The organism is Bifidobacterium sp. LH_230 (assembly GCF_056357555.1).
This window is the reverse complement of sequence record NZ_JBKEWJ010000013.1, coordinates 1-57,671: the sequence shown is the minus strand read 5'-3', so window position 1 is coordinate 57,671 and position 57,671 is coordinate 1. Positions and strand designations below refer to the sequence as shown.

32 protein-coding genes, 2 rRNA genes and 2 pseudogenes (1 of these 36 running past the window's edge) are annotated in these 57,671 nt (G+C 62.5%); 14 read left to right on the top strand and 22 right to left on the bottom strand.

What is annotated here, in order from left to right:
- Together AC1A0G_RS07425 and AC1A0G_RS07420 are read right to left on the bottom strand one after the other, a co-directional pair.
- On the bottom strand, window positions 1-3,118 hold the 5' portion of the coding sequence (locus AC1A0G_RS07425) for an InlB B-repeat-containing protein (protein WP_476528561.1). The gene continues 1,262 nt to the left of window position 1, outside the view; the window shows 3,118 of its 4,380 coding nt (coding positions 1-3,118); it begins with the start codon at window positions 3,116-3,118; its stop codon lies beyond the left edge, outside the window.
- A 203-nt stretch (window positions 3,119-3,321) separates the two neighbouring features.
- Window positions 3,322-10,626, bottom strand: coding sequence for a Cna B-type domain-containing protein (locus tag AC1A0G_RS07420; protein ID WP_476528560.1), 7,305 nt, complete (start codon window positions 10,624-10,626; stop codon window positions 3,322-3,324).
- Window positions 10,627-11,261: 635 nt separating this feature from the next.
- Here AC1A0G_RS07420 and dcd point away from each other — a divergent pair.
- Window positions 11,262-11,843, top strand: coding sequence for a dCTP deaminase (gene dcd / locus AC1A0G_RS07415; RefSeq protein WP_476528559.1), 582 nt, complete (start codon window positions 11,262-11,264; stop codon window positions 11,841-11,843).
- Between the two features lie 783 nt (window positions 11,844-12,626).
- Here dcd and AC1A0G_RS07410 read toward each other — a convergent pair.
- Window positions 12,627-15,617: a cation-translocating P-type ATPase gene (locus AC1A0G_RS07410; protein ID WP_476528558.1), complete on the bottom strand. Its 2,991-nt coding sequence runs from the start codon at window positions 15,615-15,617 to the stop codon at window positions 12,627-12,629.
- Between the two features lie 730 nt (window positions 15,618-16,347).
- On the opposite strand from AC1A0G_RS07410, the gene AC1A0G_RS07405 reads away from it, so the two are divergent.
- The 7 genes and pseudogenes from AC1A0G_RS07405 to pknB all read left to right on the top strand — a co-directional run bounded on the left by AC1A0G_RS07405 (window position 16,348) and on the right by pknB (window position 25,637).
- A complete protein-coding gene (locus AC1A0G_RS07405; protein ID WP_163232787.1) occupies window positions 16,348-17,049 on the top strand; it encodes an FhaA domain-containing protein in 702 nt (233 codons plus the stop codon).
- A gap of 20 nt (window positions 17,050-17,069) precedes the next feature.
- Entirely contained in the window at window positions 17,070-17,606 is a 537-nt protein-coding gene (locus AC1A0G_RS07400) for an FHA domain-containing protein FhaB/FipA (RefSeq protein ID WP_476528557.1), read from the top strand.
- 7 nt (window positions 17,607-17,613) lie between these two features.
- Window positions 17,614-19,308 (top strand): PP2C family protein-serine/threonine phosphatase, encoded by a 1,695-nt coding sequence (locus AC1A0G_RS07395; protein ID WP_476528556.1) that lies wholly within the window; start codon window positions 17,614-17,616, stop codon window positions 19,306-19,308.
- The gene (locus AC1A0G_RS07390; protein WP_476528555.1) at window positions 19,305-20,693 is read left to right on the top strand and encodes an FtsW/RodA/SpoVE family cell cycle protein; all 1,389 of its coding nucleotides are present in this window, start codon (window positions 19,305-19,307) and stop codon (window positions 20,691-20,693) included. The genes AC1A0G_RS07395 and AC1A0G_RS07390 overlap by 4 nt, the downstream gene beginning before the upstream one ends.
- Window positions 20,690-22,165 (top strand): peptidoglycan D,D-transpeptidase FtsI family protein, encoded by a 1,476-nt coding sequence (locus tag AC1A0G_RS07385; protein ID WP_476528554.1) that lies wholly within the window; start codon window positions 20,690-20,692, stop codon window positions 22,163-22,165. Before AC1A0G_RS07390 ends, AC1A0G_RS07385 begins: the two co-directional genes overlap by 4 nt.
- A pseudogene (locus AC1A0G_RS07380) lies at window positions 22,162-23,061 on the top strand (serine/threonine-protein kinase); the annotation flags it as partial. The gene AC1A0G_RS07385 and the pseudogene AC1A0G_RS07380, both read left to right, overlap by 4 nt.
- A gap of 299 nt (window positions 23,062-23,360) precedes the next feature.
- A complete protein-coding gene (gene pknB / locus AC1A0G_RS07375) occupies window positions 23,361-25,637 on the top strand; it encodes a Stk1 family PASTA domain-containing Ser/Thr kinase (protein ID WP_476528553.1) in 2,277 nt (758 codons plus the stop codon).
- A gap of 679 nt (window positions 25,638-26,316) precedes the next feature.
- Here pknB and AC1A0G_RS07370 read toward each other — a convergent pair.
- The 3 genes from AC1A0G_RS07370 to AC1A0G_RS07360 all read right to left on the bottom strand — a co-directional run bounded on the left by AC1A0G_RS07370 (window position 26,317) and on the right by AC1A0G_RS07360 (window position 29,386).
- Entirely contained in the window at window positions 26,317-26,961 is a 645-nt protein-coding gene (locus AC1A0G_RS07370) for an anthranilate synthase component II (protein ID WP_476528552.1), read from the bottom strand.
- A gap of 326 nt (window positions 26,962-27,287) precedes the next feature.
- The gene (locus tag AC1A0G_RS07365) at window positions 27,288-28,625 is read right to left on the bottom strand and encodes a class E sortase (RefSeq protein WP_476528551.1); all 1,338 of its coding nucleotides are present in this window, start codon (window positions 28,623-28,625) and stop codon (window positions 27,288-27,290) included.
- On the bottom strand, window positions 28,622-29,386 hold the full coding sequence (locus AC1A0G_RS07360; protein ID WP_476528550.1) for a DUF881 domain-containing protein: 765 nt from the start codon (window positions 29,384-29,386) through the stop codon (window positions 28,622-28,624). The genes AC1A0G_RS07365 and AC1A0G_RS07360 overlap by 4 nt, the downstream gene beginning before the upstream one ends.
- A gap of 89 nt (window positions 29,387-29,475) precedes the next feature.
- Here AC1A0G_RS07360 and crgA point away from each other — a divergent pair, with 89 nt between their 5' ends.
- A complete protein-coding gene (gene crgA, locus AC1A0G_RS07355; RefSeq protein WP_476528549.1) occupies window positions 29,476-29,985 on the top strand; it encodes a cell division protein CrgA in 510 nt (169 codons plus the stop codon).
- A gap of 13 nt (window positions 29,986-29,998) precedes the next feature.
- On the opposite strand, the gene AC1A0G_RS07350 is transcribed toward crgA, so the two are convergent.
- The 5 genes from AC1A0G_RS07350 to AC1A0G_RS07330 form a co-directional block, all read right to left on the bottom strand.
- Entirely contained in the window at window positions 29,999-31,639 is a 1,641-nt protein-coding gene (locus AC1A0G_RS07350) for a THUMP-like domain-containing protein (RefSeq protein ID WP_476528548.1), read from the bottom strand.
- Window positions 31,640-31,952: 313 nt separating this feature from the next.
- On the bottom strand, window positions 31,953-33,011 hold the full coding sequence (locus tag AC1A0G_RS07345) for a lysostaphin resistance A-like protein (protein WP_476528547.1): 1,059 nt from the start codon (window positions 33,009-33,011) through the stop codon (window positions 31,953-31,955).
- A 621-nt stretch (window positions 33,012-33,632) separates the two neighbouring features.
- Entirely contained in the window at window positions 33,633-33,929 is a 297-nt protein-coding gene (locus AC1A0G_RS07340; RefSeq protein WP_476528546.1) for a transcriptional regulator, read from the bottom strand.
- 156 nt (window positions 33,930-34,085) lie between these two features.
- Window positions 34,086-35,195 carry a hypothetical protein gene (locus AC1A0G_RS07335; RefSeq protein ID WP_476528545.1) on the bottom strand — a complete coding sequence of 370 codons (1,110 nt, stop codon included), beginning with the start codon at window positions 35,193-35,195 and terminating at the stop codon, window positions 34,086-34,088.
- A 1,213-nt stretch (window positions 35,196-36,408) separates the two neighbouring features.
- A complete protein-coding gene (locus tag AC1A0G_RS07330) occupies window positions 36,409-37,203 on the bottom strand; it encodes a rhomboid family intramembrane serine protease (RefSeq protein ID WP_476528544.1) in 795 nt (264 codons plus the stop codon).
- Window positions 37,204-37,354: 151 nt separating this feature from the next.
- Between AC1A0G_RS07330 and AC1A0G_RS07325 the strand changes: the two genes are divergently transcribed.
- A complete protein-coding gene (locus AC1A0G_RS07325; protein ID WP_476528543.1) occupies window positions 37,355-37,606 on the top strand; it encodes a hypothetical protein in 252 nt (83 codons plus the stop codon).
- Between the two features lie 1,936 nt (window positions 37,607-39,542).
- Here AC1A0G_RS07325 and AC1A0G_RS07320 read toward each other — a convergent pair.
- A pseudogene (locus AC1A0G_RS07320) lies at window positions 39,543-40,142 on the bottom strand (MFS transporter); the annotation flags it as partial.
- Between the two features lie 457 nt (window positions 40,143-40,599).
- Entirely contained in the window at window positions 40,600-43,044 is a 2,445-nt protein-coding gene (locus tag AC1A0G_RS07315) for a glycogen/starch/alpha-glucan phosphorylase (protein ID WP_476528542.1), read from the bottom strand.
- Window positions 43,045-43,521: 477 nt separating this feature from the next.
- Between AC1A0G_RS07315 and AC1A0G_RS07310 the strand changes: the two genes are divergently transcribed.
- On the top strand, window positions 43,522-44,061 hold the full coding sequence (locus AC1A0G_RS07310; RefSeq protein ID WP_476528541.1) for a sterol carrier family protein: 540 nt from the start codon (window positions 43,522-43,524) through the stop codon (window positions 44,059-44,061).
- A 702-nt stretch (window positions 44,062-44,763) separates the two neighbouring features.
- Here the strand turns inward: AC1A0G_RS07310 and AC1A0G_RS07305 are convergent.
- Window positions 44,764-45,114, bottom strand: a complete 351-nt coding sequence (locus tag AC1A0G_RS07305; protein ID WP_476528540.1) for a type II toxin-antitoxin system prevent-host-death family antitoxin — start codon at window positions 45,112-45,114, stop codon at window positions 44,764-44,766.
- A gap of 288 nt (window positions 45,115-45,402) precedes the next feature.
- Entirely contained in the window at window positions 45,403-45,999 is a 597-nt protein-coding gene (locus AC1A0G_RS07300; protein ID WP_476528539.1) for a DUF624 domain-containing protein, read from the bottom strand.
- A gap of 472 nt (window positions 46,000-46,471) precedes the next feature.
- Here AC1A0G_RS07300 and AC1A0G_RS07295 point away from each other — a divergent pair, with 472 nt between their 5' ends.
- Window positions 46,472-48,340 carry a glycoside hydrolase family 13 protein gene (locus AC1A0G_RS07295; RefSeq protein WP_476528538.1) on the top strand — a complete coding sequence of 623 codons (1,869 nt, stop codon included), beginning with the start codon at window positions 46,472-46,474 and terminating at the stop codon, window positions 48,338-48,340.
- Window positions 48,341-49,562: 1,222 nt separating this feature from the next.
- Here the strand turns inward: AC1A0G_RS07295 and AC1A0G_RS07290 are convergent.
- Together AC1A0G_RS07290 and AC1A0G_RS07285 are read right to left on the bottom strand one after the other, a co-directional pair.
- On the bottom strand, window positions 49,563-50,402 hold the full coding sequence (locus tag AC1A0G_RS07290; protein WP_476528537.1) for a carbohydrate ABC transporter permease: 840 nt from the start codon (window positions 50,400-50,402) through the stop codon (window positions 49,563-49,565).
- Complete coding sequence (locus AC1A0G_RS07285; RefSeq protein WP_476528536.1) at window positions 50,399-51,253, bottom strand: carbohydrate ABC transporter permease; 855 nt, start codon at window positions 51,251-51,253, stop codon at window positions 50,399-50,401. The genes AC1A0G_RS07290 and AC1A0G_RS07285 overlap by 4 nt, the downstream gene beginning before the upstream one ends.
- A gap of 329 nt (window positions 51,254-51,582) precedes the next feature.
- On the opposite strand from AC1A0G_RS07285, the gene AC1A0G_RS07280 reads away from it, so the two are divergent.
- The gene (locus tag AC1A0G_RS07280; protein WP_476528535.1) at window positions 51,583-52,593 is read left to right on the top strand and encodes a LacI family DNA-binding transcriptional regulator; all 1,011 of its coding nucleotides are present in this window, start codon (window positions 51,583-51,585) and stop codon (window positions 52,591-52,593) included.
- Window positions 52,594-52,916: 323 nt separating this feature from the next.
- Here AC1A0G_RS07280 and AC1A0G_RS07275 read toward each other — a convergent pair whose 3' ends face one another.
- Together AC1A0G_RS07275 and AC1A0G_RS07270 are read right to left on the bottom strand one after the other, a co-directional pair.
- Window positions 52,917-54,248, bottom strand: coding sequence for an ABC transporter substrate-binding protein (locus AC1A0G_RS07275; protein WP_476528534.1), 1,332 nt, complete (start codon window positions 54,246-54,248; stop codon window positions 52,917-52,919).
- A gap of 1,083 nt (window positions 54,249-55,331) precedes the next feature.
- A complete protein-coding gene (locus AC1A0G_RS07270; protein ID WP_476528533.1) occupies window positions 55,332-56,021 on the bottom strand; it encodes a histidine phosphatase family protein in 690 nt (229 codons plus the stop codon).
- A gap of 63 nt (window positions 56,022-56,084) precedes the next feature.
- On the opposite strand from AC1A0G_RS07270, the gene AC1A0G_RS07265 reads away from it, so the two are divergent.
- The gene (locus AC1A0G_RS07265) at window positions 56,085-56,465 is read left to right on the top strand and encodes a DUF4235 domain-containing protein (RefSeq protein ID WP_476528532.1); all 381 of its coding nucleotides are present in this window, start codon (window positions 56,085-56,087) and stop codon (window positions 56,463-56,465) included.
- 421 nt (window positions 56,466-56,886) lie between these two features.
- Here AC1A0G_RS07265 and AC1A0G_RS07260 read toward each other — a convergent pair whose 3' ends face one another.
- From AC1A0G_RS07260 to AC1A0G_RS07250, 3 genes are all read right to left on the bottom strand, one after another.
- Window positions 56,887-57,138, bottom strand: a complete 252-nt coding sequence (locus AC1A0G_RS07260) for a hypothetical protein (RefSeq protein ID WP_219070470.1) — start codon at window positions 57,136-57,138, stop codon at window positions 56,887-56,889.
- A 112-nt stretch (window positions 57,139-57,250) separates the two neighbouring features.
- Window positions 57,251-57,367: ribosomal RNA gene (gene rrf / locus AC1A0G_RS07255) — 5S ribosomal RNA — on the bottom strand.
- Between the two features lie 157 nt (window positions 57,368-57,524).
- Window positions 57,525-57,671, bottom strand: a 23S ribosomal RNA gene (locus AC1A0G_RS07250); the annotation flags it as partial.

Below are 57,671 nucleotides of genomic sequence, written 5' to 3'. Positions count from 1 at the left end.
TGATGCCCGTGTCGAACGTGACCAGGTTGCCCTTGTCGTACTGCGCCCACAGCTTGAGTCGGCCGGTGACCGGTGTGTTGATGAAGTTGTACGGATGCTGGCCGGCCGCGTCGGTCGTCCATTCGCGGAAGAAGTAGCCGTCGCGCTTCGGGGTCTGGTTCTCGGCGACCGGCGTCACCTTGCCGCCGATCCGCACGGCCTGCGGGCTGACGAGCCAGTTGAATCCGGTCTCGAACGTCACGCCGACCACGCTCGGCCGCTGCGTATACACGGTCGGATCGCCGCTGACGAGCCAGATTTCCGCGGTGCCGGTTTCGTTGTTGCCGGCCGGAACATGGATGGCTGATTCGGGGATGAGTCGATCCTTGTTCTGGTATCGGTCGGGGTCGCCGAAGCCCGGGTCCTTGCCGGACCACGAGTCGCCGCCCTGCCGCAGGATGAACTTCGGCGCACGGCTGCCCGTGGTGGTCGCCTCGAGCGTGTACTTCGCGATCATGCCGTAGTCGTCGTGCGAGGTGAAGCTGCGCGCCGCGCCGGATGCCGATTCCTGCGACCACGTCCACAGGTCCCAGCCCTGCCATGTGTCCGAATCAAGATCGAACTGCTGGTAGTTGCCGTCCGCACGCATGTAGTGCACGGTGATCTCGAGCCGCTTCGGGTTCTTCACGTCGTTCGGCTGCGGGTTGGAGGTCGGATGACGGGACTCGTACGACGAATCGTATGCGTTGCCGTTCGCGCCGTCCGCGCCCTCGACCCACGATTCGATCGAACCGCGCACCTTGACGATGGCGTTGCCGTCGATATCGTTGCCGTCGCTGCTGCCGAGCACGCTCGCCGTATACGTCGCGTTCGTGCCGGTGACCGGCGTCTTGAGATCGTCCGCGGAGCCGACGATGCGGTAGTTCAGCGTCGTGTAGTCGCCGTTCAACGTGGTTTGCATGCGCTTGCCGTCGGCGTCATCGGTCGTACCGAACGGATAGTACGTTTCGGCAAGTTCATTGCCGGCCGTATCCTTGCCCCACACGACCACGCCGGCCGCACGTCCCTGCGCCGCGCCGGACGCCTTGAAATGCACGGTGAACGTGGTCCTGCTCGGCGCCACACAGGCGAACGGCATGCCGATCGTCGCGTCGTGGTTGTTCACCGCGATGATCGCGGTGCCCACGGCCGTTTCGTACAGCTTGCTGATGCCGTCCTGGTAGTCCCACGCCGCGTCGTTGCTGCCGGTCTTGCTGTTGGTGAACCGGTAGCGCACGCGTTGCGTGTTGATGTTCGGGATGGTGATCTGATACCAGCCGTCCGCACTCGAGCAGTCGCCGGACAACGTTTGCGACGACTTGGTCATCTGAACCGGTTCATCGTTGAGCAGCGCGTTGCCGGCGGCGTACTGGATGTATACGTTGTCACCCCACGAGGTGTCCGGCTTGTAGTAGATCGTCAGCGACGTGTCACCGATGCGGCCAGTGCTCGGTTGATCGTCGTAGCCGGAATCGACCGCGCCCTTGTCGCCGTAGCCGACCCACTTATTGGCGGTCATGCCGTCGTAGATCGCCACGGCCGACCGCTTGCCGATCGTCGTGGTGAATTGGCCGTTCTTGACTTCGATCTTGTCACACGTTGCGTTTGACGTGTACACGTTGCAGTACGTGCCGTCGGGCAGACTCGTCCGATACGTTTCCTCATGCTCCTGCAGCGTGTTGTTGATCGCAAGGAAACCCTTGTCGCGCTTGGCATCCGAGTCGTAACGCGAGAAGCCGATGTTGTTTGTGCCGGGGTTCTGCCAGTTCGCGGCGGACGTACCGGCGACCGCGTTGTGGAAGCCGATCATGCCGCGGATCGACGTCCAGCGCTGCTGGCACAGCCAGTCGCCTTGGTTGCGGCCGGTCAGGGACGACGCGGCCACGGCAGACGTGCCGGACGTTCCGTTGCCCGCCGCCGTGCATGCGGTGTCGAAGTCGACGTCCGGCACGCGCGTGTCGGTGGTGCCGTTCGGACCGGCGTCGCTGTTGTCGGACGTGAAGTAGTAGTCCGACAGGATCTTCGGCTTGCCGTAATCGTATGCAAGCATGAAAGCGTTCGCAAGCTCGTACTTGGAACCGGACGCATAGTTGAGCGTTTCCGAACCGCGGGCGCTATCCCAGTTCGCCACAAACACGGTGGCCTTGTCGCTCGGCAGCAGACCGTTGCTGATGTACTGCAGCTTGCTCAGGTCGCTGTTGAAATCCTGCCGCAGCTGGTACGCGTACGAAAACTCGGTCACGTCGCCGTTGACCGTGTAGTTGGTCGGCGCGAGCTCCTTGGCTTCGCCGTCGTGATAGATGACCTCCTGCTGGAACGGGATGTCGGCCGCCTTGACGTTGATCTTCGCCGCGAGACGGGCTTTGAGCGCCTTCAAATCGTTGACGTTCATGTGCTTCGCGGAGTCGATGCGGAAGCCGCGCACGCCGAGATTCCACAGTTTGGCAAGGTAGTCGGACTGCACGTTCTGCACGTGGATGGACCCGGTGTTGAGATCCCACATGGTCGACAGGCGGCACTCCTGCACTTCGGTCACATCCGTGTAGTCGGCGATGTTCGTGCGGCACGAGTGGAAGTCGCCGGACGAGAGACCGTACTGGTGGTTGTTGCCGCTTTCCTCGTACTGGTAGATGCCGTCGCCGATGTTCGGATAACGACCGTACGTGCCGTTGTACGCGCTGCCGGCCACGCCGTACTGGTCGTCGACCCATGCGACGTCGTGACCGGAGGTGTGGTTGAGCACGACGTCGGCGATGATCTGCACGCCTTGCGCGTTGCAGGTCTGGATCATGTTTTTCAGCTCGCCCTCGGTGCCGAAACGCGAGTTGAGCGAGTAGCTGATCGGCTGGTAGACCGTCCACCACTGGGTGCCCTGCACGGATTCCTCCGGCGGAGAGATCTGGATATAGCCGACGCCTTCGGGGCCGTAGGTGGCCTTGCATTCGGCGGCGATCGTGTTCCAGGACTGCTGGAACGCGATGACGGTGACGTCGGACTGGGGTTTGGTTGGGTCCTTGGCGGCGGTTTGGGCGGTGGATGCGGATGCGGAGTCATCCGCGAGCGCGGTGGATGGTGCCGCTACAGCAGTGGTAAGCGCCATTGCCGTTCCTAACAATAGGGCAAGTAGCTTTGACGCTCCCCCAGTCAGCTTCGCTGCCAGGTTCTGCAATTGCGGAGCCTGCGGCCGTCTTGCTGACTCGGCTGTCGCCTCGCCCTCGCCTGAAAACGCCGCCGGCGTTTTCTTTACGGCTCGGCCCCTCAGCCGAGGGGGCCGAGGACCAGAAATCTTGTGAGCGTTCCGAATCATCGGGAGCCTCCCTTCTTGGAGTGCTTGGTGCCGCTGACGTACTGGCGGGCGAAGAACGCGCCGCTGAGGACGATCATCGCGAAGCCGATCAGCATGGTGCGGACGATGCCATTGCCACCGGTGTTCGGCAGGGTCGGGATGATCGTGTTGGTGATCGTGTAGCCGGTGTCCTGATCGCCGGTGATGATCGGCGACTGGTAGCCGGGCAGCGCGGCGACGAGGCTGAACGATCCGTCCTTGTTCTTCGCAACCTCGCGCACGACGTAGGTCTTGTGCGCGCTCAGTTGGATCGTCTTGCCGTTCTCGTCCGTGTAGTCGCTGAACGTGTGCGACCATGCGTTGGCTTCGTTCAGCGCGACCGGGTCACCGAGCGCGATCATGTTGTCGGCCGACAGCCCGATTCTGGTCGTTGGAGTGCCGGTCTTGCAGTCGGTCGTCGAGTCGCCGGTGACCGTGTCCGCGGCGCCGAATTGGCACTGGTACAGCTGCACGTAAATGACCGGCTGGTTCTTGTCATCGACCGGCCGCTTGCCGTCCGCGTTGCCGTAGTCGTTCCACGCCTTCTGCACGCTGATGCTGGCCGTATCCGGTTGGTTCGTGTTCGTGACCGTCAGATCGTACGCGTTAACGGTCGGGGCTGCGTGTTCGTCGGCAGTAGTACCGTCACCGGTCGATTCATCGGACGATGTTGCAGTATCGATCACGATCTGATCGGTCTGTTCCGCCAATGCCTTGCCGGTGGTGTCGGTGATTGTGGCCTGGTAGTTGGCCACGCGCTGTTCGGTCACGCTGTAGCGGATCAGCTTGCCCTTGTAGTACTTCGGCAGGTTCTGGAACGTGTACGTCCACATGTCCGGGTCGGTTGTCGTCTGGGACGAGCCGGAACCATCCGTCGTACCGGAATCCGCGGCATTACCAGCCGAGTCATCAGACGCTGCGATCTTCTTCGCGTTGTCCTTGGTCAGCACGATGCAGCTGCGTCCCCAGATATCCGTGTTGGACGACTCGCACGTATCGCTTCCGGATGTGTTGTTGTACTGCGGCACGGGCCAGCCGTTGGAGCCGGTCCAGACGCTCGACAGCAGCCACAGCGTCACCGACTCGGGCCGCTGCCCGTTGAAGTCCTGCTGGTCGTTCCAGCGCTTGTTCACCGTGACGGCCACGGTTGCGGTCGTGTGCTTGTTGGTGATCGTGAACAGTTCGAACTTGCCGCTCTCGTTGCCTTTCTCACCAGCCGCAATGGCCTCGATTACGGGCGCGCAGACCTTCTTGCCATCGGCGTCGGCTGTGCCGTCAGTCTCGGCCGCCGTGCACTGGCCGTTCTCGTCGTAGCCGTTGTATCCCCTGATCGGGTCCTCGACCACGCGGAACGTGTACGGATGCCCGTCCGCGTTGTTCTTCGGCAGGTTCTCGAGCGTCCACTTCCATTCGCCGTTGCCGTTCGGCTTGAGCGTGGTGGTGATGAGCTGGTCGGAGCAAGTTTGTTCCACGGTGGTGTTGTTCGGCCCCGGCACCTTGCAGGTCGCGTCGCCGTACACGATGATGCCGATGCCGTCCGGCCGCAGGCCGTCCTGATCGTCGCCGTCGTCCCAGCGCTTGACGATTTCGATGCTGGTCGAGTCAGGCTGGTGGATGTTGGTCATCGTGAACTCGTACCCGTTCAGTCCGGGCTTCTTGCTGATCGAGTTGTGGTACTCGTCGACGTTGTCCTTGTGCGCATCGTCGGCCACGAGCTCCTCGTCCACGGTGTAGACGTACCGCTCACCCTGATCGTCCTTCGCGGGCAGATCGGTCCAATCGTGCGCCCAGTTGTTGTCGTCATTCAACGCAACGCGGTACCGGTCGGCGTTCGCCGTATCGATATCGGCCATCTTCTTGCCGTTGCGGTACAGCAGCGCATACACGGTCAGTCCCTCGCGCTTCTTGTCCTGATCGTGCCGGTCCTCCCAGCGCTTGCGCACGGACATGCTCACGTACTGCTTGACCGCGTCCTCGACGCGGATCACGTTGCCGGACTGCGCAACGCCGCCGACGGTCACCTTGCCGTTGTGCACGGTGAATTCAATCGGTTCGGCGATCAGGTCATAGCCGGCCGGAGCCTTGGTTTCCTCCAGCTTGTATGTGCCGTTCGGCAGCTGGAACGACTTCGGACCGTCCGCGCTCGACGTCCACGTCTCCTCGACGCCGTCGTTTTCGAACGTGGTGCCGGTGAGCTTGAATTCGGCGCCCGGCAGTTCGGCGGTGCCGGAGACGGCGACCTTGGAGACGGTCACGTTCGTCTCGTCCGGTTCGTCGATCATGACGACCGTGTTGTTGTCTTGTTTCTCGCCGTTGATCGTGACCGTGCCGTCGAGGTTGACGTTGAACACGATGTCGCTCGCCGGACGGTAGCCGGCCGGGGCTTCGCTTTCGTGCAACGTGTACGTGCCGGGGTTGAGCGTGATGAGCTTGTTCGTGCCGTCGGTCGTCCACGAGAAGGAATAGCTCTCGCCGGCGAGCGTGGTGCCGGTGATCGTGAGATTCGCGCCCGCGATTTCGCCGACGCCGGCGGTCAGGCTCTTCTTGGAGACGGTGACGCGACGGGTCTGGTATTCGTCGGTCATGACGATCGTGTTGCCGTCGAGCGGTTTGCCGTCGTCGCGGGTGACGGTGAGCTTGCCGGTCGTCTTGTCTTGCGTGACGGTGAACTTGATCGGATCGGCCATGCGGTAGCCGTTCGGAGCCGTGACTTCCTCCAGTGTGTAGTTGCCGGGCTTGAGCTTGACCGGCTGCGACTTGCCGGCTTCGGTCGTCCAGATGAACGTGCCCGCAGTCGTGCCGTCGGCGAGCGTGCCGGTGATGCGCATCGACGCGCCGGCGATCTCCGCGCCGCCGAAGTCGCGCTTGGAGATGTAGATCTCCTCGGACTCGGGATGGTGCGTGTTGGTCACGACGAAGCCCGCGCTCGCGCTGCCGGTGACGGCGACGGTGTACTTGGCCGGCACATCGTCTTCCTTCACCGTGTAGGAGATCGGATTGCCGTTCTCGTACTTGGGGAGGTTCTCGAACGTGGCCTTCCAGCCGTTCTGCTCGTTGAGCGTGACGGTTGTGCCGGTGGCCTTGCCGTTGGCGTACAGCTGGACCCTCACCTCGCCGGGGCGGAGCTGGTCGTCATCGTCGGCATCGTCCCAGACCTTGCCGACCGCGATCTGCGTGACGGCGGGCGTGTGCTTGTTGGTGACGCAATAGTGCGTGACCTGGTCCGGGTCGGTTGCGGTGCAGTCGACCGGCGTGCCAAGTTCATAGTCGGTCTTGTCGGCGTCGCCTTCGGCCTTCTGGTACTGCTCACGCACCTCGTAGGTCACGGCCTTGCCCTGTTCCATCACGGGCAGGTTGCTCCACTCCACGGTCAGGTCGCTGCCGACCGCGCTCGGCCGGATCACCTTGTCCTGCGCGGCCACATGGGTCGCGTCGCCGTCGCCGACCGTCTTCCACAGCTGGAACGTGACGGTGCCACGGCCACCGTCGCGGCCGTCGCCGTCGTCCCAGATCTTCGTGGCACGGATCTTCGTGGTCTTGCTGGAATCGGCCACGGTCACGACGTTCTGCTTGTCGCCGTTCACATCCGGATCGCCGGTCGCCGCGTCCTTGCCGTCGACGATCACCTTGCCGGCGTCGGTCACGACGATCGTGACCGGTTTGGCCGTCTCGTAGCCGCCCGGGGCCTGCTTCTCGGTGAGCGTGTACGTGCCGGGCGTGAGATTCTCAAATGTGTGCGACGTCTTGCCGTCGGCGTCCCACGTCTGTTTAAAGCTCGCGTCGCCGTCCTTCGTCAGCTCGAACTCGGCTCCGGCAAGCGGCGTGCCGCCCTCGTCGGTCTTGAACAGCGTGAAGCTCTTCTTGACCTGGCCCTGGTTGCTGACCGGCAGCATGTACGTCTGCAGCACGATCGGTTTGCTCGTGGCGTTGCCGTCCTTATCGGTCGATTCGACCGTCGTCATCGACTTGATCAACGGGTGACCGTCGATCGTCACGTCGTCGTAGAACCCGTCGTACGTATCGTTCTTGACGTGATCGTTGCCGGGGAACACGACGTACCACACGGTATCCGCACCAAGCTGGTAGCCGCCTTCCGGCGCGGTTTTCTCGGTGACGCGATACACGATGTCCGGGTTGAGCGCCACCGTCGGGGTGTATCCGTTCGCGGCGGAGGTCAGGTTCGAGGTGACCGTCGTGGACTTGGCCGAGTCATACGTCCACGTCTTGCCGTTCTCCTGCGATTTGGCGTCAATCGACAGCTGTTCCACCTTGAATACCGCGCCGTTCAGCGGCTTGCCGGTGTCGCCGTCCGCGTACTTGTAGATCTGCAGCGCGTTGTTCTCGGACGAGATGCCGCCGAGCGCCTTCTGCACCACGCCGGTCTGCGTTTGCGTGGACGTCGTCTCGCCCACGCCGCTGCCCTTGAGCACCACCTTGTTGGCGCCGAGGTTGCCGGTGAACGACTCCCCCGGCTTGAGCAGCACGGTCGCCTTGTATTCGATCGTGATCGCGCGGCCGTCCGGTACCTTGAACGTCGTCGTGCGAGTCGTCGGATCGTACGCGTACGACGCGCCGGCCACATCGGCCTTGGTCTTCGTATCGACGATGCGCACGCTGTCCATACGCAACGACAACGCGGCGCCCATCGTATCGGTCAGCGTGAGCGTCTCGCCCTTGTTCAGCTGGGCCGCGGTCGGGTTCACGTTGATCGAATAGTTGATGTACGGCGCGGTCGCGGCCGAATATGTGCCCTTCTTGACCAGGATCGTCGGCGGGTTGCCGTATTCGGTCGCGGTGTCCGGCAGCTGTTCTTCGCCGTCGATCGTGATCTTCGCGCTGTTGGTGTACTGATCCCACTGCGGTACGCCGATCAGGCCGTCGAACGTCGTGTCGTAGATGATGCGCAGTCCGGCGGTGGTCTGCGCGGCCTTGAACGCGGGCGTGTCCGGCATGATCGTGAACGTGACCGTGCCGTCGCCGTTGTCGGTCACAAACAGGCCGTCGACCTGCACGCCCGACGGGTCGACCGCGCGCGCCGAACCGGAGATGTAGATGTGGCGAACGGTCGTCTTGTTGGGATCGTTGTTCGGGTTGTTCGTGGGCAGCGTATCGGTGATGCTCACTGACTTCGTGCCGGACGCGATGTCATGCACGGTGAGCAGCCAGCGGAACCTGCCGCTGTTGCCGCCGGGCTGGTTGTCGGTGCCGGCTGTCGGGTCGTAATACTGGTACGTGTTGCTTTTGGTGAGGTTGTCGACCTTGTTGGTGTGGCTGGCGGTCACGTCCTTGCCCGCGAAGTTGGCGGTGTTGTAGAACGTTTCGCTGGCGCTGACGCCGTTGTTCATCACGGACTGGTACGCGATGTAGATCTTCGTGCCCTTGGCCAGCTCGTTCTTGAACGTGATCGTGAACGACTTGCGGTCCTTGGCGAGGGCGATCTTGTAGTTCGCGGACGCGTACGGCTGCTTCTGGTCCGCGTCGGTATACAGCTTGATCGAGCCGGGCTTGATCTTCTGGAAGTCGCCGGCGATCGTGCCATCCTGCTGCTTGTCGAGGGTGTCGGTGAGCACTTGGCCGGCCGGCAGCTTTTCGAGCGCGGTGAACGTGGTCAGCCAGCTCATGGTCTTGCCATCTTCTGAACTGGCGACGTACTGCTTCGCCAGATCGACGCTGTTGCGGGTCACGGTGACGGTGCCGCCGCCGGTGCCCGGGTTGCCTTCGCCTTCGCCGGGCGTCACGGTGAACGTGTTGTCGTACTTCTTGCTGTCGCCGACGCCGGGTTCAGTCTCGACTTCGGTGGTGTAGACAAGTCGGTAGAACCGGTATGCCGTTCCGTTGGCATGCTTCGGCAGCGTGGCGTCGCCGCTGGCCAGGTCCTTCCATGTCACGGTGGTGATGGTCGGATGGTTCCAATCGTCATCGATGCCTTGGATCTCGACGGTGCTGTTCGGGTCCGGCTGCTTGAGACCGTCGCCGAGGATATCCTTGATATGCGCGTCGTTCACGGTTCCGTCGCCACCGCCGATTTCGACGGTCCAGGTGATCGTGGTCTTGCCGGTCTCCGGGTCCGTTTGCGAGGAGCCGCTCTTGCGCACGTACCAGTTGGTGCTGATCTTGAGATCCTTGTTGGTCTCCTTGTCGGTCAGGTCCTCGTCGCTGTGGTAGACGACCTTGTTGTTGATGAGGTTAATCTGGCCGTTCTTGGTCGCATCGATCACGGACTTGCGGTCGATCTTCACGTAGTACTTGAGCCGCACCGTCTCGCCGTCGGCCATCTGGTCGATGTTCACGGTGAATCCGTGGTCGCTGATGCTGGTTGCCTTCCAGCCGCCGTCGTATTTCTCGGTGAGCTGGGCGTTCGTGTAGATCTCGATCGGATGATCGGCGTCGTTGAGCAGGGTGAGCAGGTCGCCCATCGTGTCTTTGAGGTTGACGTTGGTGTTGGTGCCGGTGGAGGTCACGTCGACCACGTAGTAGAAGACGGTCGGGTCGTCGGTCGAGACGGCGCCGTTCTTGATGGCCTTGATCGAGTGGACCGGGTTGACGTCGACGTCGACCGTGCCGAAGCCGGGGAATTCGAATGAGGTTTTGCCGCCTTCGGTGTCGGTGGAGGTCGACTGGCGGATGGTGCCTTCCGCGGTGACGTAGGCCTTGATGTTGCCGGTGGTGGTGTCGGAGCTGGTGTAGGTGGCGACGATCTTGCTGCCGTTGATGGTGAACGTGCCCTTTTGCACGCCGCTTTCGTCGTAGATCGGGTAGGTTTCGCCGCTTTTGAAGGTGATGCCCTTGGGCAGGTCGTAGGTGAACGTGTCGCCTTGCTTGATGCCGCCGCTGACGCCTTCGGAGTTGTTCGGCACGCTCCAGTGCAGCTCGAACTTGACGGTGTCGCCGTAGTTGACCTTCATGCCGGAGGTGTGGGGTTTGCCGCCGATCATGAGGGAGGTGGCGTCTTTGTCGACCCAGTTTTGCTGGTCGCCGCTCAGGTCGTAGGTGTTGGCGGCGTAGGCGGTGTCGGTGGTGACGATGGCGCCGACGAGGAGGGTGGCGAGGGCGACGAGGAGTGCGGCGGCGCGGATGGCCGCGGTGCGCAGGGCGGCTGTGGTTGCGGCGCGGGTGTGAGAGGGGTTGTTGTGGGATGTCTCAGTGACGGACGGGGCCGATGCCGATAGGGCCGATGCCGCAGCGCGGCGGGCAGGTCCACTTGTTGATACAGGATCTGCGAACGTGGACGCAGAGTATGTTGCACCATGGGCTGACGACGCAGGTACTGCCAATGATTGCATCGGCTTCCCATCGAAGTTACGCCAATTTCTTGCAATCGTTTGCAGAATCGATCGCCACATCTTGTGAGCCTGCCACTTCGTCATATCAGCTCCCTACAGCACCTTCTCCATTGAGCGCATGCCCAATTTCATCGTCTCCAAGGCCCACCTTTGGCCTTACCGCGTATTATACCCCCTACGCCCCCCGATTTGCAAATGTTGTCATTTGCAATACTTGCTGCAATTGCATAATCGTGCGCCATGTATTGCAAACGTAGGCATCCCGCGCCATGACCGCACGACACGCCGAACGCGACGCCCGTCTGGGCGCCGGCACCCCCGATCGCGCAAAAAGAAACCCCGGCGGGGTTGGCGCCGGGGAGAGAAAGGAGAGAGAAGAAGAAAGGGTTCAATTGTCGGGAACTGCTGCTGTTCCTGTTCAGCTCTTGCTGACAGTTATTATGAAACCACCGCTTCCTTGACGCAATAATGTGGTTATCTGAAAATAACCTGAAAATTATTGAATCGAGCCACCGCACAGTCCTCAACGTCCGTCATCATGCCTGTTTTTCTCCGCTGCATATCAGCTCGGCGGCCGTCTGACGCTACACTGGAGTACAGATTATCTGTCTTCTACTTAGTAATAAGGAGCGACCATGCTGCTGTCCGATCGCGATATTCTCGCCGCCAAGGCCGACGGCCATATCTCGCTTGATCCGTGGACTCCCGAAATGGTGCAGCCGGCGTCGATCGACGTGCGACTTGACCGGTACTTCCGCCTGTTCAACAATCATGCGTACACCTACGTCGACCCGGCCGAGAACCAGGGCGCGCTGACCGAACAGTTCGAGGTCGCGCCCGACGAGCCGTGGATTCTGCACCCCGGCGAGTTCGCGCTCGGCTCGACGTGGGAGTACGTCAAGCTCGACGCGACGATCGCGGCGCGCCTTGAGGGCAAAAGCTCGCTCGGCCGCCTCGGCATCCTCACCCATTCGACGGCCGGCTTCATCGACCCGGGCTTCGAGGGCCACATCACGCTTGAGCTGAGCAACGTCTCGACGCTGCCGGTCAAGCTGTGGCCAGGCATGAAAATCGGGCAAATGTGCTTCTTCCAGCTCAGCTCGCCGGCCGAGCACCCGTACGGTTCCAAGGGCACCGGCTCGCACTACCAGGGCCAGCGCGGCCCGACCCCAAGCCGCTCCTACGTCAACTTCTACAAAGCCGACGTCAGCGACTGACGAGCTGGCCACCAACCAGCTCGGCCCGGCCCGCCAGCCAGCTCGGATATCGCCCCACTCATTAGCTCGGATAATGCCCCGCCCATCAGCGGGGCATTTTCATGATGGTGTCCGCATCCCGCCCCGCTCAGATGCTCTTTACGGGGCGAAACACGGAAACCTTCCGGACCGTGCCCCGCCGAGTCCACCCTTTGCGGGGCAATCCGCCGAAACCTTCCGGGATGCACCCCGCGGAACCCGTTCTTTGCGGGGCACATCGCGGAAAGCCTCCGGATGCCGCCCCGAAACCAGCGCGGAACAGGGCGGGCCACACACGCCTCCCGGGATTCGCCCCGCAACAGGGCGAATAAACGGAGCCGCGTGCGAAAGGATTCCGGAATCTGCCCCACGCAGAGCAGTCGCTGCGTGATATCGGGGATAGCACCACCCCGCTCACCGCACAAACATCACGCAACACCCCAATATGCCCGGTTTGCGATTTCGGACGGACTTCGTCCCGCGCTGTTATGGGCGGCTTCGCCGCGTACCCCACCCGCCCGGCCTGCGCCGGACACCCTCCCCTGAGAGGGGAGGGAAGCGCCTCAACCTTTCCCTCCCCTCTCAGGGGAGGGTGTCAGCGAAGCTGACGGGTGGGGTACTGCGGCGCCAGCCGCCAATAACAGCGCGGACGAAGCCCGTCCACAATCGCAGACAGGGCGGGCCGTCAGTACGACCCGCCAACAACACGAGAAAGAGGCTCCCCGCAGGGAGCCTCTTTCTTGGTTATGAGCGCTTACGCGACAATCACGCGCTCACGCCACGGCGCTTGTCGACGGCGCGCATGACGGCCTTGTAGATCTCGGAGGCCACCAGCACGATCGCCGCCAGGCCGATGCACTCGAACCACGCGACGAAGTCGAGCGGCGTGGTGCCGAACGCGTCGTTCAGGAACGGCACGTAGATCACCACGACCTGCAGCAGGATCGAGATGCCGATCGCACCCCACAGCCACTTGTTGCTGAACAGGCCCACGAACGCGCTCTGGCGCGACGAACGCGAAGCGATCGCGTTGAACAGCTGCGCGAACACGAGGATCGTGAAGCCCATCGTGCGGGCCTCGACCATCTGCGCGTCGTGACCGAGCGCATCGACGGAGCGGTCGGTGAACAGGCCGCCCGCGAGGTGCATGTCCATGCCGATCAGCGTCACCGCGGCCATGATGATGCCGATGAACGCGATATCGATCCACATGTCCTTGTCGATCACGCGGTCGGTCAGGCGACGCGGCTTGCGGGCCATCACGTCGTCGGTCTGCGGGTCGACGCCCATCGCGAGCGCCGGCGCCGCGTCGGTGAGCAGGTTGATCCACAGCAGCTGCGTGGCGAGCAACGGCACGGTCACGCCCTGCGTGCCGGGCTGGGTGATGCCGAGCACGCCGGCGAGCATGACGCCGCCGAACACGGTGAACACCTCGCCCACGTTGGAGCTCAGCAGGTAGCGCAGGAACTTGCGGATGTTGTCGAAGATCACGCGGCCTTCGCGCACGGCGGCGACGATGGTCGAGAAGTTGTCGTCCGCGAGGATCATCTTCGCGGATTCCTTGGTGACCTCGGTGCCGGTGATGCCCATCGCCACGCCGATGTCGGCAGACTTGACGGCCGGCGCATCGTTCACGCCGTCGCCGGTCATGGCGGCGATGTTGCCCTGGCGCTGCAGCGATTCGACGATCTTGAGCTTGTGCTCCGGCGCGACGCGCGCGTACACGGACACTTCGGAGGTCGCCTTGTCGAGCGCGGCCTCGTCCATCGCGTCGAGTTGGTCGCCGGTCAGCGCCTTGCCGCCCTTCTCGATGATGCCCAAATCGGAGGCGATGCGCGCCGCGGTCAGCGGGTGGTCGCCGGTGATCATGACGGTGCGGATGCCGGCGCGGTGCGCTTCGGCCACGGAATCGCGGACCTCGGTGCGCGGCGGGTCGATGATGCCGACCATGCCGGCCCAGATCAGATCGGATTCGATCACGTCGGACTGTTCGGAGATGTCGGTGATCTGACCGGCCGAGTTCGTCACGATGCCGGGGACTTCAGCCAGCGAGGAGACTCCGAGCGGACGGTACGCCTCGCCCAGCGTGCGGTAGGCTTCGCCGGACAGTTTCTCGACGGTCGCGAGGATCGTCTGACGGTCGCCTTCGGTGAGCGGACGGACCGCGCCGCCGACGGCGATGCGCGTGCAGTACGCGAGCAGCACGTCCGGCGCGCCCTTCGCGAAGACGGTCAGGTTGCCGGCGTCGGCGTTGTCCTTGGCGACGATCGCCATGCGCTTGCGTTCGGACGTGAACGGCACTTCGGCCACGCGCTCGAAGCTCGCGTACTTGCGATCGGCGTGCACCTTGCGGGCGGCGACGATCAGCGAGACTTCGGTCGGGTCGCCGATCGCCTCCCACGTGCCGGGCTTGGATTCGCTTTCGCGCAGGTCACCGTCGTTCGCGAGCGTTCCGGCGCCGAGCGTGGCCATCACTTCGGCCTCGACGCCCGCCGGAACGGCCAGATCGCCGGACGCGCCGACCATCACCATGCGGCCTTCCGGCGCGTAGCCGGTGCCGGTGATCTGCACTTCGCCGGACGGCGTGACCACACGTTCGACGGTCATCTCGTTGCGGGTCAGCGTACCGGTCTTGTCGGAGCAGATCACGGACGCGGAACCGAGCGTCTCCACGGAGGAGAGCTTCTTGACGATCGCGTTGTGCTTGGCCATGCGCTGCACGCCGAGCGCGAGCACGACGGTCAGGATCGCGGCCAGGCCCTCCGGCACGGCGGCGACGGCCAGCGAGACGGCCAGTAGCAGCGAGTCGATGATGTCGTGCACCGAGTGGAAGCCCTGCGTGAGAGCGAGCGCGGCGAGCACGACCACGGCGATGATGCACACCGCGAGGCCGAGGATCTTGGAGACGTGCGCCATCTCCTTCTGCAGCGGGGTGGCTTCGTCGTCGGTGGCGGCGAGCATGTCGGCGATCTTGCCGACCTGCGTGTTCATGCCGGTGCCGGTGACGATCGCGCGGCCGGTGCCCTGCGTGACGGACGTGCCGTTGAAGATCATGTTCGCGCGGTCGCCGAGCGCCTTGGCTTCGGCAAGCGTTTCCGGCTTCTTGCCGACCGGGACGGATTCGCCGGTCAGCGACGCCTCCGCGATGCGCAGGGACGCGGCCGCGAACAGTCGGCCGTCGGCGGAGACGGTGTCGCCTTCGCCGAGCACGACGATGTCGCCGGGGACGACGTCGGTGGTGTTGATGTGCACGACCTTGCCGTCGCGCAGGACGGCGGTCTGCGGCGCGGTCATCTGCGCGAGCGCGGCGACGGCCTGTTCGGCGCGGGCTTCCTGGATGTAGCCGAGGACGGCGTTGACGATCAGGATGAGCACGATGACGAGCGCGTCGAACGGTACCGGTTCGCCGGCGCCCGGCGTGTTGGCGCGTTCGATGAACCATGCGACCACCGAAATCGCGGTGGCGACGAGCAGCAGATAAACCAGCGGATCCTCGAACTGCGCGAGGAACTTCTTCCACTTCGGCACCGGCGGCGCGCTGGCCAGCTGGTTCGGGCCGAACTTCTCGAGGCGACGCTTGGCCTCATCCGAGCTTAAGCCCGTGGCCGGGTCGACGTTCAGCGCCTTGGCCACGGCGTCCGCGTCGGTCAGCGACGGGTCGGTATCGTTCAACAGCGCCTGCTGGGCGCGCACTTCCTCTGAAATCGCGTCCTCGGTCGGTGCGGACGCCTTGGATTGACCGTTACGATCAACCATGATGTTGTTCTCCTTGGTATAGCCGCGGAGTAGTCAGCCCTCGCGAATCCTTGGTTTTCTCCCCCGATTCGCGGCAAGGCTGCGCGGTTATGGGCACCGGCGCAACTGCTGCCGATGCGTACGTGTGCCATTATTCCATACCCCGCTAACCTCGCGGCGAAACACACGCGGAGAATAAGGAATCGCGCGTCGCGCGATGCCGTCCCGGTGCTGCGCTGCGCGGCAAATACGGACGGACTTCGTCCGCGTTGGTATTGGTGACGCTGCCGCGTCACAGTACCCCAACCCGCCCGGCCTGCGCCGGGCACCCTCCCCTCAAAGGGGAGGGAAAGGCCATACCCCTCTTAGAGGAAGGCGGCGTCCGCTGCCACTAGTTTTGAGCTGGCCGAACACTTCCCTCTCTTCAAAGGGGAGGGAAAGGCTTCAACTTTTTCTTCCCTGCGGGGACTTCGCCTCTAAAACACCCCACCACCTTTCCCTCCCCTCTCAGGGGAGGGTGCCCGGCGCAGGCCGGGCGGGTGGGGTACGCGGCGAAGCCGCCAGCACCACAGCATCGCGCAAAGCGCGATTCCACCTCCGCCACACGGCAGTGAAAACACGAATAGACCCACACCGCACATAGGGCATCACGTGGAAGTTTTGCGCCCATATGCGGCGGATAAGGGCGAAATTTTGGCCTTATTCCCCACTGCCGCGTAGGATGGGTGAGGATATGTAGAAAGGGATCACCATGAGCGTTCTCGACCGTTTTGAGAAAAGTGTAGAAGGCGCGGTCAATGGCGTGTTCGCCAAGTTCGGGTCCAAGGACCTGCAGCCCGTCGACCTCTCCAGCGCCCTCGAACGCGAAATCGACAATGAGGCGATGCCGGTGGGTCGCGACCGCACGGTGGCTCCGAACGAGTACCGTTTCAAGCTGAGCACCCCCGATTTCGACCGCATCGAGCAGTGGGGTTCGGAGACCCTCGCCAACGAGCTGGCCGACAACCTGACCCAGTACGCCAAGAGCCAGCATTACGCGTTCGTCGGCCCGGTCGTGGTGATCTTCGAGGAGGATCTCGACCTGACCAAGGGCAACTTCAACCTGAGCTCCGAGTCGGTGCAGGGCAACGCGGTGCCGGTCACCACGAACGAGCAGTCGCAGTCCGAGCCGATGCTCGAGGTCAACGGCAACCAGTACCTGCTCACCAAGGAGAAGACGGTGATCGGCCGCGGCTCCGGCTGCGACATCATCATCGACGATCCGGGCATCTCCCGTCGTCACATGGAGATCGACATCACCCCGAACGGCGTCATCGCCCGCGATCTCGGCTCCACGAACCACATGTACATCGAAGGCCATCAGGTGCCGATCGCCACGCTGCTCGACGGCAACACGATCACCATCGGCCGCACGCGCATCCTCTACTGGGCTTCCGCGCAAGATCAGGAGTAAGCCCGCGAAGGAGCCGTTCCATGACCGAATTGACCTTCGCCATTCTTAAATACGGGCTGCTTGCCCTGCTGTGGCTGTTCGTATGGCTTGCCATGCGTTCGCTGCACAAGGACATGGAGTCGTTCAGCCCGCATACCTCGCGCACGCATCGCCGCAAGGAGCGCCGTGCGCGCAAGGCCGCCGAATCACCGGCCCCGGTCGCCACGTCGTCGGCGGTGCCGGTGCACACGCCGGCCGCCGAGCGCACGAACCCGGCCAACGCCGATCTGACGCTGCTCGTCATCATCGACGGCCCGCTCGCCGGCGCATCCGTGCCGTTGAGCGGCAACTCGATCACGCTCGGCCGTGCCGCGTCGAACACCGTCGTGCTCGACGACGAATTCGCGTCCTCGCACCACGCCCGCGTCTACAAGGACCCGGTCACCGGCGCGTGGGCCATCGAGGACCTCGGCAGTACGAACGGCACCGTGGTCAACGGCCAGCGCATCAATACCCCCACCATTCTTTCGGCGCGTGTGCCGGTCCGCATCGGCGCGACCACCTTCGAATTGAGGTGATCGCCCTATGCCGAATTCCGCTGCTTCACAAACCTTGTTCCTCTACTCCACGACGGTGTCCGACGTGGGTACCGTCCGCGCCAACAATCAGGATTCGTCGTTCGCCGGCGAGCATCTGGCCGCGATCTGCGATGGCATGGGCGGCCACGCGGGCGGCGACACGGCGTCGACGATCGCGATCCGGTCGCTCGCGCATATCGAGCACGACGATGTCGACGGCGACATCCAGACCGTCGCGCATGTGCTGGAATCGTCGGTGATCGCCGCGCATGACGCGATTGTGGGCAAGGCGAAGCATGAGCGGAAACTGGCCGGCATGGGCACCACGGTCGTGGCGGTCGTGCTGGTCGCCGGCTACTGGGTGCTCGCGCATATCGGCGATTCGCGCGCGTATCTGCTGCGCGACGGCAAGCTCACGCGCATGACGCACGATCACAGCTACGTCCAGCATCTGATCGACATGGGCCGCATCACGGAAGCCGAGGCGAAGAACCACCCGCAGCGCAACGTCGTGATGCGCGTGCTCGGCGATTTCGACATCGACCCGAGCCCGGACATCTCGATTCGCAAGGCGCACCCGGCCGACCGTTGGCTGCTGTGTTCCGACGGCCTGTGCGGCGTGCTCGAGGACTCGACGATCGAACAGGTGATGGCCGACTGCTCGGACCAGGAAGAGTGCGCGCAGCGGCTCGTCGGCATGGCGCTCAAGGCCGGCAGCACCGACAACGTGACCGCCGTGATCGCGGACGCGACGCTCGCGCTCGACGCCGACGCGTTCGACATCCCGCATCAGACGCTGCTCGTGGGCGGCGCGGCCAGTTCCAGCCTCGAGGCGATCGCGGACATCGTGAACGCGCCGGTCGCCACGGCCCCCGCGCTGCGAGCCGACATCGATTCCCCCGCAGCCCGCGCGGCAAAGCTCATTCAGGAAAAGAAGCAGCCGGACACCGACAAGTCCGCGGACGGCAAAGACGGCGGCAAGCCCGCCCCGCGCGTCGCGCAGCCGTCGAGCGTGCGCGAGGAGATCGGCGACCGCGAGGTGCCCGACACCGGCGAGATTCCGGTCGTACAGAAATCGGACGGCCGATTGACCACCGATCCGAGCGATCCGGAGGTCGCCCGCGCGATCCACCGCGAACAGGCGAAACAGCACAAGGCGACGCGCGTGCGGCGGCATCGCAACCGGTTCATCGTCCTGCTGACGACGATCGTCGCACTGGCCGCGGTGGCCGGCTGCGGCTGGGGCGCGTACGCGTGGAGCCAGACGCGGTACTACCTGTCGTCGTCCAGCGACGGCGTGATCGCGATCTATCAGGGCGTGAACACAAACCTGTTCGGCCTCTCGCTCTCGCACGAGGTCGAGAAAACCAGCATCAAGGTCAGCTCGCTGCCCGAGTCGTGGCAGTCGCAGCTCGAGCAGGGCATCACGGCCGACAGCCTCGAGGACGCCAAGACGCACGCGAAGTTCATCGAGGCCGAGCGCGACAAGGAAACGCAGAAGAACGAGGCGAGCACGCCGAGCTTCGGCGCGGCCGATGACGCGATCGACAACGGCGACAGCAAGTCGTCGAACAGTTCGAACAGTTCCGGCAGCGACTCCGGCAAGTCCGGCACGAACAGCTCGTCCGACAGCAAGTCCAACTCGTCCAATTCATCCACCAACAGTTCCGGCAGTTCATCGAACGGAGGTGACGCGCAATGATCGCAACCCGATTGCGGCAGATCTCGCTGCTGCTGTTCGCGATGCTGATCGGTTTCGTCGCGTTCTTCCAGATGTTCGAGCGCACGACCGGCGGCTTCCCGACGAACTATGCGATCGCGCTCGGCGTGGTCGTCGTGCTGTATCTCGTGCTGTGGGCACTGACGATCCGGTTCCAGCCGTACGCGAGCCAGTCGATCATGCCGTGCGTGCTGCTGCTGAGCGCGATCGGCACGACGATGATCGCGCGCATCGACCATGCGAAAGGCACGACGGTCGGCTTCCGTCAGCTGCTGTGGATCGCGGCCGCGCTCGTATTGTGCTGCGTGCTGATCGTCGCGATGCAGGACTACCGCATCCTGCGCCGCTTCTCGTACGTGAGCATGGTGGTGGGCCTGATCCTGCTGCTCTCCCCCATGATTCCGGGCCTCGGCGTCGACATCAACGGCGCAAGCGTGTGGATCAAGATCCCGTTCACGTCGAGCACCGTGCAGCCGGCCGAATTCGCCAAGCTGTTCCTCGCGTTCTTCTTCGCCTCCTACCTGTTCGACCACCGCGACCAGCTCGCGGTCGGCGGCAAGAAATTCTTGGGGCTCCAACTGCCGCGCATCAAGGACATGGGCCCGATCATCATCATCTGGGGCGTGTCGATGGGCGTGCTCGTGCGGCAGCATGATCTGGGCACTTCGCTCATGTTCTTCGCGATGTTCGTCGCGATGCTGTACGTGTCGACCGGCCGCAAAAGCTGGATCGTGATCGGCCTGCTCGCGTTCGCCGCCGGCGCGGTCGTCGCGGCGCGCATCTTCAGCCATGTAGGCGCGCGCGTGGACGCGTGGCTGCAGCCGTTCAGCAACGAGCAGTACAACATGGAGTTCGGCGGCTCGTACCAGATCGTCACCGGCCTGTTCGGCCTCGCGTCGGGCGGTCTCGCGGGCACCGGCCTCGGTCAGGGACACCCGGACCTCACGCCGTACGCGAACTCCGACTACATCTACGCTTCCGTGGGCGAGGAACTGGGCCTCGCCGGCCTGTTCGCGGTGCTCGTACTGTACCTGCTCATCATCGCGTCCGGCTTCATCACGGCCATGAAAATCAAGGACGGCTTCGGCAAGCTGCTCGCCTCCGGCCTCGTGTTCACGATGGCGTTCCAGGTGTTCACGGTCGTCGGCGGCATCACGCTCGTGATCCCGCTGACCGGCATGACCATGCCGTACATGGCCGCCGGCGGTTCGTCGATCATTGCGAACTACCTGCTCGCGGCGCTGCTTGTGGTCATTTCGAACGCGGCGAACAAGCCCGAGCCTCCCACCGACCTGTCGGAAACGTTCCAGTATGAGGCGCTGGCCGCCTTGCGCGACCACGAACTCAAGGAGCGTGGTAACCGATGAACAAATCCCTGCGCCAGCTGTTCACGGCCGTACTGGTATTGTTCGTGATCCTCGGCATCTCCAGTTCGGTCTTCACCGCGTTCGTCGACGACGATCTCAACGCCGACTCGCGCAACACGCGATCGCTGTACCGCACGTACGGCACGCCGCGCGGCGCGATTCTCGCGTCCGACGGCACCGTGCTCGCCCAGTCGACCGCGACGAACGACTCGTTCAAGTACCAGCGCAAATACACGAACGGCGCACTGTACGCGCCGATCACCGGCTATTTCTCGATCACGCACGGCATCGGACCGACCGGCAACGGCATCGAGAACTCACGTAACGAACTGCTTAGCGGCCAGGCCGACGCGCTGCTGTGGGAGCGGCTCAAGGCCATGCTCGCGGGCACGCAGAACACCGGCGCGTCGATCGAAACGTCGATCGACACCAAGCTGCAGCAGCTCGCCTACCAGCTGCTTGACGGCAAGGACGGTTCGGTCGTGGCGATCGAACCGAAGACCGGTCGCATCCTCGCGATGGTGAGCACGCCGAGCTACGATCCGAACACGCTCGCCACGCATGCCACGGCCGACGCGAACAAGGCGTTCCAGCAGCTCGTGGGCGACGAGGCGAACCCGATGCTCAACCGCGCCACGCGCCAGCTCTACCCGCCGGGGTCCACGTTCAAAACCGTGGTGGCGGCCGCGGCGCTCGAAACCGGCGACTACGACCTCGATACGCAGATTCCGGCCGGCGCGAGCTACACGCTGCCCGGCACGGCCACCGCGCTCACCAATTCCAGCGCGGCCGGCGGTGGCTCGAACGGCAAGATCTCGCTCGAGGACGCGATGGCGTACTCGTCGAACACCGCGTTCGCGCAGCTGGGCGTCGCGCTCGGCGCGGACAAGGTGACGGCGATGGCCGAAAAGCTCGGCTACGACAAGGAGATCACCGTGGACGGCTCCACGTCCACCGGCTCCCCGATGACGTCGGTCGCCGCGAAGTTCCCGTCCGATCCCGCCGACGACCGGCTTGCGCTGGCCTCGATCGGCCAGGGCGACAACCAGATCACCCCGCTGCAGAGCGCGATGATCGCCTCCGCGGTCGCGAACGACGGCGTGCTCATGAAGCCGACGCTGGTCGACCGCGTGCGCTCGAGCGACCTGTCGGTCATCTCGGAGACCAAGGCGAAGGTGATGAGCCAGGCGTTCAGCGCGGACACGGCGAACAAGCTGACGACCGCGATGGAATCGGTGATCACCAAGGAGTACCCGTCGTTGCAGATCGACGGCGTGAAGGTGGCCGCGAAGACCGGCACCGCGCAGATCGGCACCGACAACCAGAGCATCGACGGCTGGATTCTTGGCTTCGCGCCGGCCGATAACCCGCAGATCGCGATCTCGGTGGTCGTGCACAATACCGATGTATTCGGATCGCTGGCCGCCGGCCCGATCATGAAGTCGTTGATGGAGGAGGCGCTGAAGAAATGAAACTGATCGAAGGACAGCTCATCCACCGGCGCTACCGTCTCGACCGTCGACTCGCGCAGGGCGGCATGGGTGAGGTCTGGAAGGCGTACGACATCCAGCTCAACCGTCCGGTCGCCATCAAGGCGCTGCGCTCCGACCAGTCCAACATCGAGTCGAAACTCCAGCGACTGCGTGCTGAAGCGCACAATTCCGCCAATCTTGCGCACCCGAACATCGCCGCGCTGTTCGAATACTACGAGCACGACGGCATCGGTTTCCTCATCATGGAATACGTGCCGTCGAAGTCGCTCGCGGACATCTACCACGAGCGCGGCGCGATGCCGCCGACCGAACTGCTGCCGATCCTGATCCAGACCGCGCGCGGCCTGTTCGTCGCGCACAGCCACGGCGTGATCCACCGCGACGTCAAGCCGGCGAACATCATGGTGTCCGATTCCGGCGAGGTGAAGATCACCGATTTCGGCGTCTCCTACTCCACCAACCAGGAGCAGATCACGCAGGACGGCATGGTCGTGGGCACCGCGCAGTACATCTCCCCCGAACAGGCGCAGGGCCAGCAGGCCACGCCGCAGTCCGACATCTACTCGCTCGGCGTCGTCGCGTACGAGGGCCTGTGCGGCCACCGTCCGTTCACGGGCGCGACGCCGGTCGACATCGCCGCCGCGCATGTGAACGATCCGGTGCCGCCGCTGCCGGACACCATCGATCTTCAGCTGCGCCAGTTCGTCATGTCGATGCTGGAGAAGGACCCGCGCGACCGGCCGAAGGACGCGCTCGTCGTCTCGCGCACGCTGGCGCGCATCGAACGCCGTCTGCTCGATCAGCAGACCGCGGCGAGCGACGACACGATGAGCGGCACCGGGCGACTGCTGCGACGCGTCGCCAGCAAGCCGCACCCGGTGAACACGATGCTGCACGCGATGGACCCGAAGACGATCATTCCGGCCGGCGATTCGCCGATTCCGGCGGCGCCGATCGTGACCGACGTGCCGATCTCCGCGCCGGCGGCGGACCTGCCGGGTGCACCGATCGCCGGGGCCGCCGGGACTGCCGCACCGATCACGTCGTCCGTCTCACCGTCGCCGGATCTTGGCGACATGCCGCCCGTCACGAACGCCGTGGACGTGCCCGGCGACGTACAGATCAGCTTGGATAAGGCCGCATCCGACATGCGGGACTCATGGAAGGAACAGCAATGAGCAGCACGATGCCCAATTCGCTCGCCGATGGCCGTTATCAGCTCGGCCAGTTGATCGGACGCGGCGGCATGGCCGAGGTGCGCGTGGCGTTGGATACGCGACTTGGACGTACCGTTGCCGTCAAGATCATGCGTTCCGATCTTGCCAACGATCAGATCTTCCTGTCGCGATTCCGCCGCGAGGCGCACGCGGTCGCGCAGATGAACAACCCGAACATCGTCAACATCTACGATTCCGGCGAGGAGACGGTGGTCGCGGAGGACGGCGGCACCGAGCGGCTGCCGTACCTGGTCATGGAATACGTCAAGGGACAGACGCTGCGCGACATCATCAAGGCCAACGGCGCGCTCTCCCAGCGCGACGCCGAACAGATCATGCTCGGCGTGCTCAACGCGCTCGAGTATTCGCACCGCATGGGCATCATCCACCGCGACATCAAGCCCGGCAACATCATGATCTCCGATCAGGGCGTGGTCAAGGTCATGGACTTCGGCATCGCGCGCGCGCTCGACGATTCGGCCGCGACGATGACGCAGTCGCAGGGCGTGGTCGGCACCGCGCAGTACCTCTCCCCCGAACAGGCGCGCGGCGAGACCGTCGACATGCGCTCCGACCTGTATTCGGCCGGTTGCGTGCTGTACGAGATGCTGACCGGGCGTCCGCCGTTCACCGGCGATTCGGCCGTGGCGATCGCGTACCAGCACGTGTCGGAAGTGGCGACGCCGCCGTCGTCCGTGGTGCCGGGGCTGCCTCGCATGTGGGATTCGATCGTGGCCAAGGCGATGGCCAAGGACCGGCAGAACCGCTACGCGACGGCCGCCGAGTTCAAAACCGATATCCTGACGTTCATGAACGGCGGGGTGCCGGTGGCGGCCGCGTTCAACCCGCTGACCGACCTGTCGAACATGAAGGCGCGCAAGGAGGCCGAGCAGAACGATCCGGCCGCGACCGCGGCGATGAGCCCGACGATGGCGATGCCGGGTGTTGCGGGAGGCGCGCCGGGCGTTGCGGGTGTGCCCGGTGTCGGCGGCGTCGGCGAGACGACCACCACGCAGGCGTTCAACCCGGTGACCGGCCAGTTCGAGGCGATCCCCGCGCTGCAGCCGGCCGGCGGCAACACGGCCGTCCGCTCGCGCACCGAACAGCGCGAGGAGGCCTCACGGGCCAACCGCAAGAAGAAGATCATCATCGGGTCGATCATCGGCGCGATCGTGGCGCTCATCGCGATCGCCGGCATTTTTGTGCTGCTCAACGGCGGCGCGAACGTGATCGAGCAGCAGGTCGAGGTCCCCGACTTCACGTCGATGTCGGGCGTGACCCGCGACAAGGTGCGCTCCGAACTGACCGATCTGGGCTTGACGCCGAAGATCACCGACGACGATTCGTCCGACAAGGCTGAAGGCACCGTGACCAAGCAAAGCCCGAAGGGCGGCAACAAGGTCGACAAGGGCACCACGGTCGAAGTGTGGTTCTCCACCGGCCCGCAATCGGTGAAGGTGCCGGACGTGAGCGAGAAGACGCAGTCCGAGGCGATCAGCGAGCTGACCGCGGCCGGATTCAAGGTCAGCTCCACCGTGCAGACCACCGACAGCCTGATCGAGCAGGATCTGGTCGTCGAAACCAATCCGAAAGCCGGTTCGTCGGCCAAGAAGGGCAGCGAGATCACGTTGATCGTGTCCACCGGCAACCTGTCGATGCCGGACGTGACCGGCCAGCCGTCCGCCGCGGCCCAGCAGACGCTGCGCGATCTGGGGCTGAGCTCGCTGACGCTGAGCGAGGAGTACAACGACGAGGTGCCCGAGGGTTCGGTGATCAGCACCGACCCGACCGCGGGCACGCCGGTCGACTCGCAGTCGCTGGTGACGCTCGTGGTGTCGAAGGGCAAGGAGCCGGTCGAGAAGGTGACGATTCCGACCACGATCTCGCTGGGCAGCTCCAGCGCCACCGTGAGCGCGGTGACGGCGCAGCTGCAGGCGTTGGGTCTGACCGTGAAGATCGCGTCGGGCAGCCCGAGCGACGGCACGGCCATCGTGACCGCGCTGCAGCCGGGGCTGGGGTCCGAGGTCGACAAGGGTTCCGAGGTGACGCTGACGACCAAGGCCGCGTCCTCCGACAACTCTTCCGAGACGAACAAGGAGGATAACGGCTCCTCCAGCACGGATAACGGGTCCACCGACAACTCCGGGTCCAACAACAGCTCCGACAACTCCGGCAGCAACTCGAGCAACTCCGGTTCCGGCAACTCCGGCTCCGGCACCGAATCCGGCAACTAGACCTCACGATCGGCTTTTGACCCCCTCAGCCGAGGGGGTCATTTCATACCTCCTTCTCGCTCACCAATTGAGGAACCATTCCGTTCCTCTCCCTTTCCTAGTACTTTGTCGGACCTAAATTGACACATTGTTATTCTCGGCCCCCGGCGCTGAGGGGGCTGTCGGCGAAGCCGACTGGGGGAGCGTCACACCCATCACATTAAGCCCGACAAAGTACTAGCCTCCAGCTGAGAAACCATTCCGTTCCTCCCTCTTTCCCGGCCTTCCCAGCTGAGGAACCATTTTCATTCCTCTCCCGTCCCCAGCCTTCTCTTTTCGGCCCCTCAGATAGAGCCCCCTCCCCGCCATAGGCCATCATCCACGGTCCACAGAACACCCTTTGCGTGATATTTTTGCTAGTACCCGGCGGTTGCTATCACCAACATCACGCAAACAGAGTCCCTGGCGTGATATTTGGGCTAGTACCCACCAGATGCTATCCCACATATCACGCGAATGGTGCTTCTGGCGTGATGTTTTGGATAGGGAGACCTGGGTACTAGCAAAAACATCACGCAAACAGATCGAAGGCACCGCCGGCAGGGCGGCAAAGGCCGAAACCCGCAAGCACCGGTGGAAAACGCCGGCGGACGGAAGACCTCACATCGAAAGGAAAACGTTGGTTTGCGGCCAGCAACGGCTACTTGTTGACCTTCGGCTGGAGGCCGGCGGACTTGGCGACGGCACTGGGCTGGCCGCATACCTTGAGCCAGTTGGCAAGCAGACGATAGCCGTCCTGCGTCATCACGGATTCGGGATGGAACTGGACCGCATACATCGGCAGATCGCGGTGCTTGATGCCCTGGATGATGTGATCGCCCTGCGTCCACGCGGTCACCACCAGCTCATCCGGCACGGAATCCGGTTCGACGGCCAGCGAATGATACCGGGTCGCGGTCATCGGATTGGCCACGCCCTCGAAGATCTCATCGTCGATATGCTCGACCAGGCTCGTCTTGCCATGCATGATCGTCGGCGCATGATCGACCGTGCAGCCGAACACCTCGGCCAGCGCCTGCAAGCCGAGGCACACGCCGAACATCGGCTTCTTCTCGGCCGCGCACAGGCGGATCACGTCCTCGCTCGCGCCCGACTCGGCCGGCGCACCCGGGCCGGGGGAAATCAGCACGCCGTCATACCCGTCGAGCACGCCGGGCTTGGCTGCGTCGATCGCGTCGTTGCGCACCACATCCACCGTCGCGCCCAACGTCTTGAGATAGCCGACGATCGTATACACGAACGAATCGTAGTTGTCGACCACCAGAATGCGCGCCGAATCCGTCATCTTGTCTCCTTACGCAAAGAGCCACAGTACTTGCAATACTGTGGCTCAGTGTAGTCGAGGGATGTAGAGGCATCCGGCCAGTGCCCATTTTTTATTGCTGACGCTGCAACAAAGGACTCGCGCTACGCGCATTGTCACCTTCGCTCGCCTATCGGCTCACTCAGGCTGAGCCTACGCAGAGTCCACCGGACTCTGCGCTTAACGGCTCTCCTCCGGCCGTGCAATCATAGACTCGCCTATGGCGAGACTCATTGTCACCTTCGCTCGCCTATCGGCTCACTCAGGCTGAGCCTACGCAGAGTCCACCGGACTCTGCGCTTAACGGCTCAGACAGTGAAGTTGGACATTTGGCGCAGGTAGGGGATGTTGGACGCGGCCCACGGGAATCCCCACTGGAACAGCGCGCACACCACCACCAGCGCCAGCATCAGCAACAGCATCAACCGAATCGGCAGCACACCGGGCTGGTGCCGCAGAATCCAGCCGTACACGCTCGCATCCGGGCGACGACGCTCACCGGTGCGGATCGCGCGCAGCACCGGGAACCGCCACGCCACCAGCGCGGCCAGGAACACGATCGCATACGCCACCAGCACCGCGATCATCACCGGTTCCAGCGAATCCAACTTCGAGGCAGCCGACGTGATCGACGTGCTCGAATTATTCGTGAACGCGACGCCACCGCTGCTCGTGTCCGTCGCCAGCTCCTTCGGCACGCCGTCCGACACCTTCGCCCAGTAATCAAGCTCGCCGTAGCTGATCCAACGGTAGATCGGGTCGGAATACTTCGGTTCGCAAGTCGTCATCGTGATCATGCGCTTGGTCGGCGTCGCACCGGGGTTCTGTGGATTCGCGCCGATCACGCGGATCTCGGTCGGCAGCACGATCTCCTTGCTGGTGTAGCGGTACACATACCAGTAATCCTGCGTGCGGATGATGATCGGGTCGCCTTCCTGCAGCTTGTCGACATCGCCGAGCGGCTGACCGTAGCCGTTGCGGTGGCCGGCGATCGCGAAGTTGCCGACCTGACCGGGCCACTGCGTGTCGTCATAGTGACCGAGGCCGTGCTTGTTGAGCTGGGTGAGCGTGGTGCCCTGCACGAGGTTGCGCTCCCAGTTCTGGCCGAACCGCGGGATGTACACGGTGGCGATCAGATCGCCTTCGTTCGCCGATTCCGGCTGCACCGGCGGCTCGCCGTCTTGCGCCTTGGCGACCTTGGACGTGTCGCCGTTGGCCGGCGACGACCAGTTCGACGACTGGCGCATCTCCTGCTGCGCGTGCTCGGCCTGCACGCCGGTCCACCACATCTGCCACACGATGTACAGAGCGCAGATCGCGGCGGCGGTGAGCAGGATCTCCGCGAGGATGCCGAGCGCCTGCCAGAACCAGCCGTGCTTGCCGCCCTTGCCCTGGCCACGCTGCCGGACGCCGCGACCGGTCGTCGCAGCCGAAGCGGCGGCCGGAGGAGCCGGAACCGCGGCCGTCTGGCCGTACGCACCGGCCTGCGCGGTCCGCGCATACGTCTGCCCGTATCCCGCGGCACCGACCGCCGGCATCGCAGCGGTCCGCTCCCCCTCGCTTTCCGCAAAATCACCGATCTGATCGAGCGAATCCATCTCGATCTCGTCGTCGTTGAACTGATTGCCGTTCTTTCCGTGTCTCACTGTTCGTCCGTTTCCTGCGTCGAATCAACGCTTGAGTATTGCAGCGACTGTAGCAGCGCCGTGGTTTCCGGGAATTGCAGATTATCCTTAGTCTCGACTTTGTAGCCAATGCCGAACGCACTGACGTATTCTTGGAAGATTTTCATCGCGCTCGAATTCTCCAGCGCGGCGAGCATGTCGCCGGACGGGCCGATCGCCGAAATCGTGTACGGTGGCGAGTATTTGCGGCCCTGCAACAGCAGCACGTTGCCCTGGCAGATCACCGCGGAGTTGAACAGCACGCGCTGATCCTGAATCATCATCGACTCGGCGCCGCCCGCCCACAGCGCGTTCATCACGGACTCGATGTCCTCCTGATGAATCACGTAATCATTGATGTTCGCGGCGGAACCGGAGTTGTCGACCATGTTCTCCCACAGCGGCGAATCGTTGAGCGTCACCGTCACGCCGGGACCGTGCACGGCCGACAGCATCGTGCCGGAACCGGCCGTTTCGCTGTCGTTCGTGTCATCCGAGCTGCCGGCGAAATCCTTCAACGTTTCGATCTGCGAGCTGAGCTTGGTGATGTCCTTCTGCAACTGGTCGACCTGACGCACGCGCTGCTCGACCAAATCGGCGGTATCCGAGGAGATGACGACCGTGCGGTTGATGCGCACGTTCGTGGCCAGCAGGAACCCGCTGAGCGCCAGCACGAGGAACACGGCCGTGCCGCTCAGCCACGACGCGCGTTTCGCGACGTGCCTGCCGGTATGTCTCGCCATGCTTCCTCCGAACGCTGAGTCGCCAGTTCCTTAAATTCGAGTCTAACCACTATTATGACTTCTAGCCTAAATTCAAGGAGACTACGCTGATGGCAGATACCGAGCAGAAAGACTGGCAGGCCGAGACCGCCGACGGGGACGCGGCGAACGCTGCGGCTGAGACGACTGAGGTTGAGACGGCCGCAGCTGATGAGAAGACTGTTGAAATGACGACCGCGGATGCCGGCGAGAAGATCGCGGATGCGAAGGCCGAGGATCTCGCGGCGGCCGAGGACGAGGATTACGGCGTGCCGATGGACCAGGTGGAGGCCGTGCTCAACGCGACCGCCGACAAGAGCTCGCTCACCCCGCAGATGCAGCGCATGATGGCGCGTCAGGCGGAGAACACGAAGCGCGTCGAAGAGACGATCAAGGGCACCAAGTCCAACCCGCGCTGGTTCGTGCCGCTGTTCTGCACGCTCATGATCATCGGCCTGATCTGGGCGGTCTGCTACTACATCACGTCGAGCTACCCGATTCCGGGCATCGGCGCGTGGAACCTGCTCATCGCGTTCGTGATCATCATGGTCGGCTTCATCATGACCATGTGGTGGCGGTGACGGTTCGCATCCGTCACGCTTTGTGACAGCGCAGGATCACATGCTTGGCTCCGGCGAGCGTGGTGGCGAACAGGTAGGTGTCGCCGCCGTCGTTCAGCCGGAGCTTTTTGCGTAGTTGGGCGACCGTGAGCGGGAAATTGCGCACGGCGATGTTGGCCTTGGCAACGCCGGCGAGCGCGCGGTTCAGCTCTTTCTTGCCCATTGCGGTGACGGTTTCGACGGCGAACGTTCTTCCGGGGAAATCGACGATCGGCCGGTCGTCGCCGGAGACGAAGAGGTGGCTGTTCGGACCGATCTGCGTGAGTCCGTAGCGGTCTTCGACGAGCGCGAAGCAGCCGGCCTTCATGATCGACGCGTTCGGCTCGTACAGGTAGGTGATACGCTCCGGCAGCGGCGCAAGACCCAGCGCGCGGTCGGCATTAACTACACGGACATTGTCATTTCGAGCGGAGCGCAGCGGAGTCGAGAAATCCTCCTCGCGCTTCCGCACAGACCTCCTCATCTGGTCTGCGGTGCCATCCGAAACGGCATAGTCGTAGTCGAGTCGATCGGCATCGTTGACGCAGTAGACGTGGACTCCATTCCCAACATCCCCTGCGCCCCCTATCAGGGGGAGCTGATTCACGCCGCACTCACTATGACGTCCTACTTTCCCTGTACCCCCTGTCTGCGCTACGCCGACAGACGACGCGTTTGCGCCCCCTATCAGGGAGAGCTGTCCGGCTTCGCCGGACTGAGGGGGTACCGAAGACGCACGTCCGTCATCACCCATGCCCCGCGCCCGATCAAGGACGAGCAGTAGTTCCTTGCATTCGTTGCCGGTGGAGACGATATGCACCTCGCTGACCGCGCCGCGGAAGTCGGCCACGGCCTTGCGCCAGTCGAGCATCGGGGACAGTTTGATCATGACGTGCGGAGCGGCGGCGAGCAACCGGTCGCGCAGGGCGAGCACGTTCGGCGTGCAGTCCTCGATGGCGACCGTGCGCCCGCCATGTTCGTCGCGCCGCGCCGGGTCCAGAAAAATCAGCGCGGTCGTAGCTTCCAAGATGCTGGTGGAACCTCGGCCCCCTCGGCTGAGGGGGCTGTCAGCCGCAGGCTGACTGGGGGAGCGTACACCCTGCGCATCATTGAAGGTTGCTCCGCTCGCTACACTCGGTCGAAATGCCTCTTTCAACTCCCCCAACACCGTCTCCGCATCACCATTCACAACCGTCACGTTGTTCAATCCCAACGCCCGCATATTGTGCTCGGCCAGCTCGCACAGATGCTGTTGTCGTTCCACATATACCGCCCGCGCGAATCCGCGAGCCATATACGAGAAGTCCACGCCGAACCCGCCGGTCAGATCGACCATCGTTCCGGGGCACGCGGAGCCGCCTGTCGTCTGGCTCTCCCCCACGATCCGTCGCGCAACCTCCGCCTTGTATCGTGCGGTGAACTCGGACGAGCACTGTTCCATCGAAATATGCGGCGGGTACACGATCTCCTCGCACGCCGCCCACTGCGGCAGCTTGCCCCGCGCCGTCTGCCATCCCGCGATCTGGTCGAGCGCGAGCGGCAGGTCCAAGCCGTCCGCGCGCTTGGCTTTGAGCGCCAGATCACGCACGTTCTCAAGGCGGTGTTCGGCTACGAATCGGGCGGTTTCAGGCGACATCAGCATGCGTTCCAGCGTATCCGCCACCCGGGATTGCCCAACGCGGCGGCTTTCTCAAAACCCTGAGGCAGATTTCAAGATCCGCACAGGTCTTTCTCACAACCTTGAGGCCGCCATCCCGGCCAACACCCCCACCGGCACCGTCATATTTACCCCCGAAATACGGGAACGCGCGGCACGGCTGCCTCAAGGTTGGCAGAAAGACCCCCGCGCGGCCAGAAAACTGCCTCACAGTATGCAGAAAGCCCGATGACGAGATGATCCACCTCATCATCGGGCTATAAGACGTCGGCCATCAATCCGTCCGTTGCCATCACATCAGCGAGAAACCGGCGGAGGCGGCAACGGCAAAGTACGCCACCATCAGCAGGAACCACGCCGACGTCCACCCGACGTAACTGCCGCGCGGGGACCGATTCGTCGCGGCATACTCACGAATCGCGGCGCGCCGGCGGAACAGCATCACCGCGGACGCGACATACATCACGATCAGCGCCAAACCGATCACACCCGCCACCTCTGGCGGCTGCTTGGCCACCACTTGCGTCATGAACATGGCGAACGCATTCGTCACGCAATGCAGCGCAACGGCCCACATCAGCGAATACTCCATCGCCACATAGCCCAGCAGCAAGCCAAGCATCACGCCGAACAGACCTTGCAGCACATCGCCATGCATCAGACCGAACAGCACGGCGCTGGTCGTCAGCGCGAACATCTTGCCTTGACCCGCCAGCGAGCGCATCACCAGACCGCGGCACACGATCTCCTCCACAAGCGGACCGACCAGCACGACGGCGACCACCATCAGCCACGATTCGGACGCCATGCTGTTGATGCCCTCCATCGACGCCGATGTGAGTTGGATGCCCACCGAACCGAGCACCGCCTGTGACAGCATGGCGATGCCGTTGGTGACGCATTGGATCAGAAGCATTGCCGCGACGAGTGTGAGCGCGCGACGCGGGGTCATGCGCTTGCGAGCCGCTGAGGCCGGGGCGCCCAGCCAGAACGCGCGAGTGCGGATAAGGGGAAGCGCCGTTGCGGCAAGGACGAGCACAGCGCCGGCGAAACCGACGATCTGCGCGAGAGGCTGGGCGATGGAGGCGGGGATGCCGATGGCCGGGGCAGCGTGCTCGGCGAGGAGGCCGAACACCTGCATAAGCGCCATGTAGGCGATAAGCAGGATCGACGCACGGCCGACGATGGCTCGAGGACTGGCGGCGGAAGCTTGGGCGCGGCGGCGAATACGAGTCGAGGTAGGGGTTGATTGAGGCGGAGAAACAGAGGGAGTGCAGCCGTCAGAGGCCGGTCGTTGCACGGTGGCGAGTGACGGAGTGTCATTGGATGGTTTGAGCGTTACGGTGGACATGGCAGTAGCTCCTTTACTGGGCGAAATGAATGATGCGTATATGGGATCGGTCATTGGGCTTAGCGAGGATGCGCCGTTGCCGGCACAAGTTGATCACTTGTCGGTATTAGCGGGGCGGAAACGGTACCAGCTGATCGCGAAGGATGGGTAAGAGCTTGCAGTAGGCCGCTGCGCAGCCGCCCGCAGAGCGTTTTCTCAACCTTGAGGCAGTTTCCCTGCCCTGTAGAGGTCTTTCTTACAAGTGTGAGGCAGCCTTGTTGCGGATTTTGCCCCCCTATGTGGTGGGATAGCCCATCTTGGTGATATTTGGACAGGACCGCTGCCTCATGGTTTGCAGAAAGACCCTTGAGCGGCACAGAATCTGCCTCAGAGCTTGGAGGAATCCGATCGACGTCACGGAGTTTGACGATCGAGAGGCAGATCACGGGCCATGCACAGGTCGGTTTGACGATCGAGAGGCGAGCCTTATCCGTCAAGACGACGCAATCGACTATTTCGGGGGTAATACGCGGCCGACAAGAGCGCCAATGACGAATGTGTTAGCCTCTCGATCGACAAACCAACCGGTGCAGACCACGGATTCTGCCTCTCGATCGACAAACTGCGCGATCGTTCCGTCCGTCACGCCATGCCGGCGATGAGCTGAAGGGCGGCGATGTGGGAGGCAAAAGCTTCGGCACCTTCATCGGTGAGCGACACCCAGGTGATGTCATGCCCATTGCGCGGCCCCGGGCGCTTGTCGAGCGTGACGTACCCGTTCTCCGCCAAGACCTTCAGATGTTTGGAGCACACGGCGTCGCTTACGCCAAGCATGTCGCGGATCGCCGCGAACTCGATCTCGCCTGCACTGTGCAGCATGCCGCAGATGCGCAGGCGCATCGGCGCGTGGATCACTTCGTTGAACTGCGGCTCACTCACGATGCACCTCCTTTCCGCGGTTCTGATCATGCCGGACCTCGGCTGCCGAACCGGGGCCGAGCGACTGGTCTCGATCCGACTTTGTCGGCCAAGTCTTGCGCGCCGCCTCAAACAGCCGCCCAGCACACGAAATCCTTATCATACCGTCCACGTCAATCACGCTCCGGCCGCAATGGCGTCTCGCTGCTTGCGGTCATACACCCAACCGAGAGCCGAGAACAGCACCACGAACGCCGCGCCGCCGATGAACAGTTCCCCCACGGGCAGCTCCGCATGACGCGCCGCGTATCCAACGGCGAATCCGGAAAGGTAGATCGGCACGAGGCATGAGGCATACATGGCGATCACCAGCGCCCAGCAGACGCGGGTCGGCGGCCGCATGCGGGTGTCCACATTGTTGTCGCGCACATATTGCACGACGCGCTCGAACATCACGCCCGCGCACGATGCCAGGAATACGGCGTCGATCGCGCGGTGCCACGAGAAGGCTCCGGCCGAGACCATTACCGCGACATCGCCGATGGCCCAGACCACGGCCACCGCCCCTGCCGCCACGAATGGATAGAGCCACAGCGGCATGACGACCAGTTGCGCGGCCGTCCGCCGTTCGTCGTCGGGAAGCGCACGGAATCGCGCCATGGTCCACAGTTCCCCGTTCGCACCGTAGCGCCGATGGTTGTGTTCCAGCAGGTACGGCGACATGGAACCGCCGGCGATGATGTAACGGCGGATCTCGCGGTAGCTCAGCCGTTCGAGCAGCAGTGTGGCGAGCGCGGTGGCGACGATGACGAGCGCGGCCTGCCAGTGGGCGAGCGGCGCGACCACGAGGGTACCGACCGCAACGATTCCCAAGATGAATTCAAGCACCATATACACCGCCGTCAGATGGGTCGGCGGCCAGATGACGGCGTGGATGCCGCGTTTGCGCCAGATGAGCATGAGTGCGACGACCGACGCGGCCAGCGCAACGATCATGCCTCCGATGATGAGTGCAAACACGAAGTCATCGGCGAATATGTCCTGACGCAGCAGCCAGAACATCGCGAGCATCAGCGCCAGGAACACGCACATGATCAGGTCGAAGGAGAGGGGAAGCGTGTAGCGGTCGGCGGCGGATTTGCGGTCGGCGGCGAGGAAGGAGAGCGCGTCGGCGGCGGTCAGCTGGGACTGGCTGGATTGGCCGAATTGATTGGATTGATTGGGCTGCCGCGGTTCGGTTTGTTGCGCGATCGGAACGGTTGTTTGGGACTGGGGATTGCGGTTCATGATGACTTCCTTGTGCTGAGCGCCGGCGATGAACGACGACGGATACGGTGAACTGGATGCGAACTGGACGGGTTGCGTTTGTCGAGAAACGATCGGCACCATGTGTGTCGTGCGGTGCGGTCGTGCGATTGATTGACCGGTCCGGAAGCGTTCACGGGTTGCGCATCACCATGATTGTTTCCGTTATGGAAAGCATAACACTTTCCTCAACGGAAAGTCAAGCTCGGGGACGATAAAACCGATCGACATGACAGATCCAGCTATCCACATACATGCCTCTACGCACCACCAACAGCACCGTGCCAGCCAACTCGATCAAGTTATCCACACACTCGCGGTTATGCGCATACACGGGTTATCCACACGCTAAAACCCAATGATTTCAACGTTTTCCAAGAGTTATCCACAACTTATCCACAGAATATCCACCGTTATCAACGTAGTTATCCACCCAGATACACCACTTATCCACCAGTTATCCCCAGAGTTATCCACATCATGTGGAAAACCCACCCAAGTTATCCACTGTGGATAACTTTCATGCACATTATCCACAATCATAAAACGGCGCAATTCCAACGATCACACAGGATTATCCGCTGTGGACAACCTACTTATCCCCCACTTATCCACGAGTTATACCCAAGTTATCCACAATGTTTTCCACAAGTTGTGGAAAACTACACCCATGTAATTCCGTATCATTGCAGCAGCCATCACAGCGATCAGCTCCGTACACCGGTAATCCCCACAACCGCCCGGTCCAACAATCCTTCCACCCCGCAACCACCCCTATCCGTCATATCATCGCAGCTGCGCCCCATCGCAGATCCACCACAGGCCCACAACAGGCCACATCACCAGACCCCGCCGCCAACCCAGCACCACAATCCCGCTCTCATCCGCAGCCCTACCCCCCCATCCGCGTGACAATCCGGCTATCAACCACCCGATAATCGCCAAAACGTCACGCACAATCAGCCGTTTCCGTGACATTTTGGCGAGCAACCGTCTCCTACTAGCCCAAACATCACGCAAGATAGGGGCGGCACCACGAATCAAGGACTCCACCAATCCCCCGCCCAGCACCAATCTTCCATCCGCCAGTAGTCCCTGCCACACGCCTGCGGCATCACTCTGCACAACCCCGTAAACCTCGCGCAACCCCGCAACTCCGCAACCGCACAGCCCCCGCAGCCGCGCCAAAAACCGCCTACCGCAGCAGCCCCAGCACGCTGCCCGGATTGAACAGCTCGCACACCGCGATCAGCACCAGCATCAGCACAAACACGCCCGTGCCGTACACCGTCGTCCGGTACTGCAAGCTCTTGCCGCGCGACCACTGCAACTTCGGCGTCACCAGCAGCCACGTGAACAGTCCGCCAATCACAAAACCGCCCACATGCGCCTGCCACGCGATGTTCGACACCACCACCGGCATCGCGAAATTGATCACCATCCACACCATCATCGAACTGATATCCGCGCCGATGCGCCGGTACACGACCAGCATCGCCGCGAACAGCCCGAACAGCGCGCCCGACGCACCGTACGCCGCACTCAGCCAGCCCGAACCGCCCGGCCAGATCACGCCCCACGCCATCATGCCAAGCCCGCCGCCGATGCCTGACAGCACGTACAGCGTCAGGAACGACCAGTGGCCCATCATCCGTTCGAGCATCGGCGCGACCGACCACAACGTCAGCATGTTGAACAGAATGTGCAGAATCGACGTCGGCTGGTGCAGGAACATCGACGTGAGGAACGTCCACGGATGGCGAGTGGCAAGCATCGGCTGAAACGCGCCGAAATTGAGCAGCGCACCCAGCCCGGCCGGCCACACGATCGACAGCAGCAGCTCGATCAGCCACACGGCCACGCACACGAGCAGGATCGCGGTGGTGAACACCGGCCCGCCGTCGCGCCAATGGTAGCGGATCGCGCGTTTGTTGAACAGGTCGCGCAGGTTGGGGGAGCCGGGGAACAAACTGAAACCGTGATATGACATAGGCTCACTGTATCGGACGGGCGCGGCCGCACGACATGCCGGATGCAGGATGCGCACAAATCCACCCAATCGTCACATTCGGCGTTCTAAGATGGGGAGCAGAGTTGGCTTGGATGGGCAAGCCGGCCGCACGATTGGGAAAGGAGCCGTCATGGAGAACAAGTCTTCTAACGGTTGGAAGTTCTTTGCGCTGCTGTTCGGCGCTCTGCTCGCCGGCTTGGTGGGCCTGTACATCTACAAGCAGCAGAACCCGGATTACGATCCGTGGGAGGAGCCGTGGGAGAACAGCTCGTCGCCGGTTGATCTTGGCCTGAACAAGGAACCGGCCGAGGAACCGGCCGCTGTTGCGGACGCTCCGGCCGAGCCGGCTGAGGATGCCGCTCCGGCTGCTGCGGAAGCCTGATTTTCGCTGATTTGTCGGTCGACTGATTGACAGCTGACCGACGATCGATTGATGACGCTCGGCTGAGCGGTTATTCCGGCGGATTGTTCGGCATTGCCGCCGATCCTGCCGGGCTGGATTGCGATGCAGGACCTTTTCGCGTAATTGAGGGGCACCGCGACTGACAGGCGCGATGATTCCGCCGCAGCGTGCCATTTTTGGGTCAGATCACTGAAAGCATCTAGTACTTTGTCGGACTTACATTGACACATTGTTATTCTCGGTTCCCTCGGCTGAGGGAGCGTCAAACCCATCACATTAAGTCCGACAGAGTACTAGGAGTTGCCCCCGCAAACAGCCCTCTTCGCGGGGCTATCCCCGGAGAGATCCGCGATTCCGCCCCACCGGTACCCTCCCCCTCCGCGGGGTGGAATCGCCAAAGCCTCAAAGATCCGCCCCACTAACAGCCCCTTCAGCAAGGCAACTCCCGGAAAAAGTCAGGTTCTACCCCGCAAACAGACCTCTTTGCAGGACGGCTCCCGGAAAAGATCCGCGGCCAGCCCCGCCAACAGCCCCTCAGCGAGGCGAAACCGCCAAAACATCAAGGAGTTGCCTCACTAATAGCCTTTTAAGCGGGGCAACTCCCGGAAAAGGTCCGCGTTCCGACCTGTCAGTAACCCTCCTTGCGGGGCTATCCCCGGAGAAGGTTCGCGGTCCGCCCCGCCAACAGCTCTCTTGTCGGGGCAGCATCTGGAGCATATCCGCGATCTGCCCCGATAAGCACCCGTTGCGGGGCGGGATGCCGGATGCTTCACCATTCCACCCCGCTATCACCTCCCACGCGAGGCGAAACCGTCAGGACATCAAGGATCTGCCCCGCAAAGAGGGCTGTTTGTGGGGCAAATCCCGGAAAAGATCCACGCCCCGCCCCGCCGATACCCCTCTTCGCGGGGCTATTCCCGGAGAGATCTGCGATATGCCCCGTCAATGGCCCCTTCAGCGGGGCAGAACGCGGATGGCATCGGGGATTGCCCCGCTAGGGCACCTCTCAGCGGGCAAATCGCTGAGAGGCTCATCTTTATGCCTCGCGAGAACGCGGCAAGGCGGGGAGCAGCGGCAGGAATCCAGCGCACAACACCAGCGCGATCGCGGCGAGGAGCTGCCAGTGGGCGCTGCCGAGCCATCCGGCCCACGTGCCGACGGCGCTGCCGACCGCGAACGCGAACCGGGCACGCCCGGAGAACCGCGCCAGATCGGCGCCGCGCAGCAGCAGTTGCCGCGAGACGATCACCGCCTGCGCCAGCAACCCGTAGCCGAACCCGTTGATGAGCCACGTCGCGCATGCAGCCGGCAGCGCGGGAATCAGCACGATTGCAAGGCTGGCCGCGGTCGAGGCCACGCCGATCGCGGCGATGCGACGCATGCCGAGCCGGCGCGAGCAGCGCATATACAGCAGCGATCCGAGAATGCCTCCCACACCGCCGAACGCATACAGCACGGTCAGCGCGTCGCCGCCGTACTCCGCGCCGAGTCCGAGCATCGCGTAACTCGTCCACAACGACGGGATAAGCGCGAGCAGCAGCGACGCAACGAGCAGCCGGCCGCGCACTGACACTGGCGCCGACTGCGCGCGATCGGACGGGGACGGGCGCGACGATGATTCCGATTGGTCGGTTGGAACAGACCGATCAGATCGTTCGGATTGATTCGATTGATCGTCCCGACTATCGCTGACGGTCGGATCGGAATCGGACGAGCTGTTCGCATGATCGATCACGCCGAACGGCCCGGCTCCCGGCTCAGTTATATCGACCGCATCCGCACTATCCGCGGATATCGTCGCGCCGGTATCATCGAGCGAACATGCGGCAGTTCGTTCATCCTGACTTGGCCGTCCGGCTGCTGCACGAGTTGCGCCAACGTTGTCAGCAATCGTCGTCGCAGCATTGTCCCCGACGGAATCAGCCGTCGATCGCACGTCATCGGAACCATCATCGGCCAAGCCTTCGCCGGTCATCGTACTGGCCGGCATGAGGTCGCGCGTGCGGAACCGGGTCGCCGCGCAACCGAACGACAGCACGGCGGAGGTGAGCAGCATCGCGGTGATCGAAGCGTTCGCGATGGCCGATCCGGCGACCTGGCCGAGCAGCGTGCCGGCGACGCTGGAGATCACGCCGACGTATCCGCTGTATTGGACGAGCATGTCGTCGTCGCCGGCGGCAGCGTCGACCTCGAACACCTCGCTGGCGACGTCGATGACCTGACCGGTCATCAGCAACAGGCATGACAACGTGAGCAGCAACCACTTCCAATACGCCCAGTCACTCGGCACAAGCGCGACCGCGAGACAGAGCACGCCCTCGACGCCTTCGGCGGCGGCGAGGGAGCGGAACGAGCCGCAGCGTTGCACGACCCACGCGGCGGCGGGCGACGCGAAGTCGACGATCAGGCCGAAGGTCTTGCGGAACGCGATCACCCATGCGGGCAGGCCGACCAGCAGGATGGACGGGATGACCGAGCCTTCGAACACCGCGTTGCTCAGCATCGACATCGTCATGCCCACCAACGCCCAACGCAACGCCCGACTCAACACAAGAACACCGTTCCCGGAACGACTACGCACGAACGCCCCCATACTCCGCGTGCGAATAATACCCGGGGTTCATGGCAGCCCCCCCCACATACGAAAGTGGGTGTTCACCTACCTTGAAAACCGGCAAATCACGGTTTTCATGGTAGGCAAACACCCACTTACGCAGATGTCACTCCGTTATCAGGCGAGCGGAGCGAGTCGACTGACGCGTGCGGAGACCGCCGTCCGAACCCGAAGCTGTGCTAAGCACCGCGAGCGGTGAGGAAAGGCGGTATACGCTCCGTCAGTCGGCCAGCGGACCGGTGTGCCAGAGTGCGGCGCCGTTTAGCAAACAGTCCAGTGGACTGTTTGTAGGCGACGCCGAACGGCGACAGCCGTGAGGTAGAAACCAGCACGTATCTGGCGCGCTGGTTCCGAGCCGTCAGGCGAGCGGACCAGTGTGCCAGATACGTTCCAAATAATCCTCCATCGAGCGGTCGGAGCTGAAGAAGCCGGAGTTCGCGACGTTGAGGACGGCCTTGCGGTTCCACTCGAGCGGATCGCGGTAGAGCTTCTCGATCTCGGCCTGGATGTCGGCGTAGGCGGAGAAGTCCGCGAGCGTCATGAACCAGTCCTTGGTCAGCCAGTCGGCGACGAGCGGCGCGTAGGCGTTGCGGTCGCCGTTGGAGAACGTGCCGCCGGCGACGAGGTCGATGGCCTGCTTGAGTCGCGGATCGGCCTCGTAGTACCTGGCCGGATCGTAGCCGTCGGCGTACAGCTTCTCGACCTCGTCGACGGTCATGCCGAAGAGGAAGAAGTTGTCGGCGCCGACGCGTTCGCGGATCTCGACGTTCGCGCCGTCGAGCGTACCGACGGTGAGCGTGCCGTTGAGGGCGAACTTCATGTTGCCGGTGCCGGACGCCTCCTTGCCGGCCTGCGAGATCTGCTCGTCGAGTTCGGTGGCCGGGATGAGGTTCTGGGCCATCTCGATGTTGTAGTTCGGCAGCATGTGGACGGCCAGCTTGCCCTTGACGTCCGGATCGTTGTTGACGACCTTGGAGACGTTGTTGATGAGCTGGATGGTCATCTTGGCCAAGTAGTAGCCCGGGGCGGCCTTCGCGCCGAAGAACACGGTGCGCGGCAGGATGTCGTCGGCCGAGACGGTGCCGTTCTTGATGGCGGCGTACTTGGAGATGACGGCGAGGATCTTCAGCGACTGGCGCTTGTACTCGTGCAGACGCTTGACCATCGTGTTGAACATGGTGTTCTCGTCGATGTCGATGCCGTAGTGGTCCTTGGCGAAGCCGACGAACGCGTGCTTGTTGGCGGCCTTGACGGCGGCGAACTTCTTGACGAACTCGTCGTCCTGAGCCAGCGGAACCAGGCCGGAGAGCATCTCGAGATCGGAGACCCACTTGTCGGTGCCGAGGCCCTCGGTGATGAGGTCGGACAGCGCCGGGTTGGCGAGCTTGACGAAGCGACGCGGGGTCACGCCGTTGGTCACGTTGGTGAACTTGTCAGGGTACACGTCGGAGAAGTTCTTCAGGGTGACGTCCTTGAGCAGCTGGGAGTGCAGCTCGGCCACGCCGTTGACGTGGGAGCCGCCGTAGGTGGCGAGGTAGGCCATGCGCACGGCATCGCCGGTGTAGATCGCCATGTCCTTGGCGGTCGCCTCGTCCACGCCCTTGGCCTTGAGCTCGGCCTCGAACTGCTCGTTGATCTTCTCGATGATCTCGAGGTGACGCGGCAGCAGCTCGCCGATCAGGCTGGCCGGCCACACCTCGAGGGCTTCCGGCAGCAGCGTGTGGCAGGTGTAGTTGAAGGTCTTCTGGGTGATGCCCCACGCGGTATCCCAGTCGTAGCCGTACTCATCGATGAGGATACGCATGAGCTCCGGGATGCCGATGACCGGGTGGGTGTCGTTGAGCTGGAACGTGATCTTGTTCGGGAAGGTGGTCAGGTCCGGCTTGTCCTGGCCCGGGTAGAAGACGCGGATCGCGTCGTGCAGCGAGGCGGAGACGAAGAAGTACTGCTGCTCGAGGCGCAGCTCCTTGCCGACCTTGGTGGAATCTTCCGGGTACAGGATCTTGGAGATGTTCTCGGCCTTGACCTTCGGCTCGACGGCCTCCATGTACTCGGAGCGGTTGAACGCGAGCAGATCGAACTCGTCGTAGGACTTGGCGGTCCACAGGCGCAGCGTGTTCACGCGCTGGGACTTGTAGCCCGGCACCAGGTAGTCGACCGGCACGGCGCGCACGGACCAGGCCGGCTTCCACACCTTCTTGCCGTTCTCCTCGACGACCTCGCCGCCGAAGGAGACCTTCTGGTCGCGGTTGTAGTCGATGTGGCCCCACGGCTCTTCGTTGTTCAGCCAGTAGTCCGGGGTTTCGACCTGCTTGCCGTTCTCGTCGAACGTCTGCTTGAAGATGCCGTAGCGGTACTGGATGCCGTAGCCGAACGCGGGCACGCCGAGAGAGGCGAGCGAGTCGATGAAGCAGGCGGCGAGACGGCCGAGGCCGCCGTTGCCGAGGGCCGGCTCGTATTCGGCGTCGACGATGGCCTTGGGCTCGAAGCCGAGGGACTTGACGGCCTCGTCGAACTGCTCGGTCAGGCCGGCGTTGAGCAGCGCGTTCTCGAGCTGCTTGCCCATGAGGAATTCGGCGGACAGGTAGCCGACGGCCTTGGTGTTGCCGTTGACGGTATCGGCCTGCGTGGTGAACCACGCGTCCGCAAGATGATTGCGCACGGCCTTGGCGGCGGCGACGTAGACATCAGCCGCGGTGGCCTGCTCGACGGTGACACCCTGAGAGTACTTCAGCTGCTCACGAATCTCGTCGGCGAACTCGGCGGTCGTGACCGGCGACTTGGGTGCGGTAATTTCAGTCATATTTGACTCTCTTTCCGTTGTGTTGTCCCTTGTCATTATGCCCCGCCGCGGTGACGGCGCATAAACGTCAAGATGAACGCTGCATTACGTCCTGCAATCGTTTGCATCAACATTGCAATCATACAACACAGGGCACGACACGCAACGTAGTGGCGCTTCGCGATGACTTGAGCCAGCCAAATACCTACGCAACACGCGCATGATCGGCAAGCCAGTACCGCTAACGATTGCTACAGTATCGTACCGGTTCGATATTGCATGACATCGTATGCGGAAAATACCGTTGCCACACACGATAGGGGGTATCGTCAACGTAGCTAGACGGCTGTCGAACGACAGTCAATCGATACAACTGACCGATACGTCCGAACGGTCAATTGATATGGCTGACTGACGCAACTGACCGATATCACCGACCCGCGCGACCGACCGGCGACGTCGACAGCATGGCCAGCGAAGTGCGGGTAGGGTAGAGGCATGGCTGTGATTCGAGAACAGGATTTGGATAAGGGACGACTGGCGTGGGCGCGTTGGATGGACGCCGCGCACGATCAGTTGGCGCAGTTCGCCGGCGATACGACCGGCTTGTCGACCGGATCATCGGCCGATCATGCGGCAAGCCAGCAACCGCACAGCCCGACGGACAGCGACGGTCGCGCACCGCGATCCGCCGGCGCAACGGCCTCCGCCATCCCGCTCGCCACGCGGCTGGACATCAATCCGCAACTGCCGCGGCCGATCTGGGCGATGGCCGTGCGCTACACGCTGTTCCTGCTCGAACGCCGCGCGCCCGGCCCCGGCGTGGAGGTGCGCGTGGCCCCGTGGGGCGCGATCAAGATCCTCGACGGCCCGGCCTCGGACCCGCACAACCTCACCCCGCCCGACGTGATCGAACTCGACCCGGACGTCTGGCTACGCCTCGCCGCCGGCATCACCACATGGGACGAGGAGCGCGATGCCGGCCACATCACCGCAGTCGGCGAGCGCGACGACCTCACCGACCTCCTCCCGCTGTAACGCGCCCCTCATCGCTGCGGCTTCCTGCGGAGTGTATTCGAACGCGCTCCTCATCGCGGCGGTTCGTCTTTTCGGCGGTGACTTCCTGCGGCGTGTATTTGAATGCGCCCCCTCATCGCGGCGGATCGTCACGCACGAGAATCATCCCTCGCCCATCATCGCGGCGGCCAATCACCCCGATCTCATGCCGATCGTCCCATCTTGCGTGATATTTTCGCTAGCAGCCTCGCGACACTATCCAAAACACCACGCAAACAACCCCCGCCCGCGTGGCGATCCTGCTAGCTCCAAGCCTCTACTAGCCTAAATATCACACCAACCGCCCTATTTGCGTGATATTTCTGCTAGCTCCAAGCCCCTACTATCCCAAACATCACGCTATTCGGCTTGTTGCGTGACATTTGGGCTAGTAACGGCTGGGTACTAGCGGAAACATCACGCAAGGAACCCAGCCAGGGAACCGAGACAAGGAACCAAATCAAGGAACAGAACAGGAGGGCTGATGTCCCTCGCCACACGGCTCACGCGCCCAGCACTCGTATTTCACATACAGCTCGACCGCACGCCGCCGCTGCTCCCTCGTATACCTCGCCACGATGATTCCTTTCCCGGATCACAGTCCAAGAAAACAGCACCACCTCGGTTCGCGCAGTTTTCCGATGTCCTTACATGCATCTTTGGTAAATTCCACAGTCCAATCGCTCATTCGAATTCCGCCTCATACCCGTCATCGATTGGCTGGTAATCTTTCCCAAAGACGTCTTCGCGGCTCAGCCGCGTACCATCGTCGTGCTTCTCGCGCTCCATCGCCTCGAGATACAGCGCGAAGTCCTCTTCGGCTTCGGCGAACCGCCTGTAATCGTCCATGCTGATGATGACGGCAGTCGGCTGGTTGTTCTTCAGCACCACGACCGGCTTGTCGTTGCCAACCTTGGCAAACGCCTTGCTCGCGCCGCCGTGATTGAACACGCTGATAGGGACCAAGTTGTCAATCAGATCGGCAGCCTTCATTTTTTCCTCCGATTTATACAGCAAATTTGAATACAAATCCACAGTACATCGCCTTTCCGGCGGTCCAGACAACCGCCAATCGCTCGCGCACGCGGCGCGGCTCAAGCTATCCGCGCCCCCGGCTTCCCCATGAAGCCGAGTAGAGCAAGCATAGACGATCACGGCCGCCCGCCAGCGATTGTTCGACCCATATGGTCGAACGGTCAGTTTCCGCGGAATACCGCCGTTTTCACACCATAAAACCAATGTGGATAACTCACACAACAATCCACATCGCCAGCATCGTCCCATTGTGTCCGCCCACCGGGCATCCATCTAACGTCGATGCGATCACCGGTACCGGCGCAGGGCGTGCTCGAGGATGGGGACGTGGATCATGAGCATTGATCCGTAGCCGAGCAGGATCAGCAGCGGGGCGGCACCGGGCAGATAGATCACGCTGGCGATCAGGACGGCCGCGAAGATCAGGTCGATAGCGATCATCGCAAGCGTGTATCCGATGCTGCTCACGCCGAATACGTACGCATTCGCGAACGTTCTCATCACTGGATTCTCGAACTGCGACTGCAACGCGAACACCCACTCGAATCCGATCAGCCATAGGATCGTGAACGCGAACTTCGGCACCAGCAGCGGCGTGATCTGCAGTATCGCCCACGCGTACGCCAGCCCACATCCGACCGCCAGAAACGGCAGCCACAGCAGTGTCGCCTTGCCGAAGTTCGAACGGAACGCGCGGAAATAATTCGCGGTCACGTGCCCCTCCCCTGCCAGCGAGCGCCGCGCGGCATCGTAACCGGCCGTCACCGCCGCGCCGATCGTGATAATCGGCAGTCCGGTAAGCACCATCAGGATATTGATCCAGATCGCATCCACGGCATCCGACAACCCCCGCATAAAACCGGAATCAGGTGAGAGAAAGCCCACGTCATCGTCCTTTCCGTACGCAAGTCATCCGCAACCATGCAGCCGCGCGTCACCGGGCAGCGCAGCCGTGCCGCACAGCCACGCACAGCACCACCAAGCGCGGCAGCCACACAGCCGCACAGCCGTCGGCAATCGCCGCACCGCCACCGCGCGCCCCGCCGCAACGGCTGCAAACGTCGTCTCAACCGCCGCATACCGCAACCGTTCGCAACGGCACCGCGCCGGCCGCAACCGCACGCACAACCGCAGCTTCCCGCAGTCGATCACAGTCACTCACCCGTGCGCCACCGCCGCGCATAACGCCCGTCAACCAGCCGCAGCGCACCACGCACCGCCGACACCGTAACGTACGCACGTACACCACGTAATGATATCGTTGTCATCAATATTAGCCGAACAGCCCCGCGCACAACGCACAACCCACGCACAGTGCACCGCGCACAACCCACACAGGAAAGGAACGGGATCAAGCATGACGGCGAACAATCTTCGCGACGACTGGTGGAAGCAGGCCGTCGTCTATCAGGTGTACCCGCGCAGCTTCAAGGACGTGAACGGCGACGGCCTCGGCGACATCGCCGGAGTCACCGAGAAGATGCCGTACCTGAAGGAACTCGGCGTGGACGCGATCTGGCTCAGTCCGTTCTATCCGTCCGATCTCGCGGACGGCGGCTACGACGTGATCGACTACCGCAACGTCGACCCACGACTCGGCACGATGGCCGACTTCGACGCCATGTCCGCCGCCGCGCACGAGGCCGGCATCAAGATCATCGTCGACATCGTGCCGAACCACACGTCGAACAAGCACGAGCTGTTCCAGGCCGCCCTCGCCGCCGCGCCCGGCTCCCCCGAACGCGACCGCTACATCTTCCGCGAAGGCCGCGGCCCGAACGGCGAACTGCCGCCGAACGACTGGCAGGCCATGTTCGGCGGCCCCGCGTGGGAGCGCGTGCCGGACGGCCAGTGGTACCTGCACATCTTCACCAAGGAGCAGCCGGACGTCAACTGGAACAACCCCGACATCCACGCGGAATTCATCAAAACGCTGCGCTTCTGGTCCGATCACGGCACCGACGGCTTCCGCATCGACGTGGCGCACGGCCTCGCCAAGGACCTCGAATCCACGCCGCTCGCGGACATGCCGGCCAACACCGTGCAGGACGCGCTGTGCCACGACGGCACCAGCCCGCTGTGGGATCGCCCCGAAGTGCACGACATCTACCACGAGTGGCGCGAGGTGTTCAACGAGTACGATCCGCCGCGGTTCGCGGTCGGCGAGGCGTGGGTCGTGCCCGAGCATCAGCATCTGTACGCGAGCACCGACGAGCTGGGTCAAGTGTTCAATTTCGAGTTCGCGAAGGCCAACTGGTCGGCCGGCGAGTTCCGCACGGCCATCGCGGAGGGCCTCGCATCGGCGGCCGAAACCAACGGCTCGACGACCACATGGGTCATGAACAACCACGACGTGCCGCGCAGCGTATCGCGCTACGGCCTGCCGCAGGTCGCGCGTGCGCCGTATCACCAGATCGCGCACGACTGGCTGCTGCGCAACGGCTGCTCGTACGAGGAGGACCGTGCGCTGGGCGAGCGCCGTGCTCGCGCCGCCGTGATGATGGAGATGGGTCTGCCCGGTTCGGTGTACGTGTATCAGGGCGAGGAGCTCGGCCTGCCGGAGGTCGCGGACATTCCGTGGGACCGTCTGGAGGACCCGACGCCGTTCAACACGCTGCGCAACTTCACCGACAAAGGCCGCGACGGTTGCCGCGTGCCGCTGCCGTGGTCGGCGGCCGATCTGCCGGCCGTGGCCGAGTGGTCCGTGGGGCTGCCGCACGAGTTCGGCACGGGGGCCTCGTTCGGTTTCTCACCGGCCATGCAGACCGGTTCCGGCACGACGGTGGCCGGTGAGGCTGCGGCCGATCCGCACCTGCCGCAGCCGTTGTGGTTCAAGGATTATGCGGCTGACGTCGAGGCCGCGGATGACGAGTCGATGCTCAATCTGTACCGTCGCGTGATGTCGCTGCGCGCGGAGCTGCTGACGGCAACCGGGGATACGGATTCGTTTGATTGGGTTGATCTTGGTGCGGATGTGATCGCGTACAGTCGACCGGCGGCGGGCGACGGCGGTAGCTCGGCTGATGGCGGCACGGGTGACGGCTCTGCTGACGGGCCGACGAGCGGCTCTGCTGACGGCGAGCGCACGTTCATTTCCGTGACGAATTTCGGTTCCGATCCGGTGGTGTTGGCCGATGCTGTCGACGGCGGCGATGTGATTCTCGCCTCCGTCCCGCTCGAGGACGGCATGCTGCCGACCGATGCGACGGCCTGGCTGCTGAAGTAGGATCGCGCCACGTTTGCGACCGTCCCAATACCACGCGCACAACCCGTCCCATAACCCGTTTTTGCGTGATATCCGGGATAGCATCATGCCGACCTTATCCACAACACCACGCAAAACAAGTTGCTGGCGTGATGTTGTGGATAGGACCGAACCAGCACTAGCCAACACATCACGCGAGCAGGATTGATCCGCAACCTCCGGGGCTATTCCGACCGAATAGGACCATCCCGGCATCTCTGTCAGTAGGCTCATCTCCGGCAGCACGCCAGCAAGTCCGTTTGCGTGATGTCCGGGCTAGCGTCATGCCGACCTTATCCACAACACCACGCAAAACGAGTTGCTGGCGTGATATTTGTGCTAGCAGCATGCCGATCCTATCCGCAACATCACGCCAACCAAGGCACTGCGTGATGTCTGGGATAGGATCGGGCCGATGCTAGCCGGAACATCACGCTAATGGGAGGGCAGCCGCAGTATCCGGGGCGCATCGGGTCGGTGGCTGCGGAAACATCGTGGCGGCAGTTGGTGCTGCGGTTGGTGCTTTCTGGACCGCTGACTGAAGAACGAGAGGATGGATTGTTCTTAATCGTCCGGATTCGCCCACTATTCCTTGGTGAGTGGGCGTTCACGGACGCGGAAAATCGTTAGTGGGTGTTTGCCTACCACGAAATAGCCCAAAACCGGGTTTTCGTGGTAGGCAAACACCCACTTACATTTTCATGGTATGGATTCGCCCACTTATGCGCGTTGCTCGTGGTATGTAAAAGCCCACTTATGGCCCCAGTGTCCGCTTTCACCCACTTATGAGGGACGCTCGAGGTAGGCAATCACCCACTAACAGATCTTGCGTCCGCTTTCACCCACTTGCTGACCACATTCATGGTAGGCGATCGCCCACTTACGCCCCATCCGCAAAAGCCACTTACCGGCAATGTTCATGGTAGGGCCAACGCCCGCTCACAACGGTTCCATCCGCAAGGACCCACTTACCGGAGCCATCGGCAATGATGTGGCGACTCCGCGCCCCCTCAGTCAGCTTCGCTGACAGCTCCCCCTGACAAGGGGGAGCAAAAAGCTTTACCCCCTGCTCCCCCTTGTCAAGGGGAGCTGTCGCCGTAGACGACTGAGGGGGCGCCTTAACGAATAAACGCTCGGCGACGAAGCCACCTCGCTACGGGAGCAGCCGGGAAGCCCACTGGGCTTCCCTGAAAGGCTGACTTCGTCAGCCTTTCACTGCTCCCGTCATCACACCCTTCACGATGTACTTCTGGCAGATCAGGTAGAACACGATGATCGGTACGATCGCGAGCACGAGACAGGCCATCATCGCGCCCATATCCACCGAACCGTACCCGCCCTTCAGATACTGCACGGCCACAGAAATCGTCTTGTACTTGCCCAAGTCGAGCGTCAGATACGGCAGCAGGTAATCGTTCCAGATCCACATGGCCTGCAGGATCGCGACGGACACGATCGACGGCTTCATGATCGGCACGACGATCTGGAAGAAGATGCGCGGCACCGACGCGCCGTCGATCATCGCGGACTCCTCCAGCGACGCCGGAATCCCCTTGACCACGCCGGTGAAGATGAACACCGCGAGCCCCGCGCCGAAGCCGAGGTACACGAAGCACAATCCCCATGGCGTGTTGAGCTTCAACGTGTCTGCGATCTTCGACAGCGTGAACATCACCATCTGGAACGGCACGATCATGTTGAACAGGAACAGCGTGTACAGCAGTTTCGCCGCCCAGTTGTTCACGCGCACGATCCACCACGCGCACATCGAGGTGCACAACAGGATCAGCACCACCGAGCCGACCGTAATGAGCAGCGTCCAGCCGAAACTGGCGAAGAAATCGGTCGTCTCGATGCCGCGCGTGTAGTTCTCCAGCCCGACGAACGCCTTGCCGGCCGGCAGCGAGAACGCGTTGCGCGAGATGTACGCCTTCTGCTTGAACGAGTTGATGAACACGAGGACGATCGGGAACACCCACGCGATCGAGATGAGCGAGAACAGCACCGTCCATGCGGCTGCGTGCTTCGGCTTGTCGGAGATCATGCCTCCACCTCCTTGCTGGTGGTGAGTTTGTTCTGGATGAGCGCGACGACGGCCACGAGCACGAAGAACAGCACGGCCTTCGCCTGGCCGACGCCCTCCCAGCCGACGCGCCCGTAGAACGTGCGGGTGATGTTCATCGCGAGGCCTTCCGACAGGTTGCTCGGCGCGCCGTTGGTGAGCGCGAGGTTCTGGTCGTACAGTTTGAACCCGTTGGTGACGCACAGGAACGAGCACACGGTGATCGACGGCATCATGAGCGGGATGATGATCTTGAACATGGTCTGCGATCCGCTCGCGCCGTCGACCGCGGCGGCTTCGAGCACGTCGGTCGGCAGCGACTGCATGCCGGCGATGTAGATGATCATCATGTAGCCGATCTGCTGCCAGCTGACGAGGATCACGAGTCCCCAGAAGCCGTAGCTGGCCTTGTATGTGAGCGAGCGCGCCCAGTGCGCGAGGACGCCGTTGAGCAGCAGCATCCAGATATAGCCGAGGATGATGCCGCCGATCAGGTTCGGCATGAAGAAGACAGACCGGAAGATATTCGATCCCTTGATCGCTTTGGTGAGCATGTATGCGATCGCGAACGCGGCCACGTTGATGATGACGGTCGTGACGACGGTGAGCGCGGTCGAGAAGCCGAGCGCGTGCAGGAACTCCTTGTCCTTGAACGCGCGCGCGTAGTTCTTGAGTCCGACGAATTCGGCGTCGGTGACGGTGGTGAACTTGCAGAAGCTCAGGTACACGCCCATGATGAACGGGACCACGAACCCGATGATGAATGCGGCGAACGTTGGCAACGCGAACAGCGCCCACCATTTACGTATCGCCTTGCCGGCCATGCTGATCATACCGTGCTTCTTCCTGTCTGCTGTGTGAGCCTGCGTACGGCTGCGTGCGGTCGGCTCGGGATGGATGATTGCAAGTTCAGCCAACGATTGCTGACTTGCAGTGCTGATCACAGGATAACAGGGCGATCACAGTATGTCAAACGTTGTCATTTTCTGCGTTTTACGATAACAGATTCGCTGTAATCGAACTGATAAAATCAAGTAATTTCAATCGTTCTTCGACTGCAAACGCAGTCATTTCAGCAATGCAAATGTTTGCACACAGATACTATTGCAAGCGTTTGCTGTAGAATACTCAGAACATCGCCCACAAGGAGAAACGAAAACCCATGCCAGCAACCATACAAGACGTCGCGCAAGCCGCGAACGTGTCCATTTCCACCGTGTCCCGCTCGTTCACCCGCCCCGAACTCGTGTCGAAGAAGACGCGAGACAAGGTGCTGCGCATCGCCGACGAACTGAACTTCTCGCTCTCCCGCTCGGCCGCTGCGCTCAAGTCCGGCCGGTCGCTGCGCATCGCCCTGCTCGTGAGCGACCATCTCAACCTGTGGTTCTCCGCGTCCGTGATCGAGGGCCTCAACCAGGTGCTGCACGCCGAAGGCTACGACATCTCGATCTTCCAGATCTCCAGCACCGAGGAGCGCCACGAGTTCTTCGACATGCTGCCCGTGCGCCGCAACGCGGACGCGGTCATCGTCACCTCGTTCGACATCTACAAGGAGGAGGTCGGCCAGCTCGCCAACATCGACGTGCCCACGATCGGCATCAACTCGACCTCCCCGAACACACGCGTCTTCAACGCCGCGGTCAACATCGACGACCATCAGGGCTCCGTCCTCGCCGCACGCCATCTCATGTCGCTCGGCCATCGCGACATAGTGTACGTGCGCACCAACCGCGAGGTCTCGCTGCATTTCAGCGTGCAGGACCGTTTCGAATCGTTCATGGCCGCGTGCGAGGCGGAAGGCGTCACGCCGCGCGTCATCACGGCCGGCGAAGGCAAGGACCGCATCAGCCGCGTCGCAACGGAACTGCTGAGCATGCCGCAGCTGCCGACCGCGATCGCCTGCCAGGAGGACGGCATCGCGATCCCGCTGCTGTTCCAGCTGGAACGCAACGGCGTGAGCGTACCGAACGACGTGTCGATCATCGGCTACGACGACAGTTTCTACGCAAAGGATCTCGGATTGACGACGATCCGGCAGGAGCCGGTCAAGATGGCGATCACGGCCGCGCAGATGGCGCTCGATCTGATCGACGAGAAGCCGGTCGAGGACCCGTTCCGCGTGGTGCCGGCGCAGCTCATCATCCGCGCATCCACCGCCCGCCCGCGCAAGTAATCGTATCGTTTCGCCGTCTCGGTCGAACCCGCCACTGTTGGTCTTTTCGGCCGAACAGTCGCCCCTGTCATTTCGACCGAGCGCAGCGAGCGGAGCAATCTCTTCCCGCAGCAGCCCCGGCAAGATTTCTCCACTCGGCTTCGACTCGGTCGAAATGACAAGAACGAGGCATACCAGACAAGCAAAAGGCCGGAACCCCGCATGATCGCGGGATTCCGGCCTTGCGTGTACTCCGGCCGGCCAGCCGACCCGCGCCCCGAGGAAAGGAGAAGGAGGAAAAACTCGGGGCGCGAGCCGCATAACCGGTTCGGATTCAGGTGAACTCAGTGCGAGTTCTCGTATTCGGAGGCCCAGCCGTCGACGAACGCGGTCTTGACTGCATTCCAGTCGCCGGTGCCCTGGGCGTACTGCAGCAGCGCCTGGCCGACGCCGTTCTTCCACTCTTCGGACGGCATCATGGTGAAGTTCCACGAGACGGCGGTCTTGCCGGACTTCTGGTCCTCGACGGCGGCCTGCGTGAGCGGGTTGTCGGAGGTGACGTCGTCGAAGGTCTTGAACGGCGTGGTGAAGCCCATGTCGGTGGACAGCGACTTCTTGCCGGCGTCGGAGGTGATGACCCACTTGAGGAAGTCCTCGGTGGCCTTCTTGTCGGCGTCGGAGGCCTTCTCGTTGATGCACCAGTAGTTCTCGGAACCGGTCGCAAGGCCCTGCTTCTCCTCGCCCTTGGCACCGATGTAGATCGGCATCATGCCGAGCGAGTCGGCGCTCATGCCGGCCTTCTGCAGGTCGGTCCACGCCCACGTGCCGTTCTGGTAGAACGCGGCCTCGCCGAGCGCGAACTCGGAGTTCGCGTCGTCGCCGGTCTTGGAGCTCAGCTGGGTCGGCTCGGTGGTCGAATCGGTGATGTACAGGTCGAAGATCTTCTTGTAGTTCGGCAGGTAGGTGCCCTTGATGGTCGCCGGCTGCTCGGTGACGTTGTCGTCCTTGAACTCGTAGTACAGCGGCAGGTTGGCGAGGTGCGTCTTGAAACGCCAGTCGGAGCTGGAGTCGAAGCCGGCGGATGTGAACGCGCCCTTGATGCCGAGCTCGTCCTTGCGGGCCTGCATGTCGTCGGCCACGGCCTTGAGCGTGTCGAAGTTGTCGATCTCGTCGACGGACTTCGCCTTCGCGCCGTCGAGCGCGAAGTACTTGTTGAGGATGTCCTTGTTGTAGATGATGCCGTAGGTCTCCATCACGTACGGCACGCCGACGACCTTGTCGCCGTCCTTGAGCGCGACGTCCTGGTTGTTGAGCTCCTTGTAAACGTCGGTGTCCTTCATGTCGGCCGTGTACGACTTCCAGTTCTGGTAGCCGACCGGGCCGTTGACCTGGAACAGCGTAGGCGCGTCGGTCTTGGCGATCTCGGACTTCAGGGTCTGCTCGTAGGTGCCGGACGCGGCGGTCTGCACCTTGACCTCGGTGCCGGTTTCCTTGGTGTATTCCTTGGCCAGCGCGGTCCACTGGTCGGCGGCTTCCGGCTTGAAGTTCAGGTAGTAGACCTTGCCTTTGGCATCGTCGGACGAGTTGGAGCTGTTGCCGCATGCGGCGAGCACGCCGACCGACATCGCGGCGATCGCGACCATGCCCACCGCCGACTTGAACGTACGATTCATCATCGAACCTTTCTTCTGTTTCCCTGCCGCAGTTGGCGGCCAGTCGATGCCTGCTGTGGGCACCGTTACCACTTGACGGAACCTATTGTGCATCAGATCGCACCGTTTTGCAAACGATAGCAAAGAGCTATTGGTCATGTTTTGATTACCTTTGCAAGTTTTTTTGCAGTGCTTTTAGTGATTTATTAATGATATACGGCAATACTTATTGCAAACATTCGCAACATTGTTTACGCTCACAGTACCGTTATTTTGCAAACGTAATCACTCAACGATCGACGATCGTCCACCCGATCTCACACGTCTCACAAAGAGCACAGGTCGGCGTGTCGAATCACGTGCCGACCCGATGCGGCTCCCTAGGTTCTGTCAACAGCCGAAAATCATTCCAAGAACCAGCAAGACATGATATTCACGGCTTGTAAGGCTCCATCAAACGTCCGGAATCGCCCACCTATAGGTCTGGACAATCCGCGCGCACATCTCGTCGAATCCATTTGCGCCCGTATTCACCCACTTACTGTAGATAAGTGGGCGAATACGGACGTGAAAAACCATAAGTGGGTGTTTGGGGACCACGAAATCGCCGAAATCACGGTTTTCGTGGTAGGTAAGCACCCACTTTCGATTCCGTAGTCGGCAAACGCACACTTATAGAGCCTCTTTATGGTAGGCAGATGCACACTTACAGAGCATGGAACAATCCGGCCCTCATTCATCGCACCGAGAGGCCAAGGGGACAACGACTCCATCCCGTATTTGCCGCACTGTCAATCCCCTCAGCGCAACTATTCCGGGAAAATAGCCCTGTCATCCCAAAATAGTTGCGCTACCAAACCCCCAGTGCAATTATTTTCGGAAAACAGCCGCATGCGCCCACAATAGTTGCGCTCACCACATCCCAACGCAACTATTCTCGGCAATCAATCCTCTCTTCCCGGAAATAGTTGCACTGGCAATGGGTCAGCGCAACTATTCTGGGAAAGACCGGAACCGCGCATCGGAAGCGGCACCGTTCGATTACAAAATCGGCACCGAACATTAGGCAGAAAGTCCAAGATCACAGAACTAGGTCGCCGCCGACGTTCAGCAGTTCCAGCTTTCGATCACGCGGTCACCCTTGTATACCGACAGCACCGAATAATGCGCCGTATCGAACCGCAGCAGCTTGCCCATCCGCGGCTCCAGCCCCAGCCAGCGCATCGTCAGGATGCGCAGCACATGCGCATGCGCCACAAACAGCACATTGCGTCCCTCGGCCAGTTTCGGCATCGCCGCGTCGATCGCGATCTGCACGCGCGCATACACATCTTCGACCGTCTCGCCCGGCCCGTTGTGCACCGGCACACGTTCGCCGGACGGCAGCGTCTCCGTCCAGTCGCCTTCCATTGACTGATCCAGCGTCTGCGGGCCGTCGCGCCACACATCCCACTCGCCGCCGTTCATCTGCTGCACGGTCACGCGCGTACGGCCCTCCGCACGGCCGTAATCCCATTCCATCAACGCATCCAACGGCTGCGGGTCAAACCCGGCCAGCCGCACGGTCTGTTGGGCGCGACGCAGCGGACTTGCAAATATGCAATCCTTGTCAAACCCTTCCGGGAACCGTTCGCGCAGCCGCTCCCCCGCGTCACGCGCCTGCTGCTCGCCCACGTCGGTCAGCGGGATGTTGGTACGGCCCGTGTACTGGCCGGATTCGCTCCACACGGTCTGGCCATGCCGCATCAGTACCAGACGCCCCTTGATCGCCTCATTGCCATCGTTTGTTGTGCTCATACCGCCTACTCTACTCAACGCATGCCCCGTGCCGCGTCGCTACCTCGCAAAATAATGGTGGTCATGACCGAATTCCAGACTGAGTCGACCGCGGACCGCATCGTCGCGGGCTTCGACAAGATCAACGAAAAGGTGGATGCTATGCGTGCCGAACGACTCAACGATCCGGATTCCCTCGGCGACAAGCTGCTCAAGGCCGCGTTGCCGTCCGTGGCCGGGTTCGTGGCCGGCAAGGTGTTCACGATGCTGTGGAATCGCGGTAAATCGCGGCGCGCGGCCGGTTCCGGACTCGGCGACGGAGTGGTCGATGATCGGGAGAGTTTCATGATGAGTCTGCTGTTTTCGGCGCTGTCCGCCGCGCTTGGTGCGGTGGTGTCGCAGCTATCCGATCGCGGATCGCAGGCGATCGTCGACCGTCGTCATCGTCGCCGTTCCGGTCGCTGATTTCGTATCTGATCGCTGGTCGGTCTGATACTGATTCCACGGCTGATACTGATTACGTGTCTGACCACTGACCGTCTCGGCAACGTCATCGATTCCCAATCCGATCGCTGATCGTTCGGTAACGTCACTGATCCGGGATCGGTAACGACGATCTGTTTCCGTTCTTGTTTTTCGTCGCTCCCTATTGGAGCGCAACTATTCTCGGAAAAGAGCGGCTTCGTCCTGAAATAGTCGCACTGAGAAACAGTCAACGCAACTATTTCAGGGAATCAGCCTTATTGTCCGAAAATAGATACGCTGACGACTGCTCAGTGCAACTATTTTCGGAGGGAACCTTACGTATCCGGAGTTCGGTACATCGATGACGTCACGATGGGGGAACGATTATTCATGCGGCGCGTAGGCGTTCCGGCCGCTGAAGTTATCGACGACGGGGTTTGTAACCTTTTTTGCGCGAGTGCGGCTTGAGTTGCTGGTTGAGCGGCACCGCACGATAGCTGGTTTTGGGATCGCGATGGGTCAGATGCCAGGTGCCGCAGTATTCGCATCGATACACCCACAGTTCCGCGCCGCGTTCGATCAGGCTTTGATCGGCGGCACGCTGCGCCTGCGCCTTGTCGTGATACATGATCTTATTCGACTCGGTGCAGCGCTTGGGTGTGAAGTAATGCATAATAAGCCCGAGTGTAGGTTATTCCCTTGTCAATTGGGATTTTTGGGGTGATATGAGTTGAGGCCTTTCGGGAGCTTGTGCTCGACCGAAAGGCCTCAATTGTTCACGTTGTATGCGGCGGTGTGCTACTCTCCCACACCCTGTCGAGTGCAGTACCATCGCCGTGCCAGGCCTTAGCTTCCGGGTTCGGAATGGGACCGGGCGTCTCACCTGGGCCATGACCGCCGCAAATCTTCAATTAAACGGTCAAGCGTTATGCTTGCCGGCATTCGTGGTGGTTCGGGGACCGGATAGGGGACGCGGTTGATGTCTTGTGACGCGCAGTGTTCAATGTCGCGCGTGATACCAGCAGCAGATGGATGCGTGTCCCAACCAATGGTTGGGATAGTGTATTGCCTTTCCCCCGTTAGTACCGGTCGGCTCCACCCCTCGCGGGGCTTCCACGTCCGGCCTATCGACCACGTGTTCTGCATGGGGGGTCTCGAGGATCAAGTCCTCATGGAATCCTTATCTTGGAGCGGGCTTCCCGCTTA

Excerpts from the sequence above, each read along its gene's own strand:
- AC1A0G_RS07360 (WP_476528550.1), bottom strand. The coding sequence starts at position 29,386 with ATGGCGAGACATACCGGCAGGCACGTCGCGAAACGCGCGTCGTGGCTG.
- AC1A0G_RS07290 (WP_476528537.1), bottom strand. The coding sequence starts at position 50,402 with ATGATCTCCGACAAGCCGAAGCACGCAGCCGCATGGACGGTGCTGTTC.
- AC1A0G_RS07315 (WP_476528542.1), bottom strand. The coding sequence starts at position 43,044 with ATGACTGAAATTACCGCACCCAAGTCGCCGGTCACGACCGCCGAGTTC.
- AC1A0G_RS07385 (WP_476528554.1), top strand. The coding sequence starts at position 20,690 with ATGAACAAATCCCTGCGCCAGCTGTTCACGGCCGTACTGGTATTGTTC.
- AC1A0G_RS07420 (WP_476528560.1), bottom strand. The coding sequence starts at position 10,626 with ATGCAATCATTGGCAGTACCTGCGTCGTCAGCCCATGGTGCAACATAC.
- AC1A0G_RS07395 (WP_476528556.1), top strand. The coding sequence starts at position 17,614 with ATGCCGAATTCCGCTGCTTCACAAACCTTGTTCCTCTACTCCACGACG.
- AC1A0G_RS07325 (WP_476528543.1), top strand. The coding sequence starts at position 37,355 with ATGGAGAACAAGTCTTCTAACGGTTGGAAGTTCTTTGCGCTGCTGTTC.
- AC1A0G_RS07345 (WP_476528547.1), bottom strand. The coding sequence starts at position 33,011 with ATGTCCACCGTAACGCTCAAACCATCCAATGACACTCCGTCACTCGCC.
- crgA (WP_476528549.1), top strand. The coding sequence starts at position 29,476 with ATGGCAGATACCGAGCAGAAAGACTGGCAGGCCGAGACCGCCGACGGG.
- AC1A0G_RS07280 (WP_476528535.1), top strand. The coding sequence starts at position 51,583 with ATGCCAGCAACCATACAAGACGTCGCGCAAGCCGCGAACGTGTCCATT.
- AC1A0G_RS07270 (WP_476528533.1), bottom strand. The coding sequence starts at position 56,021 with ATGAGCACAACAAACGATGGCAATGAGGCGATCAAGGGGCGTCTGGTA.
- AC1A0G_RS07310 (WP_476528541.1), top strand. The coding sequence starts at position 43,522 with ATGGCTGTGATTCGAGAACAGGATTTGGATAAGGGACGACTGGCGTGG.
- pknB (WP_476528553.1), top strand. The coding sequence starts at position 23,361 with ATGAGCAGCACGATGCCCAATTCGCTCGCCGATGGCCGTTATCAGCTC.
- AC1A0G_RS07265 (WP_476528532.1), top strand. The coding sequence starts at position 56,085 with ATGACCGAATTCCAGACTGAGTCGACCGCGGACCGCATCGTCGCGGGC.
- AC1A0G_RS07285 (WP_476528536.1), bottom strand. The coding sequence starts at position 51,253 with ATGATCAGCATGGCCGGCAAGGCGATACGTAAATGGTGGGCGCTGTTC.
- AC1A0G_RS07390 (WP_476528555.1), top strand. The coding sequence starts at position 19,305 with ATGATCGCAACCCGATTGCGGCAGATCTCGCTGCTGCTGTTCGCGATG.
- AC1A0G_RS07350 (WP_476528548.1), bottom strand. The coding sequence starts at position 31,639 with ATGTCGCCTGAAACCGCCCGATTCGTAGCCGAACACCGCCTTGAGAAC.
- AC1A0G_RS07330 (WP_476528544.1), bottom strand. The coding sequence starts at position 37,203 with ATGTCATATCACGGTTTCAGTTTGTTCCCCGGCTCCCCCAACCTGCGC.
- dcd (WP_476528559.1), top strand. The coding sequence starts at position 11,262 with ATGCTGCTGTCCGATCGCGATATTCTCGCCGCCAAGGCCGACGGCCAT.
- AC1A0G_RS07400 (WP_476528557.1), top strand. The coding sequence starts at position 17,070 with ATGACCGAATTGACCTTCGCCATTCTTAAATACGGGCTGCTTGCCCTG.
- AC1A0G_RS07410 (WP_476528558.1), bottom strand. The coding sequence starts at position 15,617 with ATGGTTGATCGTAACGGTCAATCCAAGGCGTCCGCACCGACCGAGGAC.
- AC1A0G_RS07405 (WP_163232787.1), top strand. The coding sequence starts at position 16,348 with ATGAGCGTTCTCGACCGTTTTGAGAAAAGTGTAGAAGGCGCGGTCAAT.
- AC1A0G_RS07275 (WP_476528534.1), bottom strand. The coding sequence starts at position 54,248 with ATGATGAATCGTACGTTCAAGTCGGCGGTGGGCATGGTCGCGATCGCC.
- AC1A0G_RS07295 (WP_476528538.1), top strand. The coding sequence starts at position 46,472 with ATGACGGCGAACAATCTTCGCGACGACTGGTGGAAGCAGGCCGTCGTC.
- AC1A0G_RS07335 (WP_476528545.1), bottom strand. The coding sequence starts at position 35,195 with ATGAACCGCAATCCCCAGTCCCAAACAACCGTTCCGATCGCGCAACAA.
- AC1A0G_RS07260 (WP_219070470.1), bottom strand. The coding sequence starts at position 57,138 with ATGCATTACTTCACACCCAAGCGCTGCACCGAGTCGAATAAGATCATG.
- AC1A0G_RS07370 (WP_476528552.1), bottom strand. The coding sequence starts at position 26,961 with ATGACGGATTCGGCGCGCATTCTGGTGGTCGACAACTACGATTCGTTC.